Consider the following 57671-nt stretch of genomic DNA (forward strand, 5'->3'; position numbering starts at 1 on the left):
TTCCAAGTATCCAAACGCCAAGATTATTGTGAATGATGTCGAGTGGTATGAGATGAGAAACCCTAATGATCGAACGCGGGGAACTTATCTGAGAGAAAATTGGGAACCGATTCAAGATCAGGTGACGACTTTCTCAGAGTATATCAATGTCATTCCAGAAATCCAAATGATTCACACAAGTGGTCACAGCAATGGCCACAGTATTATCTTGCTCAAACAGGGGAAAGATACGATGATCCATATGGGGGACTTGATGTTATCACATGTTCATCGAAATCCTCTCTGGGTTCCAGCAGTTGATGATTATCCTATGAAATCAATTTTAGCCAAAAAGAAGTGGTTGCGTCAGGCTTTTGAGAATCATTATAAGTTTTTCTTTTACCATGATCAATTTTTCGCGGTGGTAGAGTTTGACAAGGATGGGAAGGAATTTGTAGATTATGTTCTACGTTCTCGCCCCCCACTTATTCCTTTTACAGATCAGCAGGATCGTAAGCCAGATTTTTTAGGATAGCAGAATATGAGGAGACAAATATAACATTTTCTTGTTGACGGGGATATTGGTGCATCATGCATCCATTTGCCAACAAGAATCAACAGAAAATAAAAGGAGGACTCATATGTCAATTACAAAACTTTTACAGATTCAATATCCAATTTTCCAAGGGGCTATGGCTCAAATCTCGCACTATCAACTAGCAGCAGCTGTTTCTGAGGCTGGAGGTCTGGGAATTATCGCTTCGGGTGGTATGACCGGAGAGCAGTTGCGAGAAGAAATTCGTGAACTGAGAAAGTTGACAGATAAGCCTTTTGGTGTCAACATCATGTTGATGATGAAAAATATCAAGGATATTGTGACCGTTATCATCGAAGAAAAGGTTCCAGTGGTAACTACAGGTGCAGGAACTCCTAAGCATATCATGCCTTACTTGAAAGAAGCAGGAATCAAGGTTATTCCAGTTATTGCCAGTGTCAAGCATGCTCAAAAAATGCAAGAATTGGGAGTTGATGCTGTAATCGCTGAAGGTTCAGAAGCTGGTGGCCATATTGGAGAGACCAATACAATGGCTCTTATCCCACAAATCGTTGATGCGATAACGATTCCAGTCATTGCTGCAGGAGGTGTGGCAGATGGTCGTGGACTTGCTGCTGCGATTGCCCTAGGTGCACAAGGAGTTCAAATGGGAACAGTTTTTCTTGCTTCAGAAGAATGTCCAATTTCTCCAGCCTATAAAGAAGCTATTTTGGCGGCAAGTGATACAGCGACTGCGGTTACAGGCCGAATTGCGGGAGCGCCAGTTCGTTGTATTCGCAATGAGATGACGGATCACTACATTGAATTAGAGCAGAAAGGTACAAACCGAGAGGAACTGGAAGAAATTACGATCGGTTCCCTATCTAAGGCTGTCTATGAAGGTGATACAGTTCATGGTTCAATGATGAGCGGACAAATTGCGGGTTTGGTGAAAGACATCAAACCATGTAAGACTATTTTAGAATCAATTGTGAAACAGGCGCAAGAGTGCCTACAAGACATTCGATTAGAATTAGGTGAATAATGTAATCTAGGCGGAAGATTCTGCACTGATGTGGAAAAAGGAGAGCGAGGCATTTGCTATCCTTTTTTATATATGGTTTCTTTAAGAGCATCTTGCTATAATAAAAGCAGTGCTTTCTCTTTAAAGGTCGCTTTTTAAGGGCTTTTGTGATATAATAATGCGCAAGAGGTTTAGAATGAAAAAAAATAATTTAATCCCGTTTTCTGCAGTCTTGCTAGGACTTGCAACTTTCGGAATCTTAACTTTGCTGATTATTTTTTCACATAATCTTGCTGTAACAATCACTGTTTTATTTTTATTTGTACTGCTTTATCTGCTTTTATTTGTATGGCAAAAAAAACAGTATGAAAAGAGCGAAATTGAACAAATCCAATATGTAAATCACCAAGCCGAAAATAGCTTGAGTACTTTGCTTGATCAAATGCCGGTGGGAGTCCTGAAATTAGACTTATCAAGTGGAGAAGTAGAATGGTTTAATCCTTATGCTGAGTTAATTTTGACAAATGAAGAAGGGGAAATTGATGTTGAGTTAATTCAAGCCATCATCAAGGCTTCTGTTGGGAATCCTGGTTCGTATGCTACCTTGGGTGAAACACGATATGCTGTCCATATGGATAAGGCTTCAGGCGTTTTGTATTTTTTTGATGTTTCTGGGGAGTACGAAGCAACTGTCGAATTGGTAACTAGCCGTCCAGTCATTGGGGTCATCTCAGTGGATAATTACGATGATTTGGAGGATGCGACGTCTGACTCTGATATCAGCCATATCAATAGCTTTGTAGCTAATTTTGTTTCAGAATTTGCTAGTAAGTATGCTATGTTTTCTCGCCGTGTGGGGATGGATCGTTTTTATTTATTCACAGATTATACAGTACTCGAGGAATTGATGAATGATAAATTCTCTGTTATTGATACTTTCCGAGAAGAATCAAAACAGAGGCAACTAGCCCTAACTTTAAGTATGGGATTTTCTTATGGTGATGGAAATCATGAAGAGATAGGGAAAATTGCCTTGCTCAACTTGAACTTAGCAGAAGTTCGCGGTGGTGACCAGGTGGTGGTCAAGGAAAATGATGAGACCAAGAATCCAGTCTACTTCGGTGGAGGAACTGCTGCGTCTATCAAACGTACTCGTACACGTACGAGAGCCATGATGACAGCCATTTCTGATAAGATTCGAAGTGTTGACCAGGTTTTTGTAGTCGGTCATAAAAATCTAGATATGGATGCCTTGGGCTCTGCTGTCGGTATGCAGTTGTTTGCAAGTAATATTATTGAAAACAGTTATGCTGTCTATGATGCAGATAAAATGTCAGCAGATATCGAGCGTGCTATCCAGTTCTTAAAGAAGGAAGATACTACGAAACTCTTATCTCTTACAGATGCGATGAAGCTAGTTACAAGCCGTTCGTTATTGATTTTAGTGGATCACTCAAAGACGGCTTTGACCTTATCGAAAGATTTTTATGATTTGTTTACTCAAACCATTGTTATTGACCATCATAGACGTGACCAGGATTTCCCTGAGAATGCAGTCATCACCTATATTGAAAGTGGGGCAAGTAGTGCCAGTGAGCTGGTCACAGAATTGATTCAGTTCCAAAATTCTAAGAAAAATCGTTTGAGTCGTATGCAGGCTAGCGTACTGATGGCTGGAATGATGCTGGATACCAAGAATTTCACATCTCGCGTGACGAGTCGAACCTTTGATGTGGCTAGCTACCTGAGAACACGTGGAAGTGACAGTATTGCTATCCAGGAGATTGCTGCGACAGATTTTGAAGAGTATCGTGAGGTAAATGAACTCATTTTACAAGGTCGTAAGTTAGGTTCAGATATCTTGATTGCCCAAGCTAAGGACTCAACGACTTATGACACCGTTGTTATCAGTAAGGCTGCCGATGCTATGCTGGCCATGTCCGGTATTGAGGCTAGTTTCGTTCTGGCAAAAAATACACAAGGATTTATCTCCATCTCGGCTCGAAGCCGTAGTAAAATCAATGTGCAACGCATTATGGAAGAGCTAGGTGGCGGAGGCCATTTTAATCTAGCGGCTGCGCAAATCGAGAATATGAGTCTGTCAGAAGCAGGAGAAAAATTGACTCAACTAATCTTGGATGAACTAAAGGAAAAGGAGAAAGAAGAATGAAAGTAATCTTTTTAGCAGATGTTAAAGGAAAAGGAAAAAAGGGCGAAATCAAGGAAGTGCCAACTGGCTATGCTCAAAACTTCCTGATTAAAAAGAATTTGGCCAAGGAAGCGACTGCTCAAGCAGTGGGTGAGTTGCGTGGAAAACAAAAATCAGAAGAAAAGGCTCATGCTGAAATGATTGCCGAAGCAAAAGCCATCAAGGCTAAGCTTGAAGCAGAAGAAACGGTTGTAGAGTTTGTTGAAAAGGTTGGACCGGATGGCCGTACATTTGGCTCCATCACTAACAAGAAAATTGCAGAAGAATTGCAAAAGCAGTTTGGTATTAAGATTGACAAACGCAATATTCAAGTGCAAGCACCAATTCGAGCAGTAGGTTTGATTGATGTACCAGTGAAGATCTATCAAGATGTTACAAGTATCATCAATCTTCGTGTAAAAGAAGGTTAAGTTTACAACTTGTTGACAAGATTGTAAAAGGAAGGAAAGTCGGATGGCAGAAGTAGAGGAACTGCGAGTTCAACCTCAGGATATTTTGGCAGAACAATCTGTTCTGGGGGCTATTTTTATAGATGAGAGTAAGCTCGTTTTTGTCCGAGAATACATTGATTCTCGTGACTTCTTTAAGTATGCTCATCGATTGATTTTCCAAGCGATGGTAGATTTGTCGGATCGTGGGGAAGCGATTGATGCGACGACAGTTCGGACGATTTTGGATAGTCAAGGGGATCTCCAAAATATTGGCGGCTTGTCTTATCTTGTTGAAATCGTCAACTCTGTACCAACTTCAGCTAATGCGGAATATTATGCTAAAATTGTAGCCGAAAAGGCTATGCTACGTCGCTTGATTTCCAAGTTGACAGAGTCTGTCAACCAAGCTTATGAGGCTTCTAAGCCTGCAGATGAAATCATCGCTCAGGCTGAAAAGGGACTCATTGATGTTAGCGAAAACGCCAATCGTAGTGGGTTCAAGAACATCCGAGATATTCTAAATATCAACTTTGGGAACCTAGAAGTTCGGTCACAACAAACAACGGATATCACTGGTATTGCAACGGGTTACCGTGATTTGGACCATATGACGACAGGTCTCCATGAGGAGGAATTAATTATTCTAGCGGCGCGACCAGCAGTTGGTAAGACGGCCTTTGCTTTGAACATTGCTCAGAACATTGGGACTAAGTTGGACAAGACGGTTGCTATCTTTTCGCTGGAAATGGGTGCGGAAAGTCTAGTAGACCGTATGTTGGCGGCCGAAGGATTAGTGGAGTCCCATTCTATCCGTACGGGTCAATTGACTGATGAGGAGTGGCAAAAGTATACCATTGCCCAAGGGAACCTAGCCAACGCGAGTATTTATATCGATGATACACCAGGGATTCGGATTACGGAAATTCGTTCGCGCTCACGTAAACTGGCTCAAGAAACAGGCAATCTAGGCTTGATTTTGATTGACTACCTACAGCTTATAACAGGGACTGGTCGCGAGAACCGCCAACAAGAAGTTTCTGAAATTTCTCGTCAGTTGAAAATTCTAGCTAAAGAGCTAAAGGTTCCAGTCATTGCTCTTAGTCAGTTATCTCGTGGAGTGGAACAGCGTCAGGATAAGAGACCAGTCTTGTCTGATATTCGTGAATCGGGTTCTATCGAGCAGGATGCAGATATCGTAGCCTTTCTATACCGTGACGACTACTATGATCGTGCGGGTGAAGAAGAGGAAGGAATTCCAAATAACAAGGTGGAGGTTATCATCGAGAAAAACCGTAGTGGAGCTCGCGGAACAGTGGAATTGATTTTCCAAAAAGAATACAATAAATTTTCAAGTATCTCAAAGAGGGAGGCATAAGATGTCAGATGCATTTACAGATGTAGCCAAGATGAAAAAAATCAAAGAAGAGATCAAGGCACATGAGGGACAAGTCGTTGAAATGACTTTGGAAAATGGCCGTAAGCGCCAAAAAAATAGATTGGGTAAGCTAATTGAGGTTTATCCATCTCTATTTATCGTTGAATTTGGGGATGTTGAAGGAGACAAACAAGCCAATGTTTACGTTGAATCCTTCACCTACTCAGATATCTTGACAGAAAAGAACTTGATTCGCTATCTAGACTAAGAATCCTAAAATGAAGTGAGCTTTGCTCACTTTTTTCTTTTTCTCCCGAATAGTATAAACGAGGGTAACCTCGGAAATTTACATTATTAAGGAGAATGAATGACGTTTTTAAAATCAGGAGTTAAGAAGAGTAGATATACTCAGTTGGGTTTAGGGCTGGCTACTTTGTTCGTTACAAGTACCTTTTTATTTGGTGGAGAATCGGTTCAGGCTGACAGTGTAGCGCGTGGTGATGATTACCCGCTTCACTATAAAAATGGTAGTGTGGAAATCGATCAGTGGCGGATGTATTCTCGCCAGTGTACGTCTTTTGCGGCCTTTCGTTTGAGTAGTGTGAATGGCTTTGAGATCCCGCCTGCTTATGGAAATGCAAATGAATGGGGACATCGTGCAAGGCGAGAAGGCTACCGTGTGGATAGCAAACCAGCAGTTGGGGCTATTGCTTGGTCAACAGAAGGATATTATGGGCACGTGGCCTGGGTATCAAATGTATCAGGGGATACGATTGAGATCGAAGAGTATAATTATGGGGTTCGAGAAAAGTATAACCGTCGAAAAGTCAAGGCTAGTTCGATGACAGGTTTTATTCATTTCAGGGATTTATCCGCTAACTATAGTGTGAGTGAGGGTTCTCGTAACTCAGAGCTTCCGTCCAGCGGGACAATAGTATTCACGGGGAAATCACCTATTATGGACCAACCGTCAAGTACAGGAAAGGTTATTGATTACTATTATGCTGGTGAGAGTGTGAGTTATGATCAAGTTCTTGAAAAGGATGGTTATAAGTGGCTCGGTTATCTATCCTACAGTGGTGCTAGAAGGTATGTGCAGTATGAAAAGTTAAGCAATACAGAGAATGGGTGGAAAAAAGAAGGAGGGAGTTGGTATTACCGAGAGAATGGTAAGCTAGCGACAGGGTGGAAAAAAGTTAATGGCAATTGGTACCATTTAAAAGAAAATGGGGCCATGTCAACAGGTTGGGTGAAGGATAGTTCGCATTGGTACTATCTAAAGGCATCAGGGGAGATGCAGACAGGATGGCTCAAGGAAAATGGAACATGGTATTATTTGGAGAGTTCAGGGGCTATGAAGTCTAGCCAGTGGTTCCAGGTAGGAGGAAAGTCTTATTACGTCAATGCTTCAGGGGCTTTAGCAGTGAATACTACTGTAGATGGCTATCGAGTGGATAGTAATGGAGCTAGAATCTAGAAAGAATATAAAAAAGAGGGCTTCACTACCATTTGCCTATTCTTTCCGATGGTATTTTTCCTTGCTTTCCTTTATAATGGGTGTATGGACAAGAAAAAATTATTATTAATTGATGGATCTTCAGTTGCTTTTCGAGCTTTTTTTGCGCTCTATCAGCAGCTGGATCGATTTAAAAATGCTAATGGTCTTCATACCAATGCAATCTATGGCTTTCAACTTATGTTGAATCATGTATTGGAGCGAGTTGAACCCAGCCATGTTTTGGTAGCTTTTGATGCAGGTAAGACGACTTTCCGAACAGAGATGTATGCAGACTACAAGGGTGGCCGTGCTAAAACTCCGGATGAGTTTCGTGAGCAATTTCCCTTCATTCGTGAGTTGTTAGACCATCTTGGGATTCGCCATTATGAGTTGGCCCAGTATGAAGCTGATGATATCATCGGGACCCTAGGTCGTTTGGCTGAGAAGGATTCTTTTGATGTGACAATCGTTAGCGGAGATAAGGATTTGATCCAGTTGACGGATGAGCATACGGTGGTCGAGATTTCCAAGAAAGGTGTGGCTGAGTTTGAGGCCTTTACGCCAGACTATCTCATGGAAAAGATGGGCCTCACACCAGCTCAGTTCATTGATCTTAAGGCTCTTATGGGGGATAAGTCTGATAATATCCCTGGTGTCACGAAAATCGGTGAAAAGACGGGTATCAAGCTCTTGCTAGAACACGGTTCGTTAGAGGGTATTTATGAAAATATCGATGGGATGAAGGCTTCTAAGATGAAGGAAAATCTCATCAATGACAAGGAACAAGCCTTTTTGTCGAAAACACTGGCAACTATCGATACCAAGGCACCGATTGAGATTGGCCTTGATGATTTGGTCTATAATGGCCCAGATGTGGAAAATCTCGGGAAATTCTACGATGAGATGGGCTTCAAACAGCTCAAACAAGCTCTAAATGTTTCGTCAACGGATGCGCCTGAGAGCTTGGATTTCACTATCGTTGATCACGTCAGTCAAGACATGCTGAGTGGCGACTCTATCTTCCACTTTGAGCTTTTTGGTGAGAATTACCATACAGATGACTTGGTTGGTTTTGCTTGGTCTTGTGGGGATAAACTTTACGCTACAGACAAACTTGAGCTCTTGCAGGAGCCGATTCTCAAGGATTTTCTAGAAAAAACACCTCTGAAAGTGTATGACTTTAAGAAAGCGAAGGTTCTTTTAAATCGCTTGGGTTTGAATCTGCAGGCTCCTGCTTTTGACAGTCGTTTGGCAAAATACTTACTCTCAACAGTCGAGAATAATGAAATTTCAACTATTGCGAATCTCTATGGCCAGACTTATTTGGCTGATGATGAGACCTTCTATGGTAAGGGGGTCAAGAAAGCCATCCCTGAGAGAGAAAAATTCTTGGAGCATTTGGCTCGCAAAGTTGCAGTATTGGTTGAGACTGAACCTGTTTTACTTGAAAAACTCAGTGAACATGGGCAGTTAGACCTTCTCCATGACATGGAGCAACCTCTGGCTTTTGTCCTTGCTAAGATGGAAATTGCTGGGATCAAGGTCAAAAAAGAAACTCTGCTTGAGATGCAGGCTGAAAATGAGCTTGTTATTGAAAAACTGACTCAAGAGATTTACGAGTTGGCTGGTGAAGAGTTTAATATCAATTCTCCTAAGCAGTTGGGTGTGCTTCTCTTTGAAAAGCTCGGTCTTCCTCTAGAGTACACTAAGAAAACCAAGACAGGTTACTCGACGGCCGTGGATGTGCTAGAGCGTCTAGCTCCTATTGCGCCAATTGTTAAGAAAATTCTAGACTACCGTCAGATTGCTAAGATTCAATCGACTTACGTGGTTGGCTTGCAGGATTGGATTTTAGATGATGGCAAGATTCACACGCGCTATGTGCAGGATTTGACTCAGACTGGGCGTTTGTCTAGTGTGGATCCAAACTTGCAAAATATTCCTGTTCGTTTGGAACATGGCCGCCTCATTCGTAAGGCTTTTGTCCCTGAGTGGGAGGATAGTGTCTTGCTCAGCTCGGACTATTCACAGATTGAGTTGCGCGTTTTGGCCCATATCTCTAAGGATGAGCACTTAATCAAGGCCTTCCAAGAGGGAGCAGATATCCATACTTCCACAGCTATGCGTGTCTTTGGAATTGAACGTCCTGAGGATGTGACTCCAAACGACCGTCGCAATGCCAAGGCGGTTAACTTCGGAGTGGTTTATGGGATTTCAGACTTTGGTTTGTCTAATAATCTGGGCATTAGCCGTAAGGAAGCAAAAGCCTACATTGACACTTACTTTGAACGCTTCCCAGGTATTAAAAACTACATGGATGAGGTGGTGCGTGAGGCGCGTGATAAGGGCTATGTAGAGACCCTCTTCAAGCGTCGTCGTGAGTTGCCAGATATTAATTCACGCAACTTCAACATTCGTGGTTTTGCAGAGCGGACTGCCATCAACTCTCCTATCCAGGGTTCAGCAGCAGATATTCTCAAGATTGCTATGATCCAGCTAGACAAGGCTTTGGTAGAAGGCGGCTATCAGACCAAGATGCTCTTGCAAGTGCATGATGAAATCGTCCTTGAGGTTCCGAAATCGGAACTAGCAGCCGTTAAAGCTCTAGTGAAACAAACCATGGAAGAAGCCATCCAGCTCAGTGTTCCCCTTATTGCAGATGAAAATGAAGGGGCAACCTGGTACGAGGCTAAATAAGAAAACTATGATAGAGTTTGAAGCATATGTCTTCAAACTCTTTTTCAAGATTTTCTGTAAGCAGTTTCCTTGACTTTTCCTTGTATTTGCGTTACTATATGTCCATATAAGATATGGGAGTCTGTGTACAGTCTGAGAGGAAGTGTTAAACTTCGACCGCACCTGATCTGGGTAATGCCAGCGTAGGGAACGATACTTAGCCGAATTCTGCACCTTTTCCATATATGGAAAAGGTTTTCTTTTTGTTAAAGGGAAACCTGAGAAAAGGAGGTTTTTATGAAAGCAAGCATTGCCTTGCAAGTCTTGCCCCTATCACAGGGGATCGATCGAATTGCTATTATCGATCAGGTTATTGCTTATCTGCAAGCTCAGTCCGTGACCATGGTAGTGACACCATTTGAAACGGTCCTGGAAGGGGAGTTTGATGAGCTCATGCGCATTCTCAAAGAAGCGCTTGAAGTGGCTGGGCAGGAGGCAGATAATGTCTTTGCCAATGTCAAAATAAATGTAGGAGAGATTTTAAGTATTGATGAGAAACTTGAAAAGTATACTGAGACGACACATTAGTCTATTGGGTTTTCTAGGAGTCTTGTCAATCTGGCAGTTAGCAGGAATATTCAAACTTCTCCCCAAGTTTATCCTGCCAACTCCTTTTGAAATTCTCCAGGCCTTTGTTCGTGACAGAGAATTTCTCTGGCACCATAGCTGGGCGACCTTGAGAGTGGCTTTGCTCGGACTAGTCTTAGGAGTCTTGATTGCCAGTCTCATGGCGGTACTCATGGATAGTCTAGCTTGGCTCAATGATCTTATCTACCCTATGATGGTGGTTGTCCAGACCATTCCGACCATTGCCATAGCCCCAATTTTAGTCTTGTGGCTAGGCTATGGAATTTTACCCAAGATTGTCTTGATAATCCTGACAACAACCTTCCCTATTATCGTCAGTATTTTGGATGGATTTAGGCATTGTGACAAGGATATGCTGACCTTATTTAGTCTGATGCGAGCCAATCCTTGGCAAATCCTGTGGCATTTTAAAATCCCTGTCAGCCTACCCTACTTTTATGCAGGTCTGAGGGTCAGTGTCTCCTACGCTTTTATCACAACCGTGGTGTCCGAGTGGCTAGGAGGTTTTGAAGGTCTTGGTGTTTATATGATTCAGTCCAAGAAACTGTTTCAGTATGATACCATGTTTGCCATTATTATTCTGGTGTCGATTATCAGCCTTATCGGTATGAAGTTGGTCGATATTAGTGAAAAATACGTGATTAAATGGAAACGTACTTAAATAGAGCGTTTTAGAAAAAGAAAAGAGGAAATGAAAATGAAGAAAACATGGAAAGTGTTTTTAACGCTTGTGACAGCTCTTGTAGCTGTCGTGCTGGTGGCTTGTGGTCAAGGGACTGCTTCTAAGGACAATAAAGAAGAACTCAAGAAGATTGACTTTATCCTAGACTGGACGCCAAATACTAACCACACAGGGCTTTATGTTGCCAAGGAAAAAGGTTATTTCAAAGAAGCTGGAGTGGATGTTGATTTGAAATTGCCACCTGAAGAAAGTTCTTCTGACTTGGTTATCAATGGCAAGGCACCATTTGCAGTGTATTTCCAAGACTACATGGCTAAGAAATTGGAAAAAGGGGCAGGAATCACTGCCGTTGCCGCTATCGTTGAGCACAATACATCAGGAATCATTTCTCGTAAATCTGACAATGTGAGCAGTCCAAAGGACTTGGTTGGTAAGAAATACGGTACTTGGAATGACCCAACGGAGCTAGCTATGTTGAAAACATTAGTAGAATCACAAGGCGGAGACTTTGAGAAGGTCGAAAAAGTACCAAACAACGACTCAAACTCGATTACACCGATTGCCAATGGCGTCTTTGACACCGCTTGGATTTACTATGGGTGGGATGGTATCCTTGCCAAATCGCAAGGCGTAGATGCTAACTTCATGTACTTGAAAGACTATGTCAAGGAGTTTGACTACTACTCACCCGTTATCATCGCTAACAACGACTATCTCAAAGACAACAAAGAAGAAGCTCGTAAAATCATCCAAGCCATCAAAAAAGGCTACCAATATGCCATGGAACATCCAGAAGAAGCTGCAGATATCCTCATCAAGAATGCACCTGAACTCAAGGAAAAACGTGACTTTGTCATCGAATCGCAAAAATACTTGTCAAAAGAATACGCAAGTGACAAGGAAAAATGGGGACAATTTGACGCAGCTCGCTGGAATGCCTTCTACAAATGGGACAAAGAAAATGGTATCCTTAAAGAAGACTTGACTGACAAGGGCTTCACTAACGAATTTGTAAAATAATGACAGAAATTAGACTAGAACACGTAAGCTATGCCTATGGCGATGAAAAGATTTTGGAGGACATCAACCTGCAGGTGACTTCGGGTGAAGTGGTTTCTATCCTAGGTCCAAGTGGTGTTGGAAAGACTACTCTCTTTAACCTAATCGCTGGGATTTTAGAAGTCCAGTCTGGGCGAATTGTCCTTGACGGCGAGGAGAATCCTAAGGGGCGCGTGAGTTATATGTTGCAAAAGGATTTGCTTTTGGAGCACAAGACGGTGCTTGGCAATATCATCCTGCCTCTCTTGATTCAAAAGGTGGATAAGGCGGAGGCCATTGCCCGAGCGGATGAAATCCTTGCGACCTTTCAGCTGACAGCTGTACGGGATAAGTATCCTCATGAACTTAGCGGTGGGATGCGCCAGCGTGTGGCCTTGCTTCGGACCTACCTTTTCGGGCACAAGCTCTTTCTCTTGGATGAGGCCTTTAGCGCCTTGGATGAGATGACCAAGATGGAACTCCACGCTTGGTATCTGGAGATTCACAAGCAGTTGCAACTGACGACCTTGATCATCACGCATAGTATTGAAGAGGCTCTCAATCTCAGCGACCGCATCTATATCTTGAAAAATCGTCCCGGGCAGATTGTTTCAGAAATTAAACTAGATTGGTCTGAAGACGAGGACAAGGAAGTCCAAAAAATTGCCTACAAACGTCAAATATTAGCAGAATTAGGCTTAGATAAGTAGAAAAATAGGGAGTTGGTGAAGATTATCCTTTACCAGCGCCCTTTTCCTTTAAAAAAATCAAAAATTTCGGTATAATAGTCAAAGATAGTCAAGGTTCAAAGAAGGAGTTTGATTTACTATGAGATTTAAAAATACATCAGATCATATCGAAGCCTATATCAAGGCGATTTTAGACCAATCTGGTATTGTGGAATTGCAACGGAGCCAGTTAGCAGATACCTTCCAGGTTGTACCGAGTCAGATTAACTACGTCATCAAGACCCGCTTTACGGAAAGTAGAGGTTACTTAGTTGAGAGTAAACGAGGTGGTGGAGGCTACATTCGCATAGGGCGGATTGAGTTTTCCAGTCATCATGAGATGCTCCGCGATTTGCTTTACTCGATTGGTGAGCGAGCTAGTCAGGAGATCTATGAGGATATTCTCCAGCTTTTGGTGGAGCAGGACTTAATGACCAAGCAGGAGATGACCTTGCTAACTTCAGTAGCAACGGATCGTGTCCTAGGGGAAGAAGCCTCAGTTGTCCGTGCCAATATGCTCCGACAGCTATTACAAGAGGTAGATAGAAAAGAGAAGTAAGATGAACTATTCAAAAGCATTGAATGAATGTATCGAAAGTGCCTACATGGTTGCGAGCCATTTTGGAGCTCGTTATCTAGAGTCTTGGCATTTATTGATTGCCATGTCCAATCACAGTTATAGTGTGGCAGGTGCAACTCTAAATGATTATCCATACGAGATGGACCGTTTAGAAGAGGTTGCGTTGGAACTGACTGAAACGGACTATAGCCAAGACGAAACCTTTACAGAATTACCCTTTTCCCATCGTTTGGAAGTTCTCTTTGCAGAAGCAGAGTATGTGGCCTCAGTGGTCCACGCAAAGGTGCTAGGGACAGAGCATGTCCTCTATGCGATTTTGCATGACGGCAATGCCTTGGCGACTCGTATCTTGGAGAGGGCTGGTTTTTCTTATGAAGACAAGAAAGATCAGGTCAGAATTGCTGCTCTTCGTCGCAATTTAGAGGAACGTGCAGGTTGGACAAGAGAAGACCTTAAGGCTTTGCGTCAACGCCATCGCACAGTAACTGACAAGCAAAATTCTATGGCCAATATGATGGGCATGCCTCAAGCTCAAAGTGGCGGTCTAGAGGACTACACACATGACCTGACGGAGCAAGCGCGCTCTGGTAGATTGGAGCCAGTTATCGGTCGTGACAAGGAAATCTCACGTATGATTCAGATTTTAAGTCGAAAGACCAAAAACAATCCGGTCTTGGTTGGAGATGCTGGTGTCGGGAAAACAGCTCTAGCACTTGGTCTTGCTCAGCGTATTGCTAGTGGGAATGTACCTGCGGAAATGGCCAAGATGCGCGTTTTGGAGCTTGATTTGATGAATGTTGTTGCGGGGACACGTTTCCGTGGAGATTTTGAAGAGCGCATGAACAATATCATCAAGGATATCGAGGAAGATGGCAAAGTAATCCTCTTTATCGATGAACTCCACACCATCATGGGTTCTGGAAGTGGTATTGACTCGACTCTGGATGCGGCCAATATCTTGAAGCCAGCCTTGGCTCGTGGAACTTTGAGAACGGTTGGGGCCACCACTCAGGAAGAATACCAAAAACACATAGAAAAGGATGCTGCCCTTTCTCGTCGTTTTGCCAAAGTGACGATTGAAGAGCCAAGTTTAGCTGATAGCATGACTATTTTGCAAGGTTTGAAAGCGACCTATGAGAAACACCACCGTGTGCAAATCACAGATGAAGCCGTTGAAACAGCTGTCAAGATGGCGCATCGTTACTTGACCAGTCGTCACCTACCAGACTCTGCTATCGATCTTTTAGATGAAGCAGCAGCAACTGTGCAAAACAAATCCAAGCATGTGAGAATGGACGAATCCGACTTGAGCCCAGCTGACAAGGCCTTGATGGATGGCAAGTGGAAACAGGCAGCCCAGCTAATCGCAAAAGAACAAGAATTGCCTGTCTATAAAGACTTGGTAACAGAGTCTGATATTTTGACCACCTTGAGCCGTTTGTCAGGTATCCCAGTCCAAAAGCTGACGCAAACGGATGCTAAGAAATACCTGAACTTGGAAGCGGAACTGCACAAACGTGTCATCGGACAAGATCAAGCTGTTTCAAGTATTAGCCGTGCGATTCGTCGCAATCAGTCAGGTATTCGCAGTCACAAGCGTCCGATTGGTTCCTTTATGTTCCTAGGACCAACGGGTGTCGGAAAGACTGAATTGGCCAAGGCCTTGGCAGAAGTCCTCTTTGATGACGAATCAGCCCTTATCCGCTTTGATATGAGTGAATATATGGAGAAATTTGCAGCTAGCCGTCTCAATGGAGCTCCTCCGGGCTATGTGGGCTACGAAGAAGGTGGAGAGTTAACCGAGAAGGTCCGCAATAAACCATACTCCGTACTCCTCTTTGACGAGGTAGAGAAGGCTCACCCAGATATCTTTAATGTCCTCTTGCAAGTCTTGGATGATGGAGTTCTAACAGACAGCAAGGGTCGTAAGGTTGATTTTTCAAATACCATCATTATCATGACTTCAAACCTTGGTGCGACAGCCCTTCGTGATGACAAGACTGTCGGTTTTGGGGCCAAGGACATTCGTTTTGATCAGGAAAATATGGAAAAACGAATCTTTGAAGAGTTGAAAAAGGCTTATCGACCAGAGTTTATCAACCGTATTGATGAAAAGGTGGTCTTCCATAGCTTGGATAGCGAACACATGCAGGAAATCGTTAAGATCATGGTGAAACCATTGATTGCCAGCCTAGCAGAGAAAGGCATCGACTTGAAACTGCAAGCTTCAGCGTTGAAGTTACTAGCAAGCCAAGGTTATGATCCAGAAATGGGAGCTCGCCCACTTCGCAGAACACTGCAAACAGAGGTGGAAGACAAGCTAGCTGAGCTCCTCCTCAAGGGAGAACTGGTAGCAGGTAAGACTCTCAAGATTGGTGTCAAAGCTGGTCAATTAAAATTTGATATTGCTTAAAAATAGAGAATCAGGAGTGATCCTGGTTCTTTTTGTGTTTATTTTTATAAAACCAAAGGAAACAAGTTGACAATATGTAAATATTGGTTATAATAAGAATAGATAGATATCAAGATTTGTATAGAATGAAAAAGAGCAGAGTTTCCTGAAATTTCCACCATTTCAATAGAGCCCTGTTTCTTTTTTTGCGTATGAAATGAAAATAACGTAAACCTAGCCAAAGAGTGAATTTTAGATAGGTTAAGAAGGGAAATAGATGAACATTTTAGTTGTAGATGATGAGGATATGATTAGAGAGGGAGTAGCTGCTTTTTTGAGAGAAGAAGGCTATCATGTTATTCTAGCAAAGGATGGGCAGGAGGCTTTGGAGAAATTTCATGAGTTCCCTATTCATCTGATGGTCTTGGATCTGATGTTACCGAAGCGGAGTGGATTTGAGGTGTTAAAAGAAATTAATGGAAATCATGATATTCCTGTAATCGTCTTAAGTGCGCTCGGAGATGAGGAAACTCAGATGCAGGTATTTGACCTTTATGCTGATGATCATGTGACGAAACCATTTTCACTGGTGCTCCTAGTCAAACGGATTCAAGCCTTGCTTAGGCGTTACTATGTTGTGGAGGATATTTGGCATTATCAAGATGTGACAGTGGATTTTACATCCTACCAAGCTCGAGTCAAGAACGAGGAGGTTGCAATTAAGCCGAAAGAATTGTTGGTTTTAAAATGTTTAATCCAACATAAGAACCAGGTCTTGAGTAGAGAGCAGATACTCGAGTCTATCTCAAATGATTTTGCAGATTTGCCTCTTGATAGAGTAGTTGATGTTTACATTCGAAATCTTCGTAAGAAGTTGGATCTGGATTGTATTGTAACAGTGAAAAATGCCGGATATAAAATTAGTTTATGATAAAAAACCCTAAATTATTAACCAAATCATTTTTAAGAAGTTTTTCGCTTTTAGGTGCAATCGCTTTGGTCATCCACATTGCCATCTATCTGACCTTCCCTTTTTATTACATTCAGCAAGAGGGTGAGAAGTTTAATGAGAGTGCGACTATTATGAGCAAGTACTTAGAAGGCAAAAATTTTCATGAACTGCCTAGTTTGCTGGAGTCCTATTCGAAATCTCTTCGCATCTCTGCCCATTTGAAAGATGATGTACTGGATAAGAGAATTTCCCTTGTGCACGACTTGGAAATAAAGGAAGGAAGTCCCACTAATTATATCGTAACGATTGACCGTCAGATTACGACAGCTGATGGTAAAAAGGTAACCATTCAATTTATTCAAGGTGTGGATATTTATAAAGAGGCAACACGGATTATGCTTCTCTATCTCCCCTATACCTTTTTAGCAACGCTTGTATTTGCCTTTCTCTTTTCCTACTTCTATACGAAACGTTTATTGGAGCCTCTCTTTTATATCTCAAAAGTTACAGGTAAGATGCAGGAGTTGGATCATGATATTCGCTTTGATGAAACGCGAAAGGATGAAGTTGGGGAAGTTGGAAAGCAAATCAATGATGTGTATGAAAACTTGCTGGCAGTCATTGATGAATCTGAGAGAAGAAATGAACGGATTGTCAGGTTGCAAAAGCAGAAAGTTTCTTTTGTTCGTGGAGCGTCACATGAGTTGAAAACCCCTTTAGCCAGTCTTCGAATTATTCTAGAGAATATGCAGTACAATATTGGGGATTATAAAGACCACCCTAAGTATATAGCAAAGAGTATCGATCAAATTGATCAAATGAGCCACTTGCTCGAAGAAGTTTTGGAGTCCTCTAAGTTCCAAGAGTGGACAGAGTGTAGCGAGACCTTGATAGTCCAGACTATTTTGACGGATGTTTTATCTCGCTATCAGGAATTAGAACGCTCAAGAGGAATAGAAATTGAAAATCAATTGACAGATGATACCAGGGTCGTCATGAGCCTCAAGGCATTGGATAAGGTTTTGACAAACCTGATTAGTAATGCAATTAAATATTCAGATAAAAATGGGCGCGTAATCCTATCCGAGCAAGATGGCTATCTTTCTATCAAAAATACCTGCCAACCTCTTAATCAAGAAGAGTTGAATCATTTGTTTGATATTTTTTACCACTCTCAAGTTGTCACAGACAAGTCTGAGGGGTCTGGTTTGGGACTCTATATCGTGAATAACATCCTAGAAAGTTATCAAATGTCTTATAGTTTTCTCCCTTATGAACAGGGAATGGAATTTAAAATTTACTTGCAAGCAGATTAGTTGTATAAAGCAAAAGAACGGAAATTTCTCCGTTCTTTTTTGTTAAAGTTCACATAGGTTTAACATGAGAATATTATTTTAAATATAGAAAAAAGAAAGGATACTGGTATGGTATTAGCGATTATTTTAGTAACCTTCCTCGTTCGATTGATTTTTTTAAAACGTTCGATGGAGAATGAAAAACGAATCCTTAGCAATGGTGGGAAAGAATTTGGAGTTGAGAATACAAAACGATTAACGATGGCTCATATTGTTTTTTATCTCTCTTGCTTCGTTGAAGCACTGGTGCACAAGACAAATTTTGATGGCATGAGCATAGTTGGTTTAGTTTTGCTTATTTTTTCCATGTTGATGTTATTGCTGGTCATTCACCTATTAGGGGATATTTGGACAGTTAAGCTAATGCTTGTCAATAATCACAAATATGTAGATCATCCTCTCTTTCGAATTGTGAAACATCCCAATTACTTTTTGAATATTCTTCCTGAGTTAGTTGGTTTAGCTTTGGTGAGTCATGCTTACGTAACTTTTATCTTTATTTTTCCTGTCTATGCGGTTATTCTTTATCAAAGAATAGCAGAAGAAGAGAAATTACTGCAAGAAGTTATCATTCCTAATGGAAGAATGAAAGGATAGCGAAAATAATATAGCAAATTTCATATACAATTCATATTAGCAGGATATACTGTAGTTAATTAAAATCATGGAGGATATAGATATGTTTAAATCAAATCATGAACGAAGAATGCGTTATTCCATTCGTAAATTTAGTGTAGGAGTAGCTAGTGTACTAGTAGCTAGCTTCTTTATGGGGAGTGTTGCTCATGCTGGTGAGATAAGCTCTAGTGCATCCACAAATAGTGCCAAGGTCACTGAGCAAACTTCATCTAAGAGTAAGGCAGGAGAAAACAAAGAAACTTCTTCTGAAAATAGTAAAAAAACAGAACCAGCTAGAGAAACTTTGAAAGATGCAAAAGAAAAATTAATAAAAGAGCTAGCGGAAAGTGACCTTCCTACAGATAAAAAAGCAGCATATCAGCAGAAAATCGAACAGGCGAATGATACAGAAAGCTTGCTTTCGATAGATAATGATTTTCACCTAGACTTACTAAAACACCATGAAAAGCAGCATATGGAACAAGAAAGGAAGGAAAAAGAAAATCAATCGAAAGATGAAAATAAGGTAGTTCCTCCGACTAAGGAGAGCTCGGAACAGTCTTACGATACTTCTACAAAAGAGAACACAGGTGCGGTCGCTGAAATTCAAAAACGTTTAAAAGAAGAAATCAGAAAAGGTACTCTACCAAATGAGCGGAAAGATTCCTTGATAAAAGAGATTGAGGGAGAAGATGACCGTGATAACCTAGAAACTTTGGAGAATAGTTATAGAGAGCTGGAAGATACTTTCAAAAAAATCAATGAAGAACTCGACCATAAAAAGAAATTGATTAGCGATATGGCAACTACAAAAGGTATCACCGAAGAGGATAAAAATTCTTTAGTAGGTGAAATCAATAAAATCAAAGAGCGAGTTGTAAATGATTTTAAGAACGAGTCGGATAAATCACTCCAAACGATTAAACAAGAAGTTATTGCTGATCTAGGTAAGTTATTCAAATCTTACAAAGCTTACGTTGAAAAAGAAATTCAAAATTACGTCAATGAACAAGTGGACGAAAACATAAAGGAGAAAAAACTAAACAAAGAAGAAGCAAACGAGGATGCCACAATCAAACAGTTACGCGAGTTGGAAAAAAAGGCGCTTCAGCAACTCGATCAGGCCGCGAAAAACGAAGAGGTGCTGAAGGCTAAACACAGTCTTCTTGATGAGATTGCAAAACTCAAAACATCTAATGGCAATAAAGAGACAACGAAACCGAGAGACAAACGAAGTGCTAAGGAGACTGATCAGCAAGATTTAGCTAAACAAATTTCAGAAGCTAATCTATCGCTTTCTAATCACATGAGTGAGCTGTTGGATAGAACTAAAAAAGATTTGAAATCTGAGGATGAGTCTAAATTTGGTGAATTAATTAAAAATGCCTTAGGAATTGTAAATAAATATAGATCAGAGCTTTCTAAAGCTCAAACAAAAGAGGAACTAGATCGGATTCTAGGAACAGCGAAGTCAGAGCTAAATGCTGCTGTGGAGGAATTCAAAAAAGGGTTAACGAAATCAACTGAGCCTCAAAGAAAGCCTGATATGGAAGGTCATATTCCTCCAACTAAAGATGGGAAATCTCAGACACCGACTGAAGAAACGAAAGAGATAGAATCTTTGAAGAATAAGGCTAAGGAAGAGCTAAAAAAACTAGAGCAAGCTTTGGCTGAAGTGAATAACTATCCAGAGTTACCAGAAAATAACAGTGATTATAAGGTGCAGAAAAAAGATATTTGGGAGGATTCTAAAAAGATTGCTCCTGATAAAATAAAAGCATTTAGAGAACAGTTAGAAAAAGGTTCATACACTGCCAAAACTCTCCAAACGTTTATAGATGACTTTATCTATTATCAAATCCATGCACAAATCGAAAAGATGACAAGACAAGTCGCTTTGTATCGAGAAAAATACGCGAAAATTCCTAGTCTAGAAAAAGAATTTGAATCAGGTATTAAGCAAACGTGGAATAAGAATTATGCTACCTTAGAAGGGAAATATCTAGCGGATTATTTTAAGAATGAATTTCTTCCATCCTTTAATAAGATTCAGCAGATTGTGGAACTTCAGAAGGCTATTAGTCAGCTTGAAGAAGAAATGAAGACAGTTCCAGATGGAGCTAAGTTAACAGGAGAAGCTGGTTCTGCTTATGAAAAGGTCAGAAATCGCGCAAGCGAAATCATTAAACAGGGGAAAGAGCTTCTAGAACAAGTAAATATTACAGAAAAGCAGCTAGATACTCAGATAGGAGAGCTTCAGAAGAGCTTATCTGAATTGAAGGTAGCGAAGGCCAACTTAGTGCCAAAGAAAGAAGATAAGAAAGAAATTCCAAAACCAGATTTGCAACCAAGTCCTAAACCAGAAGGCAAGAAACCACACACGCCGGCACAACCCGGTACTGAGGATAAAAAGCCATCTGCTCCAAAACCAGGTATGCAACCAAGTCCTCAACCAGAAGGCAAAAAACCGCAAACACCGGCACAACCCGGTACTGAAAATCAGAAGCCATCTGCTCCAAAACCAGGTATGCAACCAAGTCCTCAACCAGAAGGCAAGAAACCACACACGCCGGCACAACCCGATACTGAAAATCAGAAGCCATCTGCTCCAAAACCGGGTATGCAACCAAGCCCTCAACCAGAGGGTAAGAAACCACACACACCGGCACTACCAAAGACACATAAAATCTTTACAGCAGCAGATGGCAAGACGAAAGTTTCAGTAGTATTTGATAAACCTACAGATGCTGATAAGTTACATCTCAAGGAAGTAACGACGAAAGAGTTGGCTGATAAAATTGCTCGTAAAACAGGAGGAGGAACAGTTCGTGTGTTTGACTTATCTCTTTCTAAAGGAGGCAAGGAAACTCATGTCAATGGAGAACGAACTGTTCGGCTCGCGCTTGGGCAGACTGGTTCGGATGTTCAGGTCTATCACGTAAAGGGAAATGGCGACCTTGAGCGTATTCCTTCTAAAGTTGAAAATGGGCAAGTTGTTTTTAAAACGAACCACTTCAGTTTGTTTGCGATTAAGACACTTTCTAAGAATCAAAATGTCACCACACCTAAGCAGACTAAACCGTCTATCCAAGATAGTCAAACACAGATAGGAGAGAGCCAAACTGGAAAATTCCAGAATAAAGAAGTTAATCATAAACCACTGGCTACTGGAAATGAAACAGTGGCAAAAGGGAATCCTACATCAGCAACTGAGAAGAAATTGCCATCTACAGGAGTGGCGTCTAATCTAGTTCTTGAGATCATTGGTCTCCTTGGTTTGATTGGAACTTCATTCATCGCGATGAAAAGAAGAAAATAATGATTCAGTTTTTTAAAAATATCCACTTTCGATATTTAGCATTTGATTGGTTAACCATTGAAGATTCCAAAGATTTTACTTATAATTGCTATCTAATAATGATAAGTCATTTCATATAGAGATGAATCTAAGATATAAAAAGAGAAGGCTAGTGAACCACAAAAGTTAAAGTTTTTATGTCCAACTTTTGAGGGGCAGTATAAAGATGGCCTTCTCTTTTTTTGACACCTTTTTATAAAAAATAATAAAAATATATTGACAAAATAAAAATATAGTATATAATAAAAACACAGAAAATAAAAATATTAAAAATTATAAAAAGGTAAAACGTTTATGAAAAAGAAAACAGCAGTGATATTTGGAACCTTTGCCCCTCTCCATCAAGGGCATATCGACCTTATCCAGAGAGCGAAGCGCCAGTGTGATCAGGTCTGGGTAGTCGTTTCAGGCTATGAGGGAGACCGAGGGGAGCAGATAGGCTTAACTCTTCAAAAACGATTTCGCTATATCCGAGAAGCTTTTCGTGACGATGAGTTGACCTCTGTCTGTAAGCTGGATGAGACCAACCTTCCCCGTTACCCTATGGGCTGGCAGGAGTGGTTGGACCAGATGTTAGCAGAGATTTCCTACGATGAAAACCAGCAAGAGCTGATCTTCTTTGTAGGAGAAGCAGACTACCAGCAAGAGCTATCTAAACGTGGATTTGCCACTGTCTTGCAAGAAAGAAAGTTTGGTATCTCATCGACTATGATTCGAGAAAATCCAAGCAAATATTGGAAATACATCGCTCGGCCCTTCCGTCGTCAGTTTACAAAGAAAGTGTTGATTATGGGAAGTGCCAGCAATGGGAAGACCACTCTGGCCAAGGATTTGGCAAGGTATTACGATGCGCCGGTCAGCCTGGAATACGCGCGTGAGTACCAGATTAAAAACAACGTTCGCGACGATGAATTGACTCCAAAGGATTATTATTATCTCCTGTTGGGGCAGTATGACCAGACCTCCAAGTTAATCGATAGCAATGCCAATCGAGGTCTAGTGATAGCTGATACCAACTCATTGGTAACCAAGGGTTACTATGATTATTACATGGAGACTGAAGACCAAGGGGACTTATCAGGAGAAACCTTTGACAATCTCTTTGTTTCGATTTTGGCTAAGGAAAAATGGGACTTGATTCTCTTTGTGCAACCTGTTGGCTCCTATGTCAATGACGGATTTAGAGATATGACCATGGCAGAAGACCACATTCGCTACAGTTTTTCCCAGCATTTGGATCAGATGAGAGAGAGATACTTAACGACCATTCCTTTAGTTTATCTAGCGGAGGATTACCTAGGCAATTATGAAGCAGCAAAAGTGGCTATCGATGCCATTTACCAAGCAGATTAGGAGAAAATTATGAAAAAGCTAACTGAAAAAATCACACAATTTATCGAAAACTTTAAAAATGTCCATGCAGAAGCCCGCAAGATTGGTTTTGCAGGAACCATGCGCTTACTCTGGAAAGATCTCTTTGTCGGTCGTAGCCTTTTGCAGTGGTTGTATCTCATCGCCTTGTCAAGTGTTCCCTTGATCTTAGAGTTTACACAAAATACAGAAAGCCATGACTGGTTGAGCTTGTTTGCATCTTGGACTGGGATTGTCTGTGTCATCTTGGTAGCAGAAGGGCGTGCAAGCAATTATCTCTTTGGGGCTATTAACTCAGCTATCTATTTGATTTTGGCTATGAATGCGACTTTTTATGGCGAAGTCTTGACGACCGTTTACTTCTTTATCATGCAGCCGATTGGTCTCTATGCTTGGTTGTCCAACCGTATCAATGACCAAGGAAAACCAGAAGAATCTCACTTTGAAGCTAAGAAATTATCTGTTCTTGACTGGCTCAAGTACTTGGCCTTGACTGCCATTATCTGGATTGGTATGGGCTTAGCTTATCAAAGTATCAATAGCGCTCGTCCTTTCCGTGATAGTGTTACCGATGCGACCAATGGTGTTGGTCAACTCTTGATGACACGTCTTTACCGCGAGCAATGGATTTTCTGGATTGCAACCAATCTCTTTAGTATATATCTCTGGTGGGGTGAAAATATTCACATCCAAGGGATGTACTGGGTTTACACACTCAACAGTCTAGTGGGTTGGTACCAATGGACTAAGGCAGTTCGAAAGGAGGCATAAGATGGCAGACATAAAGATTCCAGAAGGGATGACGGAAAAAGAATATTATGAAATCCATGCCAGTCAGGAGGAGTTTTTAGACTGGTACTACAAGCAGGAACTCCCTCAATATGAAAAACCAAGTGTGACAGTGGATATGGTAGCCTACTGCTTTGTCGAAGGAAAAATCAAGCTCTTGCTAATCCGTCGCAAGGCCCACCCTTATCAGAACTGTTTAGCCTTAGTTGGAGGCTTTATGGACAAGGGAGAAGATGCTGCACATGCCTGCCAGCGTGAGGTGAGAGAAGAAGTCAATCTGGATCTACCTTTGGAAAAAATCGAGCAATTAATGACCGTATCGACCCCCGGTCGTGATCCACGGGGCTGGACGGTGACCATTGCCCACTTGGTGTACCTACCTAGTCGTGCCCTAGACCTCGTTCAGGCAGGTGACGATGCCAAGGATGTCGTTTTCGTAGATGTCGATTTTCAGACAGGCAAATGTTTCCTAGAGGGAGTGGAGCTGGACGAGCAAGCCTTCGCCTTTGACCATTATGCCATTATCCAAGAATCCATCAAACGAATTCAAGGCCGTCTCGACTGGAATCCGACCTTCCTTTATCTGCTGGAGGAAGAGTTTACTGTCTATGAAGGAACCGAACTGGTCAATCTCATCAACCCAGGTCGGCCCATCGTCAGCAATAACTTTCTCGTAAAATACGGCGAATATGTAGAAGAGGTTGGGCTCAAACGAGTGCCTAAAAAGAAACCAAGAAAAACCTATCGATTGAAATAAAAGTGAGGTCGGGACAAAGTTCCCGCCCTCTTTATGTACCATCATGAGATAGTTTTGTTGTTGCGATTGCTTTTAGGTGTGCCTATCTTTCTTAGGATTACACAAGAGCGATGCAAAAATAGGACTTTTATGTAAAAAATTTTCTACTTTTTGTTTCAATTACGAATAGAAATAGTAGAGAGAAACTTTTTTAAAATAGTTTCTCTAAATAGTTGACAGATTCAAAGCACAATGTTACAATTATATTACAAAAAGATTTCTTAATATTTCAAAAACGTTACAAAGGAGTAGAAAAATGAAAAAGAAAACCTATATCAAGTTGATGGCAGCGACTGTATTGGCTTCTACCTTGCTACTGGGAGCTTGTGGAAATAAAAACGAAACCACTCAAACCAGCAGCTCTGCTAAGACAAGTCAATCATCAAGTTCTAAAGCAGCTTCTTCTAGCAAAGAAAGCAAGACACAAAAATCTTCAAGCTCAGCTTCATCTGAAAAGGCTCAGGCATCTTCTGGTCAGTCTTCTACAACGGCAGATCAGTCACAAGCGAAACCGGCACCTGAATCAAGACAAGAACAAGCAGCTCCTAGTCAACAAGCCCCTTCTCAGGCTCCATCAACTCAGCAAGACTCTCAAGCCCAGTCTAACCAGTCAGGCTATGATCCAACAACTGACCGCAAACTTCAAGACAAGCAAGCAGAACACAACAAACGCTACAAGGGTGTTTTAACCATGGTCGATGGTGATTTCTCAGCAGCTGCAGGCAACTGGAAGGGCGCGAATGGCGAAACTATTACGGTTTCATCAGGGGGCCAATTTACAGTAGAAACTGCAGAAGGAAATAAAGAAAACTACTCTATTAGAGGCTACTCTTACACTCTTGATGATGGCAAGTATAATGCCAAAATCGGTGGAGGAAAAATTATCCAAATTACAACAGGTGCGGATGGTAAAGTTTCAAGCGTTGCCTTGATTCAATAATAAAATTTGGTGTTTTAACTTTTACTAGAAATCGTTCTGTAAAAGAGTGAGTCAACTGTTTTTCACTTAGTTTCTCCAAGAGAAAGTGGTATAATAAAAAAATCAAAGGAAAACGAGTGATAATACATGGCGGATAAACTAATCTTACCTCAAAACACACGACTGATGGGAGTATTTCTTGGATTTGTAGGTGGTTCTTTGGATGTGTTTTGCCATATTCAATACCATAGTTTGGTAGCGACACAGACAGGGAATATTCTCCTATTGATATCTGATTGGCACGACTCAAATGTTATCAATACGATGCTACGATTCTGCTCCATTATTTTCTTTTCTCTAGGATTTCTGTTTGCATTGCACATGAAAGAATACCGTAAAACGGCCTACTGGCGGGTTAAGATGCTGCTTCCTTTATTTATTGGAACTCTTATTCTACCTTTCTTTTCACGATTTCCTCTATTAGAAGTTCCTTTCATCGCTTTTGGAACAGGAATGATGATGCTAACATTTACGGGCAGTTTGATTGAAGATCATCCCTATGTCATTTTTATGACGTCTGGAAATTACCGAAAGATGTTGACCGCTTTGTATCGCATTGCTAGAAGAGACGGAAATATCCAAGAATATCGTCGTCAGGCCTTAAATTATGGGATTGTTGTGGGAAGTTTCATAGTGGGCGCAATCAGCTTGGCTGTATTGATGCATTTTCTTCATGAATGGTCTATATGGATTGTCAGCCTCAATTTGTTTTTGATTATGTCGTACTATATAGCTAGAGTGAAGCAATTAGATTTACAAGATGAAAACATATAAAAAACGGCAAGACTCATTTTTGATCCTTGCCGTTTTTGTGAGTTGTAGATGTGAGACTATGCTTTGTCTAATTGCAAGAGTGCTTCAATCTCTGCTAGGGTGCTGGCTTGTGAAATGGCTCCACGAAGTTTGGCAGCGCCAGATGTTCCCCGGAGGTAGTGAGGAGCGAGGCCGCGGAATTCACGAACGGCTATATTTTCTCCTTTGAGGTTAATCAGGCGTTTCAAATGTTCGTAGGCGATTTTCATCTTGTCCTCGAAAGTCAAATCAGGAAGGATTTCTCCTGTTTCAAAGTAGTGGTTGATTTGATTGAAGAGGTAGGGATTACCCATGGCTGCTCGGCCAATCATAACTGCGTCAGCACCAACTTCTTCGATGCGTTGTTTAGCATCTTGAACTGTACGGATGTCACCGTTGGCGATAAATGGAATCTTGGTCAAAGCTTGAGCAACCTTGTGAAGGGTCTCAAGGTCAGCGTGACCAGTATACATTTGCTCACGGGTACGACCGTGCATAGCAAGGGCAGAGACACCAGCAGCCTCAGCGGCGAGAGCATTTTCTACTGCCAGAGATGGGTCAGCCCAGCCGGTACGCATTTTGACAGTAAGGGGGATATCAAGGACAGATTGGACCTTGTTGATAATAGAGTAGATCTTGTCGGGGTCCTTGAGCCACATAGCGCCAGCTTCATTCTTCACGATTTTGTTAACTGGGCAGCCCATGTTGATATCGACGATATCGGTCTTGGTGTTTTCTTGGATGAATTCTGCTGCGCGTGCTAGGCTGTCTTCATCACTACCAAAGAGTTGGATAGAAACGGGATTTTCGCCTTCATCGATGTGAAGCATATGCAAGGTTTTTTCATTGTTGTATTGGATTCCCTTGTCAGAGACCATTTCCATGACAACGAGTCCAGCTCCGAGCTCTTTTGCGATGGTACGAAAGGCTGAGTTGGTCACGCCAGCCATGGGCGCTAAAACAGTACGATTGGGAATCTCAACATTGCCAATCATAAAAGGTGTATTAAGATTTGTCACGAATGAGTTCCTCCAGGTCGTTTTCATCAAAGTTATAAGTTGTTTGGCAGAATTGACAAGTGATTTCTGCCCCGTGGTCTTCCTCTTTCATTTCCTCTAAGTCTGAGCTTGGAAGGCTGGCAAGAGCGTTCATAAAACGGTCTTTGCTGCAGTCGCATTGGAAACGAATTTCTTCTTCAGATAGACGTTTGTAAGATTCGTCACCATAGATAGCCTTGAGAAGGGCTTCGATATGGTCGTCGCTTTCTAGAAGAGTCGAAATGGCTGGCATTTCTTGGATGCGTTTTTCAAAGCGGGCAATCTCTTCCTCTTTGGCATTTGGCAATACTTGTAGTAAGAAGCCACCAGCGACTTTGACCTTGTCGTCTTTATCCAAAAGAACATTGAGGCCGACGGCTGAAGGAGTTTGTTGACTTTCGGTCAGGTAGTAGGCCAAGTCTTCACCGATTTCTCCAGAGATGAGAGGAGTCATAGAGTTGTAGGGATTTCCAGTACCGTAGTCTGTGATAACGAGAAATTGACCGTTTCCAACAAAAGGTCCGACTAGGACTTCACCCGTTGCAGTTTTTTTGATATCTACACCGGGATTTTGAACGTAGCCTTTGACATTTCCCTTGGTATCTGCGACAGTGATGATGGCACCGAGAGAGCTCGTTCCAAGAACTTTTATAGTAATCTTGGTATCTCCTTTTTCATTGGCTGCGAGAATCTGACTAGCGATAAGGGTGCGACCAAGTGCAACAGTTGAACTGGCTTGAGTTTGATGTTTTTCTTGAGCAGTGCGGACGGTTTCTGTGCTGTCAAGGACAAAAGCACGAAAGGCTCCGCTTTCTGATATAGTTTTAATAATCTTATCCATACCTTCTATTTTAGCATAAAAATGCCCAAAGGGGGAGCCGTGTGTTTGCTGTTAATTTTTAAACTGTTTAATTTGTGATGACTGGTATAGGAGTTTTATAGAAATGGAAATTTTTGTTCACATTTACTGTTAACATTTTAATTTATCTTAAAATAACCTAAAACGAACTTTTAAGTTATGGTAAACAGTTGAAAAAAAGGTTGATAAAGTGGTAAAATGTTAGGAAGATAAGTTACTAATAGTGCGTATTTGTAGCCGATAGAAATGATATATTAATGGATAGCTTATGAAAAAACAACGAAATCTGCATGTATTCTTAGGCCGAACGGCCCTATATTTTGTAATCTTGCTTGGCCTGCTTTATTTTTTTAGTTACCTTGGGCAGGGACAAGGTGGCTTTATTTATAATGAGTTCTAGTTTAAAGGAGAAAAGGAACAGTGTCTAATAAACCGATAAAAGATATGATTGAAACGATTGAGCACTTTGCTCAAATACAACCAACATATCCTGTCTATAATGTTTTAGGTCAAGAGCATACTTATGGTGATCTGAAGGCTGATTCAGATAGTTTAGCTGCAGCTATCGATCGACTTGGCTTGCCTGAGAAATCACCAGTCGTCGTTTTTGGTGGTCAGGAATATGAGATGTTGGCTACCTTTGTAGCGCTAACTAAGTCAGGTCATGCCTACATTCCAATTGACAGCCATTCGGCCTTGGAACGAGTTTCTGCTATCGTAGAAGTTGCAGAGCCAAGCTTGATTATTGCTATCTCAGATTTTCCATTAGAGCAAGTCTCTACGCCAATGATGACTTTAGCTCAGGTTCAAGAAGCCTTTGCTCAAGGGGATAGCTATGAGATGACGCATCCAGTCAAGGGAGATGATAATTACTACATCATCTTTACTTCTGGTACGACCGGTAAGCCTAAGGGGGTGCAGATTTCCCATGACAATCTCCTCAGCTTTACCAACTGGATGATTACAGATAAGGAATTTGCGACGCCAAGTCGTCCACAAATGCTGGCTCAGCCCCCTTATTCTTTTGACCTATCTGTCATGTACTGGGCGCCAACCTTGGCACTAGGTGGTACGCTTTTCGCTCTTCCTTCAGCCATTACTCAGGACTTCAAAAAACTCTTTGCGACGATTTTTTCATTGCCAATCGCTATCTGGACATCAACACCGTCCTTTGCAGATATGGCCATGTTGTCAGAAGACTTTAACAGCGAGAAAATGCCAGGGATCACGCATTTCTACTTTGATGGTGAAGAATTAACGGTTAAAACAGCTCAAAAACTACGTGAGCGGTTCCCAAATGCTCGTATTATCAATGCCTACGGTCCAACAGAAGCGACAGTAGCTTTGTCAGCAGTTGCTGTAACAGACGAGATGTTGAAGACTCTCAAACGCCTGCCAATCGGCTATACCAAGGCGGATTCTCCAACCTTTGTCATTGATGAAGAAGGTAAGAAACTGCCAAATGGTGAACAGGGAGAAATCATTGTTTCTGGACCAGCTGTTTCAAAAGGTTATATGAATAATCCTGAAAAAACGGCAGAAGCTTTCTTTGAGTTCGAAGGTCTTCCAGCCTACCACACAGGGGATGTAGGAACCATGACAGAGGAGGGCTTGCTTCTCTATGGCGGACGCATGGACTTCCAAATTAAGTTTAATGGCTATCGCATTGAGCTTGAAGATGTCTCTCAAAACCTCAACAAGTCTCGCTTTATTGAGTCGGCTGTTGCTGTTCCACGTTATAACAAGGACCACAAGGTGCAAAATCTGCTGGCCTATGTTATCCTAAAGGACGGTGTTCGTGAACAGTTTGAACGCGATATCGATATTACCAAGGCTATCAAGGAAGATTTGGCAGATATCATGATGTCCTATATGATGCCATCTAAGTTTCTCTATCGAGACAGTTTACCACTAACGCCTAATGGTAAAATTGATATCAAAGGCTTGATTAACGAGGTAAACAGTAGATGATGGAGCTTTATAAACAGCTACCTCATTTGGAACCTTATGGTGATCTTCAGTACTTTTTATACGTAATTGTTGCGACTTTACCTATCTTCATCGGTCTTTTTTTCAAGAAACGTTTTGCCTGGTATGAGGTGCTCGTTAGTCTCTTCTTTATCGTCACCATGTTGGTCGGTGGAAAGACGAATCAATTGGCTGCATTAGGTATTTACCTTTGCTGGGAAATATTGCTCGTACTCTTCTATAAGCATTATCGAAAAAATAAGGATGGCAAGTGGGTCTTCTATCTAGTTAGTTTTCTATCCCTCCTTCCGATTATCTTTGTTAAAGTTCAGCCAGCTATCAATGGAACGCAGTCTTTGCTTGGATTTTTGGGAATTTCTTACCTGACGTTTCGTTCGGTTGGGATTATCATCGAACTGAGAGATGGTGTCATCAAAGATTTAACCGTCTGGCAATTCTTACGTTTTCTTCTCTTTATGCCGACTTTCTCGAGTGGTCCCATTGATCGTTTTAAACGCTTCAATGAAAATTATGAGACCATTCCTGAACGGGATGAGTTGATGGACATGCTAGAAGAGGCTGTCAAGTATATCATGCTTGGCTTCCTCTACAAGTTTATCTTGGCCCATGTTTTAGGAGAGATATTACTGCCTCCGCTGAAAAATTTGGCCTTACAGACAGGTGGTTTCTTTAATCATTATGCTCTGGCGGTGATGTATACTTTTGGTCTAGACTTGTTCTTTGACTTTGCGGGCTACTCTATGTTTGCCTTAGCCATCTCCAATTTGATGGGGATTCATAGTCCCATCAACTTTAACAAGCCCTTTTTGTCTAGGGATTTAAAAGAGTTTTGGAATCGCTGGCACATGAGTCTGTCTTTCTGGTTTCGTGACTTTGTCTTTATGCGGATGGTGATGATCATGACCAGAAAGAAGATCTTTAAAAATCGCAATATGACCTCAAGTGTAGCTTATATCCTCAATATGCTGATTATGGGGTTTTGGCATGGTGTGACTTGGTATTACATCGCCTACGGACTTTTTCATGGGATTGGACTGGTTATCAATGATGCTTGGGTTCGTAAGAAAAAAGCGCTCAATAAAGAACGGAAAAAAGCTGGGAAGGGTTCCTTACCTGAGAATCGCTGGATTCAGTTGCTTGGCATGGTTGTCACCTTCCATGTCGTAATGGTTTCATTCTTAATCTTTTCTGGATTTTTGAATGATTTATGGTTTAAAAAATAAAAGGATATGAAAAATGGATATCAAATCAGAAGTTATTGAAATTATTGATGAGTTGTTTATGGAAGATGTTTCTGACATGATGGATGAAGATCTTTTTGATGCTGGTGTCTTGGATAGCATGGGAACGGTTGAATTGATTGTTGAGATTGAAAACCGTTTTGACATTCGTGTTCCAGTGACGGAGTTTGGTCGTGATGACTGGAATACGGCTAATAAAATCGTAGCAGGTATCACGGAGTTGAAGAATGCTTAAACGCTTGTGGCTGATCTTCGGTCCTATCTTCATTGCTGGCCTTTTGATTCTTTTACTCATCTTTTTTTATCCAAGTACAACAAGTCATAATCTGACGGAGGAGAAATATTCGGCGGCTTCTGTTAGTGCAGAGAGTTTTAAAGATAGAAGCCAAAAAGTAAGGGCTCTTACGGATCCAAATATGCGTTTTATTCCTTTTCTAGGGTCTAGTGAATGGATTCGATTTGATAGTGTCCATCCAGCTGTTTTAGCGGAAAAATACCATCGTCCCTATCGTCCTTACTTTCTAGGTCAAGCAGGAGCAGCCTCTCTCAATCAATATTTTGGTCTACAGCAAATTTTGCCAGAAATAGAGAATAAGCAGGCTGTATTTGTGATTTCGCCTCAGTGGTTTACGGAGACAGATTATGAACCCGCAGCGTTTCAGAGATTTTTTAACAGTGACCAATTGACAGCTTTTTTGGAAAATCAATCTGGTGATATTGCTGCAAAGCATGCGGCTATTCGATTGTTAAAGCAGAATCCTAATGTTGCATTAAAAGGCATTGTTCAAAAACTGTCAAAGGGTGAAGAATTATCAGAGGTTGATCAGGTTGCTATTGATATTTTTGCGCGATTCAATGAAAAGCAATCCGCTCTCTTTGGACAATTCTCCATTCGAGGAAAACTCAAGTACAAGGAACACGTGGAGAACTATTTAAAAGATCTTCCGGATCAATTTTCTTATGATGAGTTAGAAAAAATTGTTCGTAAGGACGCAGAAGCAAATACGACCAATAACGATATGGGGATGGAAAATCATTTCTATACGAGAGAGGTTCAAAAGGATTTAAAAAAATGGGAAGGGTATCAAAAAAATTACAACTTCCTCAAGTCCTCTGAGTACAATGATTTGCAGCTGGTCCTCAATCAATTTGCTAAGTCGAATGTCAATGTGCTCTTTGTCATTCAACCGGTCAATAAGAAATGGATGGAGTACACAGGGCTCAGCGAAGAGATGTACCAGCATGCAGTGGAGAAAATTCGTTACCAATTAGAAAGTCAGGGTTTTACCAATATTGCTGATTTTTCAAAAAATGGAGGGGACCCTTATTTTGTTAAGGACACCATTCATCTAGGATGGTTAGGTTGGCTAGCTTTTGATAAGGTTGCCAATCCTTTCTTGACGGATCCGAAACCAGCTCCAGACTACAAAATGAATGACCGCTTCTTTAGCAAGGACTGGGCGAGCTATGATGGGAACATCAAAGATTTCCAATAAAATCAGATAAAAGTTTGGGATTGGAACCCAAGCTTTTTTTGTTTAAATAGCGAATGTTTTAGATGAAAATAAGTCAAAGGTTTCAAATTTTCTAGAAATAGCGTATAATATAAAGGAAAAAAGAAAAGAAAAGGATTTCAAAATGAATAAACGTTCTTTGTTACCTGTCTTATCGACAGCTCTATTAGCCCCAGCCTTTTTAGCTGGACAAGTCTACGCTGAAGAAGCAACGACTCCTGCAGAAAGTTCAGCTGTTGTAGCGACTCCTGCTACGTCGGCGACTCCAGCTCCTGTTGAGAGCCCTGCGGTACCGGAAACTTCGGCGACTTCAGAAGCAGTTGCACCTACAGAAGCTCCGACAGCTCCTGCTGAATCTACTAAAAGCGAAGAAAAGGACACCGTTATCTTACACACCAATGATGTCCATGGTCGTATTGTAGAGGAAAAGGGAGTAATTGGAGATGCCAAGTTAGCGACTGTCATTGAGCAGGAGCGTGCGAAATCAAATCAAAATACTCTAGTTGTTGATGCGGGAGATGCTTTCCAAGGTTTGCCGATTTCCAACTCTACTAAGGGTGAAGCACGTGCTGAAATTCTCAATCAGATGCAGTATGATGCCATGGCAGTAGGAAACCATGAGTTTGACTTTGGTCTTGATGAAGTTAAAAAATACAAGGAAATCTTGAAATTCCCATTACTTAGCTCAAATACCTATGTTAATGGAGCTCGTCTTTTTGAAGCTTCCACAATCGTTGATAAAGATAAGACTGTGGAAGGTGATGAATTTGTTGTAATCGGTGTGACAACACCTGAAACTGCTACAAAAACCCACCCTAAAAACATTAAAGGGGTAACTTTTACAGATCCAATCTCTGAAGTCAATAAGGTCATCGAAGAAGTTCAAGCTAAGGCTCGTGCAGAAGGTAAGGACTACAAACACTATGTTGTGCTCGCTCACTTGGGTGTAGATACCACAACTCCAGTCGAGTGGCGTGGTTCAACCTTGGCAGAAGCTCTCTCTAAAAATCCTCGTCTTAAAGGCAAACGTGTGACAGTTATTGATGGGCATTCTCATACGGTAGCTTCCACAACTTATGGCGACAATGTTACCTATAACCAAACAGGAAGCTACCTTCATAATGTTGGGAAGGTTATCTACAAATCACGTCAGCTTTTGGGCAATCCTACGTTGATTGCAGCTGCTGATGCTAAAAAATTACCAGCTAATCCTACAGTTGAAAAACTAGTCAAAGACATTAAACAAAAATACGATGCTGAAAATGCAGTTGAGATTGTCTCAAATAGCCCTGTAGAACTAAACGGTGATCGTGAAAATGTTCGGGTCCGTGAAACCAACCTCGGAAACGTCGTAGCAGACTCACTCTATCAGTATGGTCAAACAGGATTTAGCCATCCGACAGACATCGCTGTGACAAATGGTGGTGGCTTGCGTGAAACCATTGCAAAAGGCAAACCAATCACTAAAGGAAATGTTATTGCTGTTCTTCCGTTTGGGAATACCATCTCACAAATCCAAGTGACGGGGCAACAAGTCTTGGATATGTTTGAAAAATCACTCGGATCTATCTTGCAGATCGATAAGGATGGTAAGAATGTCTTGGATGAGAACGGCCAACCATTGTTAGAGCCAAGTGGGGGCTTCTTGCAAGTTTCGGGTGTGAAGGTCTACTATGATACCAACCTACCATCAGGAAAACGTGTCTTGGCCATCCAGGTCAAAAACCGCACGACTGGTCGTTATGATCTTCTAGACCTTGCAAAAACGTACTATCTTGCAACCAATGATTTCTTAGCTGCGGGTGGTGATGGCTACACTATGTTAGGTGGCGCGCGTGAAGAAGGCCCATCTATGGATGCAGCCTTTGAAGAGTATCTGAAGACTGCTGATTTGACCCAGTATGAAAAGATCAATCCGAACTCACGGACGATTTCTGTGGATTCTAAAAACTTTAGTCTACCAGTAGAAACACCTCAAACGAATGCAGCTGCTAGCGATGCGACTACAAATGTACCACTTACTTATGAGGTGGCAGGTCAATTTAGCAAGAAGGCAGTTGTCTCAGAAAAAGCTCTTCCAAATACAGGAAGCGAGCAGTCCATCTTCTTGCTCTTGATGGGAATGGTAGCTGGTTTGGCAGGTATCTTATCGAGCCGAAAACCAAAGCTAAAATAGGTTAAATTTTCCATCTAGAAGAGTCTAGGGAAACGTTTTTACGCCTTTTTCCCTTGACTCTTTTTTGGTTTATGATATAATTAACCAGTAAAGAATCGGTGGCTATCTAAGTTTTTTTTACGGAAAAGATAGCTAGGGAAGGAGTAACACATGAGACAGCTTGCACAGGAAATCGATAACTTTTTAAACGAGGTGATCTTGAGATCTGAGAACCAGCATGAAATTCTGATTGGGCATTGCACGAGTGACGTTGCCTTGACCAACACTCAGGAACACATCCTCATGCTCTTGTCAGAAGAATCCCTAACCAACTCAGAGTTGGCCCGTCGCCTTAATGTCAGTCAGGCGGCAGTGACCAAGGCTATCAAGTCTTTGGTCAAAGAGGGCATGTTAGAGACATCTAGAGATCCAAAAGATGCACGTGTGATCTTTTACCAACTGACAGAACTAGCTCGACCAGTGGCAGAGGAACACCACCATCATCATGAACACACTCTCTTAGCCTATGAACAAGTAGCAAGTCAGTTTACTCCAAATGAACAAGAAGTCATCCAGCGGTTTTTAACTGCTTTAGTAGGAGAAATCAAATAATGCGGTATATTACAGTAGAGGACTTGTCTTTCTATTATGACAAAGAGCCTGTCCTCGAGCACATCAACTACAGTGTTGATAGCGGGGAGTTTGTCACCCTGACTGGTGAAAATGGAGCTGCCAAGACGACGCTGATCAAGGCAAGTCTAGGCATCTTGCAGCCAAGATTTGGCAAGGTAACCATCTCAAAGACAAATACTCATGGGAAAAAGCTTAGGATAGCTTATCTTCCCCAGCAGATTGCCAGTTTTAATGCTGGTTTTCCAAGTACGGTTTATGAATTTGTCAAGTCGGGTCGTTATCCGCGAAAGGGCTGGTTCCGCCGCTTGAACGCCCATGATGAGGAGCATATCAAGGCTAGTCTAGACTCAGTTGGTATGTGGGAACACCGTGACAAACGAATTGGCTCCCTTTCTGGAGGGCAAAAGCAACGAGCAGTGATTGCTCGGATGTTTGCTTCTGACCCAGATATCTTTGTCTTGGATGAGCCGACAACAGGGATGGATGCAGGGAGTAAAAATGAATTTTACGAACTCATGCACCACAGTGCTCATCACCATGGCAAGGCTGTTTTGATGATTACCCATGACCCTGAGGAGGTCAAGGACTATGCGGATCGCAATATCCATCTAGTGCGCAATCAAGACTCGCCGTGGCGTTGTTTCAACGTTCACGAAAGTGACCAGGAGGTGGACCATGCTTAGTTTGTTATCTTATGACTTCATGCAGCGTGCCTTCTTGGCGGTCATTGCCATGAGTCTCTTTTCTCCAGTTCTTGGGACCTTCCTTATCTTACGTCGTCAGAGTCTCATGAGCGATACCCTCAGCCACGTTTCTCTATCAGGAGTAGCCTTTGGTCTGGTTTTGGGGATTTCTCCGACTATTTCAACCATTGCCATTGTCTTGATCGCTGCGGTCTTTCTAGAGTATCTCCGGACAGTCTATAAGAATTTTATGGAAATCGGAACTGCCATCCTCATGTCTACAGGGCTTGCAGTCTCCCTTATCGTGATGAGTAAGGGGAAAAGTTCGAGTTCCATGAGTTTGGACCAATATCTCTTTGGTTCGATTGTGACCATTAGCCAGGAGCAGGTGATTTTCCTCTTTGCCATTGCGGCGGTCGTTTTACTCTTGACTTTCTTGTTCTTGCGACCAATGTATATCCTGACTTTTGATGAGGACACGGCCTTTGTGGATGGCTTGCCAGTTCGTACTATGTCTATCCTCTTTAACATGGTGACAGGGGTAGCTATTGCCCTTATGATTCCAGCAGCAGGAGCCCTTTTGGTGTCAACCATTATGGTCTTGCCAGCTAGTATTGCCCTTCGTCTGGGGAAAAACTTTAAATCCGTTATGTTGCTAGCCAGTGCTATTGGCTTTTTGGGAATGGTGGCAGGACTTTATATTTCCTACTATGCGGAAACACCTGCTAGCGCTAGTATCACCATTATCTTTGTAGCTGTCTTTTTGTTAGTCAGTCTACTGAAACGTTTTATCAAATAGGAGAATGAAATGAAAAAAATTAGCTTACTATTGGCTAGTCTATGTGCTCTGTTTTTAGTGGCTTGTTCCAATCAAAAACAGGCAGATGGGAAGCTAAATATCGTAACAACCTTTTACCCTGTCTACGAATTTACCAAGCAAGTCGCAGGAGATACTGCTAATGTAGAACTTCTAATCGGTGCTGGTACAGAACCCCATGAGTATGAACCGTCTGCCAAGGCAGTTGCCAAAATCCAAGACGCGGATACCTTTGTCTATGAAAATGAAAACATGGAAACTTGGGTTCCAAAATTGCTAGAATCCTTGGATAAGAAAAAAGTGAAAACCATCAAGGCGACAGGCGATATGCTGCTCTTGCCAGGTGGCGAGGAAGAAGAGGAAGGGCATGATCATGGCGGTGAGGGTCACCATCATGACTACGATCCCCACGTTTGGCTTTCACCAGCACGCGCCATCAAACTGGTAGAGCATATCCGTGACAGTTTGTCAGCAGATTATCCTGATAAAAAAGAGACTTTTGAGAAGAATGCTGCTGCCTATATTGAAAAATTGCAAGCCTTGGATAAGGCCTATACAGATGGTTTGTCTCAAGCCAAACAAAAGAGCTTTGTGACCCAGCACGCTGCCTTTAACTACCTTGCCTTGGACTATGGACTTAAACAAGTCGCCATCTCAGGTCTCTCTCCAGATGCAGAACCGTCAGCTGCTCGTCTGGCTGAATTGACAGAGTATATCAAGAAAAACAAGATTTCTTATATCTACTTTGAAGAAAATGCCTCACAAGCCCTAGCTAATACACTTTCAAAAGAAACGGGCGTCAAACTAGACGTGCTCAATCCGCTAGAGAGTCTGACAGAAGAAGCAACCAAGGCCGGTGAAGACTATATCTCCGTGATGGAGAAAAACCTCAAGGCTTTGAAGCAGACAACAGACCAAGAAGGACCAGAAATCGAGCCTGAAAAAGCAGAGGATACGAAGACAGTTCACAATGGTTACTTTGAGGATGCAGATGTCAAAGATCGTACCTTGAGTGACTATGCTGGTAACTGGCAATCTGTCTATCCTTTCCTTGAAGATGGTACTTTCGATCAAGTCTTTGACTACAAGGCTAAATTGACTGGCAAGATGACAAAGGATGAGTACAAGGCCTACTATAGAAAAGGCTACCAGACAGATGTGACCAAGATTAACATCACGGATAACACTATGGAATTTGTTCAAGGTGGCCAAAGTAAGAAATTCACCTACAAGTATGTCGGCAAGAAAATCTTGACTTATAAGAAAGGCAATCGTGGGGTGCGCTTCCTCTTTGAAGCGACAGATGCGGACGCTGGACAGTTCAAGTATGTTCAGTTTAGTGACCACAATATCGCCCCAGTTAAGGCAGAACATTTCCATATCTTCTTTGGAGGTACTAGCCAAGAAGCCCTTTTTGAAGAGATGGATAACTGGCCAACCTACTACCCAGATAACCTATCTGGCCAAGAAATCGCCCAAGAAATGTTGGCGCATTGATGCAAGAGAGAATCCCGCAAATCTGCGGGATTTTTTGCTGGAAACGATTAGGTTGTTAGGTATTATAGTACCACAGTTGTGCTGTTCACAATGTGATAAGGCAGTCATTTTCTACTGGCTGCTTCTAACTAGCTGGCGAATGCAAAAGCTACGATTGTACAAATTATAGAATCTTTTCAGGGGATTTAGGAAGGAATCTTAGTCATATTGACGCTGCTATCGCTTTTTGTTATAGTCAAGGAGAGAGCAGTCTGGAACAATAGCTTATTCACAGTCTGTGGATAAGTCTAGGGGAAAATGACATACAACTCAGGGTGTTGAAGTATCCTGAAAATAGTTCCGTATGTTAGTGAATTTCTGGAAAACTAGTATAAACCCTAGTACAGAGCTGTTTGACAAAGGTATGTTTAGGGCGACAGGTGAGCTAGAGACTGAAAAAACTAGTTTTTAGGAATGTTTTCTTATCCACAAGTTGTGGATAACTTTGTGAACAAGAGAAAGAGATACGAGATGATGACGAACATAAAACCGCATGGACCATTACCAAGCCAGGCCCAGCTAGCTTATTTAGAGGATGAACTAGCTGCCTTTATCCATTTTGGTCCCAATACCTTTTATGACCAGGAATGGGGAAGTGGGAAAGAGGATCCCAAGCGTTTTAACCCGACCAAGTTGGATGCGCGTGAATGGGTTCGAGTGCTCAAAGAAACAGGTTTTAAAAAGCTGATTTTGGTGGTGAAGCACCACGATGGTTTTGTGCTTTACCCGACAGCCCAGACAGATTATTCGGTCAAGGTTAGCCCTTGGAGGGATGGAAAGGGGGACTTGCTCCTTGAGGTTTCCCAAGCTGCGACTGAGTTTGATATGGATATGGGAGTGTATTTGTCTCCTTGGGATGCTCACAGTTCCCTCTATCACGTGGACCGAGAAGCGGACTACAATGCCTACTATCTGGCTCAATTGAAGGAAATTTTGTCAAATCCTGCCTATGGGAATGCTGGTAAGTTCGCTGAGGTGTGGATGGATGGTGCTCGAGGCGAAGGGGCCCAGAAGATCGACTATGAGTTTGAGACCTGGTTTGAAACCATTCGTGACTTGCAGGGCGATTGTTTGATTTTCTCAACTGAAGGGACCAGTATTCGCTGGATTGGAAATGAACGAGGCTATGCAGGGGATCCTTTGTGGCAAAAAGTCAAGTCAGACCAGTTGGGGACAGAGGCGGAATTAGATTATCTACAGCACGGAGACCCCTCAGGGACGCTATTTTCAATCGGTGAGGCAGATGTTTCTCTTCGGCCGGGCTGGTTTTACCATGAGGATCAGGACCCCAAGTCTCTCGAGGAATTGGTCGAAATCTACTTTCACTCGGTGGGTCGGGGTACACCTCTCTTACTCAATATTCCGCCAAACCAAGATGGACTCTTTGACGAAAAGGATATCCGGCGACTGTATGAATTTGCTGCCTACCGTGACACACTCTATAGGGAAGATTTAGCTCTGGGAGCCAAGGTATCTGGCCCTGCTCTATCACCAGACTTTGCTTGTCATCATCTGACAGATGGACTGGAGGCTAGTTCTTGGGCAAGTGATGCAGAGTTGCCAATCCAATTAGAGCTTGATTTAGGATCACCTAAAACTTTTGATGTGATTGAGTTAAGAGAAGATTTGAAGTTGGGGCAACGCATCGCTGCTTTCCATGTTCAGGTAGAGTTGGATGGTGCCTGGCAGGAGTTTGGCTCTGGTTATACTGTTGGCTACAAACGTCTCTTACGAGGATCAGTCGTTGAGGCGCAGAAGATACGCGTGACCATTACAGAGGCACAGGCTTTGCCTTTGTTGACCAAGATTTCACTCTATAAAACACCTACCTTGTCGAAAAAAGAAACTGTTCAGCAACTAGAGTTTTCGGAAAAAAGTCTAGCTGTGACCAAGGGAGAAAATGTCCACTTTACAGTGAAGCGCATAGAATTTAGCAGTCCTTTAGAAGCTAAGATTTCGATTCAACCAGGGACGGGTGTGCATGGTGTCGCTTATCGGGACGAGATTCAAGTCCTTGCGTTTCAAGTTGGCGAGACTGAAAAAAAGCTAACGCTACCAACCTTGTATTTTGCAGGAGATAAAACCTTGGACTTTTATCTGAATCTAACGGTAGATGGGCAGCTGGTTGACCAGCTTCAGGTCCAAGTTTCATAAAAGAAGAACCTTTGCGCGATGCAAAGGTTCTTTTGGTTAGGAGTGATTTGGTAGCCAGCTGAGGGTGAAGGTCAGTTGCTCGGCTTTCAAGAGGTCTTGGTGTTGAATGCTAGATACTATGGTCTTGTCCAATCGGCATTCTTTGACAAAGTTGAAATGGCTGTGGTTTTGCTCGGTATGGATATCCAGCCATTTATTTTCCTTAGCCAGGTAGATACGGAGATGGTCAAAGAGAGGGATTCCGAGATCATAGCTGGGTTTGCCCGGACAGATCGGGTAGAATCCAAGAGCTGACCAGATGTACCAAGCCGAGAGACTGCCATTGTCTTCATCGCCAGGATAGGCTTGCCAGCTTGGGTGAAAGGCTTTCTGACGCAAGGTTTTGATGAGTAGAGCAGTGTAGTCAGGGTAGTCGCTGTAGCGAAAGAGATATGGAATGTGGAAGCTAGGCTGGTTAGAGATGGCGAGTTGTCCAAAGGGAGCTGTTGCCATCTCGCTCATTTCATGAATCTCGTAACCATAGCCAGTCGTTTCAAAGAGAGGAGCATTCTGACAGGCTTTCAAAAGATAATTGCTGAAGGATTCTTTTCCACCCATAAGCTGGATTAAGCCTGGGATGTCATGGAGGACGCCTAAAGTCGCTTGAATGGCAGAGCATTCGGCGTAGTCGCGTCCCCAACTATAGGGAGAGAAGTCAGGGCGGAATTTTCCTTGATAATCACGCGCTCGCATGTAACCTGTTTCAACATCAAATAGATGACGGTAATTTTGAGACGCAGTTCTATAAGTTTCCGCGATGTTATTCTGACCAAGCTTTTCGGCACAGTTGGCGATACAAAAATCGCTATAGGCGTAGTCAAGGGTGTGATTGACACTTTCGTGGTGGTCGGTAGAGAGATAACCTAATTCTTGGTATTGGGCTAATCCGTGACGGCCATTGATGCCGAGAGGGTCGGACTTGCTGGCTGTTTCCAGCATGGCTTGGAGGAGTTTTTCTTCCAAATCGATAGCCATGTCCTTGCAGGCGCTATCTGCGATAATGCCGTCTAAAAGAGTACCAGGCATCATGCCACGCTCGTCTGGGGCCAGCCATTTTGGCAGGAAACCAGTATTGCGGTAGCTATTGAGGAAACCTTCTAAAAAGCGGTGATAGTGTTCTGGTATGACAAGGGCAAAGAGGGGGAAGGTGGTGCGGAAGGTATCCCAGAAACCATTGTTGCTAAAGAGGACACCGGGCTTGACAGTACCAGTAGCCAGATCCACGTGGATGGCTTTCCCTGATTCATCAACCTCATAAAAAGTCTGCGGGAAGAGGAAGAGTCTGTAAAGGCAGTGGTCAAAGAAGGTTCGGTCAGCCTCTCCAGTCTCGATAACGTCAAAACGATGGAGGAGTTCTTCCCAATCTGCTTTTGCACTTGCTTTACAGCTATCAAAATCTTCTTGAGGTAGATTAAGCAGAGCTTGAGAAGGCGATATGAAAGAAGTCGCTAACTGAATCTCAGCATGACTGTCTGCTAAGTCAATTCGCCAGTCTCCCTCTTCTTGGCTGACAGCAAGAATATCTGTATTCATTTGTAGGGCAGTAAACAGTATCAGAGGACTTTTGTTGGTCTCTGTTTTACCTTCTTGTCTTAGGGCCAGAGTTCGCTTATCTACTTGCTCCACTGTCAGTTCATCTGCTGCGTGAAGATAGAGGGAGAGGGCTTTACCTTGCTTTTGCTCTAGGCGAATAGAAGCACCGTAGCAAGTCGGAGTAAGCTGGCTTTCAACTTGATAGCGCAGGGAGAAAATCTTCAGATAATGGGGTTGGAAAGAGGCTTTGTCCGTATCATAGGAAGACTGGCGATGGAAGAGGCTGTCTCCCCCTAGCTGGCCTGTGACAGGTGTCAGGAGTAGCCAAGAATAGTCGCCAATCCAAGGACTTGGTTGATGAGTCAATCGAATCCCCTGAAAAATGGGCATATGTGGATCAAAGAACCAAGCTCCCTCCTGGTCACTAGTCTGGGGAACAAAATAATTCATCCCAAAAGGAACGCCCGTGTAAGGCAGGGTATTCCCCCGAGAAAAGGCATGTTTGCTGGCAGTTCCAAAGCGGGTATCGATGGTTTCAAGTAGTGGTTTCATAGTCTTTCCTTTAGCTGTTTTTCTACATTATATCAGAAAAAGAGGGCCTTTAGATATGGGGTTCGAAAGTAAGCAATTTTGTAGAAAAATGACTATCATTTGTGTATGTATTTTCTGTCTCAAAAACTATATACTGAACATGAAACTTGTTTGAAAGAGGAAACTGCACGATGATTTATTCGAAAGAAATTGTTAGAGAATGGCTGGATGAAGTAGCGGAGCGGGCTAAGGACCATCCGGAGTGGGTAGATGTCTTTGAGCGTTGCTATACAGACACCTTGGACAATACGGTCGAGATTCTAGAAGATGGCTCAACTTTTGTCTTGACTGGGGATATTCCTGCGATGTGGCTTCGGGATTCGACAGCCCAACTTAGACCCTACCTGCATGTGGCTAAAAGAGATCCTCTCTTGCGTCAGACCATTGCAGGTTTGGTCAAGCGTCAGATGACCTTGGTGCTCAAGGATCCTTATGCCAATTCCTTTAACATTGAAGAGAATTGGAAGGGCCACCACGAGACTGACCATACCGACCTTAATGGCTGGATTTGGGAACGCAAGTATGAGGTGGACTCGCTTTGCTATCCTTTGCAACTGGCTTATCTCCTTTGGAAAGAGACTGGCGAGACCAGTCAGTTTGATGAGACTTTTGTCGCAGCGACCAAGGAAATTCTTCATCTGTGGACGGTGGAACAAGACCACAACAATTCTCCTTATCGTTTCGTTCGGGATACAGACCGCAAGGAAGATACTCTGGTAAATGATGGCTTTGGACCTGACTTTGCCGTGACAGGTATGACCTGGTCAGCTTTTCGTCCGAGTGATGACTGCTGCCAGTATAGCTATTTGATTCCGTCCAATATGTTTGCCGTAGTTGTCTTGGGGTATGTGCAAAAAATCTTTGCAGAATTAAACTTGGCTGATAGCGAGAGTATTATCGCAGACGCTAAGGGTCTCCAAGCAGAGATCCAAGAAGGCATCGAAAATTACGCCTACACAACTAACAGCAAGGGTGAAAAGATTTACGCCTTTGAAGTGGATGGCCTAGGAAATGCTAGCATCATGGATGATCCAAATGTACCGAGTCTGCTGGCTGCGCCTTATCTGGGCTATTGCGACATTGAAGACGAAGTGTATCAAGCCACACGCCGTACCATTCTGAGCCCTGAAAATCCATACTTCTACCAAGGAGAATACGCTAGCGGTCTCGGAAGTTCTCATACCTTCTATCGCTATATCTGGCCCATTGCCCTTTCTATCCAAGGCTTGACAACAAGAGATAAGGCAGAGAAAAAATTCTTGCTGGATCAGCTGGTTGCCTGCGATGGTGGCACAGGTGTTATGCACGAAAGCTTCCACGTGGACGACCCAACGCTTTACTCACGTGAATGGTTTTCTTGGGCCAACATGATGTTCTGTGAATTGGTCTTGGATTACCTGGATATCCGCTAGTCAGTTCTTTAGTTAGATAGAAATAAAAATTTAAGTTAGAATGAGGTTTTACTCATGGAAAATGTTGTTGTACATATTATCTCACATAGTCACTGGGATCGTGAGTGGTACTTACCTTTTGAAAGCCACCGTATGCAGTTGGTGGAATTATTTGACAATCTTTTTGATCTCTTTGAAAATGACCCTGAGTTTAAGAGTTTCCACTTGGATGGACAAACCATTGTCCTGGATGACTACTTGGAAATTCGTCCTGAAAATCGCGACAAAGTCCAAGGTTACATCGACGAAGGCAAACTCAAAATTGGTCCCTTTTACATCTTGCAGGATGATTACTTGATTTCAAGTGAAGCCAACGTCCGCAACACCTTGATTGGTCAAGCAGAATGTGCAAAATGGGGCAAATCAACCCAGATTGGTTACTTCCCAGATACCTTTGGAAATATGGGACAAGCGCCTCAAATCCTTCAAAAATCAGGCATTCACGTGGCAGCCTTTGGGCGTGGTGTCAAGCCGATTGGATTTGACAACCAAGTCCTCGAAGATGAGCAGTTCACTTCTCAGTTTTCAGAAATGTACTGGCAGGGTGCGGACGGAAGTCGTGTCCTCGGTATCCTCTTTGCCAACTGGTATAGTAATGGGAATGAAATCCCAGTTGACAAGGATGAAGCCCTGGCCTTCTGGAAACAAAAATTGTCAGACGTACGTGACTATGCTTCGACCAACCAATGGTTGATGATGAACGGATGTGATCACCAGCCTGTACAGCGCAATCTGAGTGAAGCCATTCGTGTAGCCAATGAACTCTTCCCAGATGTGACCTTTGTTCATAGTTCATTTGACGACTATGTCCATGCAGTAGAAAGTGCTCTACCGGAGCAGTTATCAACGGTTACAGGTGAGTTGACCAGTCAGGAAACAGATGGTTGGTACACGCTTGCCAACACTTCTTCATCACGCATTTACCTCAAACAAGCCTTCCAAGAAAATAGCAACCTCCTAGAACAAGTGGTGGAACCATTAACGGTCATCACTGGCGGCCACAACCACAAGGACCAGTTGACCTATGCTTGGAAAGTCCTTCTACAAAATGCGCCCCATGATAGTATCTGTGGCTGTAGTATTGACGAGGTTCACCGTGAGATGGAGACACGTTTTGCCAAGGTCAACCAAGTTGGAAACTTCGTTAAGACCAATCTTCTCAACGAATGGAAGGGTAAAATCGCAACCCACGAAGCCCAAAGCGACCATCTCTTTACTGTCATTAACACAGGTTTGCATGACAAGGTTGATACGGTCAGCACAGTGATTGATGTAGCGGTTTGTGATTTCAAAGAATTGCACCCAACAGAAGGCTATAAGAAGATGGTAGCCTTGACCTTGCCAAGCTACCGTGTCGAAGACTTGGAAGGACACGCAGTAGAAGCGAAAATCGAAGATCTGGGAGCTAATTTTGAGTATGATTTGCCAAAAGACAAGTTCCGTCAGGCTCGTATCGCTCGACAAGTGCGCGTAACAGTGCCTGTTCATCTGGCACCACTTTCTTGGACAACCTTCCAATTGCTCGAAGGAGAACAAGAACACCGTGACGGTATTTACCAAAATGGAGTGATTGATACGCCATTTGTAACGGTCAGTGTGGATGAGAATATCACAGTCTATGACAAGACAACTCATGAAGCGTATGAAGATGTTGTTCGCTTTGAAGACCGTGGTGACATTGGAAATGAGTACATCTATTTCCAACCAAAAGGAACAGAGCCTATCTACGCAGAACTCAAAGGCTGTGAAGTCTTGGAAAATACAGCTCGTTTTGCCAAGATCTTGCTCAAGCATGAATTGACAATTCCAGTAAGTGCAGACGAAAAACTGGATGCAGAACAAAGAGGCATCATCGAGTTTATGACGCGTGAAGCTGGACGCTCAGAAGAATTGACAACCCTTCCTCTGGAAACAGAGATGACCGTCTTTGTTGACAATCCACAAATTCGCTTCAAGACTCGCTTTACCAACACCGCCAAAGACCACCGTATCCGTCTCTTGGTTAAGACTCATAACACGCGTCCAAGCAATGACTCTGAAAGCATCTATGAGGTGGTGACAAGACCAAACAAACCAGCTGCTTCTTGGGAAAATCCTGAAAATCCACAACACCAACAAGCCTTTGTCAGCCTTTATGATGATGAAAAAGGAGTGACGGTGGCCAATAAAGGATTGCACGAGTATGAAATCCTTGGAGACGATACCATTGCCGTGACCATTCTTCGTGCCTCAGGTGAGCTAGGTGACTGGGGTTACTTCCCAACACCAGAGGCTCAGTGCTTGCGTGAGTTTGAAGTCGAGTTTGCTCTCGAATGCCACCAAGCACAAGAACGCTTCTCAGCATTCCGTCGTGCCAAAGCCTTCCAAACACCATTCACTAGTCTTCAGGTTGCTAAACAAGAAGGAAGTGTTGCAGCGACTGGCAGCCTCTTGAGTCATGCGGCGCTCAACTTGCCACAAATCTGCCCGACAGCCTTTAAAGTGGCTGAAAATGAAGAAGGGTATGTACTTCGTTACTACAATATGAGTCAAGAAAATGTTCGCATATCTGAACACCAACAAGCCATTCTGGACTTGCTTGAGCGACCATATCCAGTTCATTCAGGACTTTTAGCACCACAAGAAATTCGCACAGAATTGATCAAAAAAGAAGACATTTAACAGTTTTGAAGTGTTTGATAACTAATACTATGAGATAGAAAGGAGGGGCGAAAGAGTAAAGACTAACTACTGATTCGCCCCTTTTTATGGGAAGAACAATGACCATTGCAACCATTGATATTGGAGGAACTGGAATTAAGTTTGCCAGTCTGACTCCTGATGGAAAAATACTAGATAAGACAAGTACTCCGACGCCAGAAAGTTTGGAGGATTTACTAGCTTGGCTAGACCAACGCTTGGCAGAACAAGATTATAACGGCATTGCTATGAGTGTTCCAGGCGCGGTCAATCAAGAAACAGGTGTGATTGAGGGAATCAGTGCCGTGCCTTACATCCATGGCTTTTCTTGGTATGAAGCTCTTGCACATCATCAACTCCCTGTCCATCTAGAAAATGATGCCAACTGTGTTGGGCTGAGTGAACTGCTGGCTCACCCAGAGATTGAAAATGCAGCTTGTGTCGTGATTGGGACAGGAATCGGTGGAGCCATGATTATCAATGGCAAGCTTCACCGAGGTCGCCACGGCTTGGGGGGAGAGTTTGGCTACATGACAACTATTGCACCTGCTGAAAAACTCAACAACTGGTCGCAACTAGCGTCAACTGGAAATATGGTGCGCTATGTGATTGAAAAGTCTGGTCAGACTGACTGGGACGGACGCAAGGTTTACCAAGAGGCTGCAGCGGGCAATGCTCTTTGTCAAGAAGCTATTTTGCGAATGACCCGTAATCTGGCGCAAGGTTTGCTCAATATTCAGTATCTCATCGACCCAGATGTCATTAGTCTGGGAGGCTCCATCAGTCAGAACCCAGACTTTATCCAAGGTGTCAAGAAGGCTGTCGATAACTTTGTCGAGATCTACGAAGAATACACGGTCGCACCAGTTATTCAGGCCTGCACCTATCACGCAGATGCCAATCTCTGCGGTGCCCTTGTCAACTGGTTGCAGGAGGAAAACCAATGGTAATTTTTACAGGACTTAGTCCCAAACAAGAGCAAGCATTAGAGTTGCTTAAAAAGCATATTTCGCTAGCAGATGTAGAGGTAGCAGTCGCTCAGTCTGACCAAGCCTCTATCTCTATCAAGGGTGAAAGTGGACACTATCAACTAACCTATCGCAAACCCCATCAACTCTACCGTGCCTTGTCAGTGCTAGCAACAGCTCTAGTAGAAAGTGATAAAGTGGAGATTGAAGAGCAGGCGGCTTATGAAGAGTTGGCCTACATGGCTGACTGTTCGCGAAATGCAGTTTTGAATGTCGCTTCTGCTAAGCAGATGATTGAGGTCTTGGCACTCATGGGCTACTCAACCTTTGAGCTTTATATGGAAGACACCTACCAGATTGAGAGGCAGCCATACTTTGGTTATTTCCGCGGGGCTTATTCAGCAGAAGAGTTGCAGGAAATTGAAGCCTATGCCCAGCAGTTTGATATGACCTTTGTGCCTTGTATCCAGACCTTGGCTCACTTATCAGCCTTTGTCAAATGGGGTGTCAAGGAAGTGCAAGAACTCCGTGATGTAGAGGATATTCTCCTCATCGGAGAAGAAAAGGTGTATGACCTGATTGATGGCATGTTTGCCACTCTATCTAAACTGCAGACTCGCAAGGTCAATATCGGGATGGACGAAGCCCACTTGGTTGGCTTGGGACGTTACCTCATCTTGAACGGTGTTGTGGACCGTAGTCTTCTCATGTGCCAACACTTGGAGCGCGTGCTGGATATTGCAGACAAGTATGGTTTCCATTGTCAGATGTGGAGTGATATGTTCTTTAAACTCATGTCAGCGGATGGCCAGTACGATCGTGACGTGGAGATTCCAGGAGAAACTCGTGTCTACCTAGACCGTCTCAAAGACCGTGTAACCTTGGTTTACTGGGATTATTATCAGGACAGCGAGGAAAAATACAACCGCAATTTCCGCAACCATCACAAGATTAGCCATGACCTTGCCTTTGCAGGTGGTGCTTGGAAGTGGATCGGTTTCACACCCAACAACCATTTCAGCCGTCTTATTGCTCTTGAAGCCAACAAAGCCTGTCGTGCTAATCAGATAAAAGAAGTCATCGTGACGGGTTGGGGAGACAATGGTGGTGAAACAGCTCAGTTTTCTATCCTACCTAGTTTGCAAATCTGGGCAGAACTCAGCTACCGCAATAACCTCGACCGCTTGTCTGCTCACTTCAAGACCAATACAGGCCTGTCAGTTGAGGACTTTATGCAGATTGACCTTGCCAATCTCTTGCCAAACCTGCCAGGTAATCTCAGTGGCATCAATCCCAACCGCTATGTCTTTTATCAGGATGTTCTTTGCCCGATTCTTGACAGACACATGACACCTGAACAAGACAAACCGCACTTTGCTCAGGCAGCTGAAACGCTTGCTGAAATCAAAGAAAAAGCTGGAGACTATGCCTACCTATTTGAAACTCAGGCACAGTTGAACCAGATTTTAAGTAGCAAAGTGGATGTGGGACGACGCATCCGTGAAGCTTATAAAGCCGGTGACAAAGTCAGCTTACAGCAAATCGCAAGACAAGAATTACCAAAACTTAGAAGCGAGATTGAAAACTTCCATGCCCTCTTTAGCCACCAATGGCTGAAAGAAAATAAGGTCTTTGGCTTGGATACAGTCGATATCCGTATGGGCGGACTCTTGCAACGTATCAAACGAGCAGAAAGCCGTATAGAGGCTTATCTGTCTGATCAGATTGACCGCATCGACGAGCTAGAAGTTGAAATCCTACCATTTACTGACTTCTACGCAGACAAGGACTTTGCAGCCACAACAGCCAACCAATGGCATACTATTGCGACAGCTTCAACGATTTATACGACTTAATACTCTTCGAAAATCTCTTCAAACCACGTCAGCTTCGCCTTGCCGTATAGATGTTACTGACTTCGTCAGTTTTATCTGCAACCTCAAAGCAGTGCTTTGAGCAGCCTGTGGCTAGCTTTCTAGTTTGCTCTTTGATTTTCATTGAGTATAAAAACAAGAACCGTGTCCCTTGTTCAGAGTGTTCCTCGTGAAACCTATTTCTTATAAAAAACTTCTCCACAAAAAATAATTTGTGGAGTTTTTTCTATAATTAGTAGTTTAACCTAGCCTTCAAATAGGAGTATACTAATAATGTAATCGTTATCAAACCTAAAAATTCGATGAAATCAGTTTTTAGGAATAAAAAGGGAGGAAATTATGAAAAAGTTTTCAAAGACCTTGAGAGATAACTGGATCTTTCTCTTGATGGTTTTACCAGGGGCACTCTGGTTGATTCTATTCTTTTACATTCCAGTATTTGGGAATGTGGTCGCCTTTAAAGACTACCATATGACCAGTAATGGTTTCATAGATAGTATTGTGAATAGTAAATGGGTCGGGTTAGATAATTTCAGATTCTTGTTCAGTTCAAAAGATGCCTTTATCATCACTCGAAATACCGTTCTTTACAATCTCGGCTTTATCTTTATCGGTTTGATTGTATCAGTAGGGATTGCCATCATCCTCAGCGAGCTTCGCTCTAAGAGAATGGTTAAGATTTTCCAAACGTCTATGTTGTTCCCTTACTTCCTGTCATGGGTTATCATCAGTTTCTTTACAGATGCCTTCCTAAACATTGACAAAGGGGTTTTCAACCATTTCCTAACATCCATTGGCATGAAGGAAGTCAACTTCTACGCTGACTTAGGCATTTGGCCATACCTTCTCCTTTTCCTAGGTATTTGGAAAGGCTTTGGATATAGCAGTGTCATGTACTATGCGACGATCATGGGAATTGACCCAACCTACTACGAAGCAGCAACAGTGGACGGGGCTAGCAAGTGGCAACGTATTCGCAACGTAACCATTCCTCAGTTGACTCCGCTTGTGACAGTTTTGACCATCCTTGCAGTCGGAAATATCTTCCGTGCAGACTTCGGTCTCTTCTATCAAATCCCGCATAATGCTGGTCAGCTTTACAATGTAACCAACGTTTTGGACGTATATGTCTTTAATGGTTTGACTCAGACAGCAGATATCGGTATGGCTTCAGCAGCCGGTCTTTACCAATCCGTTGTCGGTTTGATTCTGGTTATCCTATCAAACTTGCTTGCGAGACGAGTCGATCCAAACTCAGCTTTGTTCTAGAAAGGAGGAGAATATGGCAGAAAAGAAAATTAAAAAAGAAAAAATCGATAATGTCGGCATTCACTCCTTCAGTAAGAAAGCAGATATCTTCTTTAGTATCATCTCTGGTTTGATCGCTCTTTCTTGTATCTTGCCCTTTATCTTCGTTATCATCATTTCGGTGACAGATGAAAAGAGCATCCTCCAGTATGGATATAGCTTTTTCCCTTCGAAATTTGGTGTAGATGGATTCCAGTTCCTAGCTCAGTTTAAAGATAAGATCCTCCAAGCGCTCTTTATCTCAGTTTTTGTAACTGTAGTCGGAACAGTGACCAACGTCTTCATCACAACCACTTATGCCTACGCCATCTCACGTACAACCTTTAAGTACCGCAGATTCTTTACGATCTTCGCTCTTCTTAGTATGTTGTTCAATGCTGGTTTGGTACCAGGCTATATCGTGGTTACTCGCCTGCTTCAACTGGGTGATACCGTTTGGGCCTTGATTGTTCCAATGCTCCTCTCACCATTCAACATCATCTTGATGCGTTCCTTCTTCAAGAAGACCATTCCAGAAGCCATTCTCGAATCTGCTCGTATCGATGGTGCCAGTGAAGCTCGGATCTTCTTCCAGATCTGTTTGCCATTGTCACTTCCAGGTATCGCAACTATCACGCTTTTGACAGCTCTTGGTTTCTGGAACGACTGGTTCAACGCCCTTCTTTATATCAAGAGTGACAACTTGTATCCATTGCAATATTTGCTCATGCAAATCCAGCAAAATATGGACTACATTGCAAAAGCAGTCGGCCTATCTGGCCAACTGGGAGTCGCTCTTCCAAAAGAAACAGGTCGTATGGCCATGGTTGTTGTTGCAACCCTTCCAATCGCGATTCTGTATCCATTCTTCCAACGCTACTTTGTTAAAGGGTTGACGATCGGTGGTGTGAAAGAATAGCACTTGTTGAGAAACACCGTTTCTCCCTTCCCAACTTCATCTTAGTGACTGAAGTTACAAATCATTAAATCGTTTATAAGTTTAAAAATAAAAAAAGGAGTTTTTATCATGAAAAACTGGAAAAAATATGCTTTTGCATCTGCTAGCGTAGTCGCTTTGGCTGCTGGTCTTGCTGCTTGTGGAAACCTTACAGGTAACAACAAAAAAGCTGCAGATACTACTTCAGGTGAAAAACCTGTAATCAAAATGTACCAAATCGGTGACAAACCAGACAACTTGGATGAATTGCTAGAAAATGCAAACAAAATCATCGAAGAAAAAGTCGGTGCTAAATTGGATATCCAATACCTTGGATGGGGTGACTATGATAAGAAAATGTCTGTTATCACATCATCTGGTGAAAACTATGATATCGCATTTGCGTCTAACTATGTCGTAAATGCTCAAAAAGGTGCTTATGCTGACTTGACAGAATTGTACAAAAAAGAAGGAGCAGAGCTTTACAAAGCACTTGACCCAGCTTACATCAAAGGGAACACTGTAAACGGTAAGATCTATGCAGTACCAGTTGCAGCTAACGTTGCATCATCTCAAAACTTTGCCTTCAACGGAACTCTTCTTGAAAAATATGGTATCGATATTTCAGGTGTCACTTCATACGAAACACTTGAACCAGTCTTGAAACAAATCAAAGAAAAAGCTCCAGATGTAGTACCATTTGCGGTTACAAAGAACTTTATCCCATCTGATAACTTTGACTACCCAGTACCAAACGGACTTCCATTTGTTATCGACCTTGAAGGAGACACTACTAAGATCGTAAACCGTTACGAAGTGCCTCGTTTCAAAGAACATTTGAAGACTCTTCACAAATTCTATGAAGCTGGATACATTCCAAAAGACGTAGCAACAAGCGACACTTCATTTGACCTTCAACAAGATACTTGGTTCGTTCGTGAAGAAACAGTAGGACCAGCTGACTACGGTAACAGCTTGCTTTCACGTGTTGCTAACAAAGATATCCAAATCAAACCAATCACTAACTTTATCAAGAAAAACCAAACAACACAAGTTGCTAACTTTGTCATCTCAAACAACTCTAAGAACAAAGAAAAATCAATGGAAGTGTTGAACCTCTTGAACACGAACCCAGAACTCTTGAACGGTCTTGTTTACGGTCCAGAAGGCAAGAACTGGGAAAAAGTTGAAGGTAAAGAAAACCGTGTCCGCGTCCTTGATGCCTACAAAGGAAACACTCACATGTCAGGTTGGAACACTGGTAACAACTGGATTCTTTACATCAACGAAAACGTTACAGACCAACAAATCGAAGATTCTAAGAAACAATTGGCAGAAGCTAAAGAATCTCCAGCACTTGGATTCATCTTTAACACTGACAGTGTCAAATCTGAAATCTCAGCAATCTCTAACACAATGCAACAATTCGATACAGCTATCAACACTGGTACTGTAGACCCAGATAAAGCTATTCCAGAATTGATGGAAAAATTGAAATCTGAAGGTGCCTACGAAAAAGTATTGAACGAAATGCAAAAACAATACGACGAATTCTTGAAAAACAAAAAATCATAATCCCGATTGATTTCGTGTATTCATTCCTAATTCCTAAAAATGTGATCACTGCCTTCCTTAGTTCTCTAGGGGAGGTAGTGATTTTTAGGATGCAAACATGAAAAGAGTGGTTCTGAGGGTTTATGCGATGTGATACACATACATCTATAGGGGATTTATTATGAAAAAATATCGTCTTCTTTTCAAAATGAGTGCTGTCTTCTCTTACCTATTTTTCGTATTTGGCCTTTCTCGGCTGACGCTTATTGTCCAAAACTATTGGCAATTTTCTTCCCAGATTGGCAATTTCTTCTGGATTCAAAATATCTTGAGTTTGCTATTTATCGGAGTCATGATTTGGATTCTGGTTAAGACAGGCCATGGTTATCTCTTTCGCATTCCAAGAAAAAAATGGCTTTGGTATTCGATTTTGACAGTATTAGTGGTAGTGCTCCAGATCTCTTTTAACGTTCAGACAGCTAAACATGTTCAGTCAACTGCTGAAGGTTGGGCTGTATTGATTGGTTATAGTGGGACTAACTTTGCAGAGCTAGGTATCTATATAACCCTGTTCTTTCTGACTCCACTGATGGAAGAGTTGCTCTATAGAGGATTACTGCAACACGCCTTTTTTAAACATTCGAGATTCGGTCTTGATTTGCTTCTTCCGTCCATTTTATTTGCTCTTCCTCATTTTTCAAGTCTGCCTAGTCTGTTAGATATTTTCGTTTTTACAACATCTGGAATCATCTTTGCTGGTTTGAGCCGCTATACCAAGAGCATTTATCCATCCTATGCGGTGCATGTGCTCAATAATATTGTAGCGACCTTGCCATTTTTGCTGACTTTTTTACATAGGGTGTTTGGGTAAAATACTGGCTGGAGAGTTAGGAATTATAGTTTTTCAATTTATAAGCGAATTTCAGGAGGAAAATGAGAATGACACCATTAAAATGGTTCGCTGGAGGAAGTGAAAGACGTTGTGAAGCGATGACCATCCTTGATCATCTATTGGAAGATATAAAGGCTGCGCCTCAACTTGCTCCCCTGAAAAATCAGTTAGTGATTTATCAAAAACGATTAGAGGATGATGGAACCTCTACTCCATTTATTCTGAGCCAAATGAATGTTGACATCTCACGTGTGTTGATTGATAACAAGCTAAGTTTGTCAGAAAGTCAAGCTAGGCATATCAAAAAATTGAGAGAATTATCTGCGATTCGCTATGGTTACTGATGAAGTGCAGGGGTAGGACTCTTTCTACAATTTCCGGTCAAATAAATTGCATTCGTTTTCCCAAGTGGGTATACTAGTATAGTTGAATGAAAAATTCTGAAAATTTAAGAATAGAAAAGAGAACAAATCTTATGGCAAAAGATATTCGTGTCTTACTTTACTACCTTTATACTCCAATTGAAAATGCAGAGCAATTTGCGGCAGACCACCTGGCTTTCTGTAAATCAATCGGTCTCAAAGGCCGTATCCTAGTCGCTGACGAGGGAATTAACGGGACTGTTTCAGGTGACTACGAAACAACTCAAAAATACATGGACTACGTTCACAGCCTCCCAGGCATGGAAGACCTCTGGTTCAAGATTGACGAAGAAAGTGAACAAGCCTTCAAGAAGATGTTTGTTCGCTATAAGAAAGAAATTGTCCACCTTGGTTTGGAAGACAACGATTTTGACAACGACATCAACCCACTTGAAACAACAGGTGCTTACTTGTCTCCAAAAGAGTTCAAAGAAGCCCTTCTTGACGAAGATACAGTGGTTCTTGACACACGTAACGATTATGAGTACGACCTAGGACATTTCCGCGGGGCTATCCGTCCAGACATCCGCAACTTCCGTGAGTTGCCACAATGGGTTCGTGACAACAAGGAAAAATTCATGGACAAGCGTGTTGTGGTTTACTGTACAGGTGGCGTTCGCTGTGAGAAATTCTCAGGCTGGATGGTCCGTGAAGGCTACAAAGATGTCGGCCAATTGCACGGAGGAATCGCAACTTACGGTAAAGACCCAGAAGTCCAAGGTGAGCTTTGGGATGGGAAAATGTACGTCTTTGACGAGCGTATTGCCGTAGATGTTAACCATGTCAATCCAACCATCGTAGGGAAAGACTGGTTTGATGGAACACCATGTGAACGTTATGTCAACTGTGGAAATCCCTTCTGTAACCGTCGTATCCTAACATCAGAAGAAAATGAAGACAAATACCTTCGTGGATGCTCACACGAGTGCCGTGTTCACCCACGCAACCGCTATGTTTCAGAAAATGAATTGACACAAGCAGAAGTGATCGAGCGCCTAGCCGCTATCGGTGAAAGCTTAGATCAAGTCGCTACAGTATAAAGCAAACAGCCCTTAGAGGCTGTTTTTCTATGCTTTTTATCTAAAAATCTAAAATTTGTTTCTGTATCTTTCAGGAAAATAGGGTATACTATATGTAAACGATTTCAAAGGAGGCCAGTTATGGCGGAAACATTTTTTATCCCAAATAAAGAAAGCATTCTAGGACAACAGGAGATTTTGACTGCCAAGTCCATTTTGGCCTTGGTGGAGGGCTTGGAGTCGCATAGTTATGATGCGGTCTATCTCCGTCAGCCCCTCAATCGTCTCGAGTATATCGAGTGTGGGATTGTGGGCCAGTCGCAATTTCTCTTTAAAGTGAACTATGCGGATAGCCGAAAAGGTTATCAAGTGGTGATTCCAGACTTCCTTACTAGAGCGGACTGGGAGATTGTAGAGACTCTCCTCCAGGCCCTATCGAGCAAGTTGGGGGAAGCGGTAGAAGGGCTAGATGGTTTTGATTTTGAAGCTTATTTCCGAGAAACGGTCAAGAATTATCTAGCGGATAAGGCGGCTCGTCTAGTATACTGCCAAGGGCTCTTGCCCCCTATCTATCTCAACAAGGAATACCTCGACAGCTTTTTAGCTGAGGATGGATTGGCACGTTTTGAAGAGCTGGTCAAGAAGGTTCAAGGCTCTGATGCCTACCTTGCCAGTGTGAAATTTTACCCAGACGCCCAAGGCAAGGTGCACGGTATCTACCACTTAGCCCAGGGAGTCAAAACGATTTTGCCAAAGGAACCCTTTGTACCAGCTCCTTATACCGAGCAGCTGGCAGGCAAGGAGCTTGTTTGGGAGATTGACCTAGTGACGATTTCTGGTGAGGGGTCCAAAGCAGAAGATTACGAATCCATCGCTCGCTTGGATTATGAAAAATTCCTAGAGTCACTACCAACAGCATTTTACCATCAACTAGATGCCAATCAACTAGAAGTACAAGCCATTTTGGGAAAAGATTTTGAAGAATTGGCAAGCATCGAATAG

48 protein-coding genes (1 of these 48 only partly in view) are annotated in these 57671 nt (G+C 42.4%); 45 read left to right on the forward strand and 3 right to left on the reverse strand.

The features are described 5' to 3' along the window. The 23 genes from HMPREF1149_RS04515 to HMPREF1149_RS04625 form a co-directional block, all read left to right on the forward strand. Nucleotides 1–514 carry the 3' portion of an MBL fold metallo-hydrolase gene (locus HMPREF1149_RS04515; RefSeq protein WP_000829418.1) on the forward strand. Its footprint begins 404 nt before the window's first position, so the window shows 514 of its 918 coding nt (coding positions 405–918); the start codon falls outside the window, past its left edge; the stop codon is at nt 512–514. 64 nt (nt 515–578) lie between these two features. Then, nucleotides 579–1559: a nitronate monooxygenase gene (locus tag HMPREF1149_RS04520; RefSeq protein WP_269207922.1), complete on the forward strand. Its 981-nt coding sequence runs from the start codon at nt 579–581 to the stop codon at nt 1557–1559. Nucleotides 1560–1734: 175 nt separating this feature from the next. Further along, nucleotides 1735–3708, forward strand: a complete 1974-nt coding sequence (locus tag HMPREF1149_RS04525) for a DHH family phosphoesterase (protein WP_000739976.1) — start codon at nt 1735–1737, stop codon at nt 3706–3708. Continuing rightward, entirely contained in the window at nt 3705–4157 is a 453-nt protein-coding gene (gene rplI, locus HMPREF1149_RS04530; protein WP_000864210.1) for a 50S ribosomal protein L9, read from the forward strand. The genes HMPREF1149_RS04525 and rplI overlap by 4 nt, the downstream gene beginning before the upstream one ends. 43 nt (nt 4158–4200) lie before the next feature. Further along, nucleotides 4201–5553, forward strand: a complete 1353-nt coding sequence (dnaB, locus tag HMPREF1149_RS04535; RefSeq protein WP_000852476.1) for a replicative DNA helicase — start codon at nt 4201–4203, stop codon at nt 5551–5553. Nucleotide 5554: 1 nt separating this feature from the next. Further along, a complete protein-coding gene (locus HMPREF1149_RS04540) occupies nt 5555–5821 on the forward strand; it encodes a Veg family protein (protein ID WP_001278165.1) in 267 nt (88 codons plus the stop codon). Nucleotides 5822–5920: 99 nt separating this feature from the next. Then, a complete protein-coding gene (locus tag HMPREF1149_RS11640; RefSeq protein ID WP_000143409.1) occupies nt 5921–7030 on the forward strand; it encodes a CHAP domain-containing protein in 1110 nt (369 codons plus the stop codon). Nucleotides 7031–7114: 84 nt separating this feature from the next. Further along, the gene (gene polA, locus HMPREF1149_RS04550) at nt 7115–9748 is read left to right on the forward strand and encodes a DNA polymerase I (protein ID WP_025170433.1); all 2634 of its coding nucleotides are present in this window, start codon (nt 7115–7117) and stop codon (nt 9746–9748) included. Between the two features lie 276 nt (nt 9749–10024). Then, on the forward strand, nt 10025–10315 hold the full coding sequence (locus HMPREF1149_RS04555; RefSeq protein WP_000647675.1) for a thiamine-binding protein: 291 nt from the start codon (nt 10025–10027) through the stop codon (nt 10313–10315). After that, a complete protein-coding gene (locus tag HMPREF1149_RS04560; protein WP_195327902.1) occupies nt 10278–11036 on the forward strand; it encodes an ABC transporter permease in 759 nt (252 codons plus the stop codon). Before HMPREF1149_RS04555 ends, HMPREF1149_RS04560 begins: the two co-directional genes overlap by 38 nt. 36 nt (nt 11037–11072) lie before the next feature. Further along, nucleotides 11073–12077, forward strand: a complete 1005-nt coding sequence (locus HMPREF1149_RS04565; protein WP_000754553.1) for an ABC transporter substrate-binding protein — start codon at nt 11073–11075, stop codon at nt 12075–12077. Then, nucleotides 12077–12805 carry an ABC transporter ATP-binding protein gene (locus HMPREF1149_RS04570; RefSeq protein WP_000136205.1) on the forward strand — a complete coding sequence of 243 codons (729 nt, stop codon included), beginning with the start codon at nt 12077–12079 and terminating at the stop codon, nt 12803–12805. The genes HMPREF1149_RS04565 and HMPREF1149_RS04570 overlap by 1 nt, the downstream gene beginning before the upstream one ends. A gap of 118 nt (nt 12806–12923) precedes the next feature. Next, nucleotides 12924–13382, forward strand: a complete 459-nt coding sequence (locus HMPREF1149_RS04575; protein ID WP_001211260.1) for a CtsR family transcriptional regulator — start codon at nt 12924–12926, stop codon at nt 13380–13382. Nucleotide 13383: 1 nt separating this feature from the next. Beyond that, complete coding sequence (locus tag HMPREF1149_RS04580) at nt 13384–15816, forward strand: ATP-dependent Clp protease ATP-binding subunit (RefSeq protein ID WP_001109721.1); 2433 nt, start codon at nt 13384–13386, stop codon at nt 15814–15816. A 256-nt stretch (nt 15817–16072) separates the two neighbouring features. Next, entirely contained in the window at nt 16073–16726 is a 654-nt protein-coding gene (gene bgrR, locus HMPREF1149_RS04585; protein WP_001024193.1) for a response regulator transcription factor BgrR, read from the forward strand. Further along, nucleotides 16723–18063 (forward strand): sensor histidine kinase BgrS, encoded by a 1341-nt coding sequence (bgrS, locus tag HMPREF1149_RS04590; protein WP_009067111.1) that lies wholly within the window; start codon nt 16723–16725, stop codon nt 18061–18063. Before bgrR ends, bgrS begins: the two co-directional genes overlap by 4 nt. 108 nt (nt 18064–18171) lie before the next feature. Next, a complete protein-coding gene (locus HMPREF1149_RS04595) occupies nt 18172–18699 on the forward strand; it encodes an isoprenylcysteine carboxyl methyltransferase family protein (protein ID WP_000241944.1) in 528 nt (175 codons plus the stop codon). An 82-nt stretch (nt 18700–18781) separates the two neighbouring features. Next, entirely contained in the window at nt 18782–22039 is a 3258-nt protein-coding gene (locus HMPREF1149_RS04600) for a YSIRK signal domain/LPXTG anchor domain surface protein (RefSeq protein WP_000477122.1), read from the forward strand. A 333-nt stretch (nt 22040–22372) separates the two neighbouring features. Continuing rightward, nucleotides 22373–23431 (forward strand): AAA family ATPase, encoded by a 1059-nt coding sequence (locus HMPREF1149_RS04605; protein ID WP_000730553.1) that lies wholly within the window; start codon nt 22373–22375, stop codon nt 23429–23431. Between the two features lie 9 nt (nt 23432–23440). Further along, on the forward strand, nt 23441–24220 hold the full coding sequence (gene pnuC, locus HMPREF1149_RS04610; protein ID WP_000736881.1) for a nicotinamide riboside transporter PnuC: 780 nt from the start codon (nt 23441–23443) through the stop codon (nt 24218–24220). Nucleotide 24221: 1 nt separating this feature from the next. After that, entirely contained in the window at nt 24222–24995 is a 774-nt protein-coding gene (locus HMPREF1149_RS04615; protein WP_000763402.1) for an NUDIX domain-containing protein, read from the forward strand. Between the two features lie 295 nt (nt 24996–25290). Beyond that, nucleotides 25291–25974 carry a hypothetical protein gene (locus tag HMPREF1149_RS04620; protein ID WP_000730906.1) on the forward strand — a complete coding sequence of 228 codons (684 nt, stop codon included), beginning with the start codon at nt 25291–25293 and terminating at the stop codon, nt 25972–25974. A gap of 126 nt (nt 25975–26100) precedes the next feature. Continuing rightward, nucleotides 26101–26787, forward strand: a complete 687-nt coding sequence (locus HMPREF1149_RS04625) for a YoaK family protein (RefSeq protein ID WP_000764007.1) — start codon at nt 26101–26103, stop codon at nt 26785–26787. A 56-nt stretch (nt 26788–26843) separates the two neighbouring features. Here HMPREF1149_RS04625 and dusB read toward each other — a convergent pair whose 3' ends face one another. Beyond that, nucleotides 26844–27824 (reverse strand): tRNA dihydrouridine synthase DusB, encoded by a 981-nt coding sequence (gene dusB / locus HMPREF1149_RS04630; RefSeq protein ID WP_000183304.1) that lies wholly within the window; start codon nt 27822–27824, stop codon nt 26844–26846. Then, entirely contained in the window at nt 27811–28683 is an 873-nt protein-coding gene (gene hslO, locus HMPREF1149_RS04635) for an Hsp33 family molecular chaperone HslO (RefSeq protein WP_000357831.1), read from the reverse strand. Before hslO ends, dusB begins: the two co-directional genes overlap by 14 nt. Before the next feature lie 286 nt (nt 28684–28969). On the opposite strand from hslO, the gene HMPREF1149_RS04640 reads away from it, so the two are divergent. The 11 genes from HMPREF1149_RS04640 to HMPREF1149_RS04690 all read left to right on the forward strand — a co-directional run bounded on the left by HMPREF1149_RS04640 (nt 28970) and on the right by HMPREF1149_RS04690 (nt 41423). Then, nucleotides 28970–29101 carry a teichoic acid D-Ala incorporation-associated protein DltX gene (locus HMPREF1149_RS04640; RefSeq protein ID WP_007518064.1) on the forward strand — a complete coding sequence of 44 codons (132 nt, stop codon included), beginning with the start codon at nt 28970–28972 and terminating at the stop codon, nt 29099–29101. A 20-nt stretch (nt 29102–29121) separates the two neighbouring features. Further along, on the forward strand, nt 29122–30672 hold the full coding sequence (gene dltA, locus HMPREF1149_RS04645) for a D-alanine--poly(phosphoribitol) ligase subunit DltA (protein WP_002879221.1): 1551 nt from the start codon (nt 29122–29124) through the stop codon (nt 30670–30672). Beyond that, nucleotides 30669–31913, forward strand: coding sequence for a D-alanyl-lipoteichoic acid biosynthesis protein DltB (gene dltB / locus HMPREF1149_RS04650; RefSeq protein WP_000970396.1), 1245 nt, complete (start codon nt 30669–30671; stop codon nt 31911–31913). Before dltA ends, dltB begins: the two co-directional genes overlap by 4 nt. A 13-nt stretch (nt 31914–31926) precedes the next feature. Then, a complete protein-coding gene (dltC, locus tag HMPREF1149_RS04655; protein ID WP_000351968.1) occupies nt 31927–32166 on the forward strand; it encodes a D-alanine--poly(phosphoribitol) ligase subunit DltC in 240 nt (79 codons plus the stop codon). After that, nucleotides 32159–33427 (forward strand): D-alanyl-lipoteichoic acid biosynthesis protein DltD, encoded by a 1269-nt coding sequence (gene dltD / locus HMPREF1149_RS04660; RefSeq protein WP_000919843.1) that lies wholly within the window; start codon nt 32159–32161, stop codon nt 33425–33427. The genes dltC and dltD overlap by 8 nt, the downstream gene beginning before the upstream one ends. Before the next feature lie 142 nt (nt 33428–33569). After that, a complete protein-coding gene (nt5e, locus tag HMPREF1149_RS04665) occupies nt 33570–35621 on the forward strand; it encodes a cell surface ecto-5'-nucleotidase Nt5e (protein ID WP_001042697.1) in 2052 nt (683 codons plus the stop codon). Between the two features lie 150 nt (nt 35622–35771). Beyond that, a complete protein-coding gene (adcR, locus tag HMPREF1149_RS04670) occupies nt 35772–36212 on the forward strand; it encodes a zinc-dependent transcriptional regulator AdcR (protein ID WP_001249328.1) in 441 nt (146 codons plus the stop codon). Further along, the gene (locus HMPREF1149_RS04675; protein WP_001269482.1) at nt 36212–36916 is read left to right on the forward strand and encodes a metal ABC transporter ATP-binding protein; all 705 of its coding nucleotides are present in this window, start codon (nt 36212–36214) and stop codon (nt 36914–36916) included. The genes adcR and HMPREF1149_RS04675 overlap by 1 nt, the downstream gene beginning before the upstream one ends. Continuing rightward, a complete protein-coding gene (locus HMPREF1149_RS04680; RefSeq protein WP_000950023.1) occupies nt 36909–37715 on the forward strand; it encodes a metal ABC transporter permease in 807 nt (268 codons plus the stop codon). Before HMPREF1149_RS04675 ends, HMPREF1149_RS04680 begins: the two co-directional genes overlap by 8 nt. A 9-nt stretch (nt 37716–37724) precedes the next feature. Further along, entirely contained in the window at nt 37725–39230 is a 1506-nt protein-coding gene (adcA, locus tag HMPREF1149_RS04685; protein WP_000724089.1) for a zinc ABC transporter substrate-binding lipoprotein AdcA, read from the forward strand. 513 nt (nt 39231–39743) lie between these two features. Next, nucleotides 39744–41423 (forward strand): alpha-L-fucosidase, encoded by a 1680-nt coding sequence (locus HMPREF1149_RS04690; RefSeq protein ID WP_025170434.1) that lies wholly within the window; start codon nt 39744–39746, stop codon nt 41421–41423. Nucleotides 41424–41459: 36 nt separating this feature from the next. Here HMPREF1149_RS04690 and HMPREF1149_RS04695 read toward each other — a convergent pair whose 3' ends face one another. After that, nucleotides 41460–43547 carry a GH92 family glycosyl hydrolase gene (locus tag HMPREF1149_RS04695; protein WP_000803427.1) on the reverse strand — a complete coding sequence of 696 codons (2088 nt, stop codon included), beginning with the start codon at nt 43545–43547 and terminating at the stop codon, nt 41460–41462. Between the two features lie 170 nt (nt 43548–43717). On the opposite strand from HMPREF1149_RS04695, the gene HMPREF1149_RS04700 reads away from it, so the two are divergent. From HMPREF1149_RS04700 to HMPREF1149_RS04755, 11 genes are all read left to right on the forward strand, one after another. Further along, on the forward strand, nt 43718–44998 hold the full coding sequence (locus HMPREF1149_RS04700) for a glycoside hydrolase family 125 protein (protein ID WP_000640536.1): 1281 nt from the start codon (nt 43718–43720) through the stop codon (nt 44996–44998). A 54-nt stretch (nt 44999–45052) separates the two neighbouring features. Then, nucleotides 45053–47698 (forward strand): alpha-mannosidase, encoded by a 2646-nt coding sequence (locus HMPREF1149_RS04705; RefSeq protein ID WP_000432716.1) that lies wholly within the window; start codon nt 45053–45055, stop codon nt 47696–47698. A gap of 98 nt (nt 47699–47796) precedes the next feature. Next, nucleotides 47797–48666 carry an ROK family protein gene (locus HMPREF1149_RS04710; RefSeq protein WP_000150730.1) on the forward strand — a complete coding sequence of 290 codons (870 nt, stop codon included), beginning with the start codon at nt 47797–47799 and terminating at the stop codon, nt 48664–48666. Beyond that, on the forward strand, nt 48660–50540 hold the full coding sequence (locus HMPREF1149_RS04715; RefSeq protein ID WP_000234378.1) for a beta-N-acetylhexosaminidase: 1881 nt from the start codon (nt 48660–48662) through the stop codon (nt 50538–50540). Before HMPREF1149_RS04710 ends, HMPREF1149_RS04715 begins: the two co-directional genes overlap by 7 nt. A 357-nt stretch (nt 50541–50897) precedes the next feature. Continuing rightward, nucleotides 50898–51827 carry an ABC transporter permease gene (locus tag HMPREF1149_RS04725; RefSeq protein ID WP_000714584.1) on the forward strand — a complete coding sequence of 310 codons (930 nt, stop codon included), beginning with the start codon at nt 50898–50900 and terminating at the stop codon, nt 51825–51827. 13 nt (nt 51828–51840) lie between these two features. Beyond that, nucleotides 51841–52764 carry a carbohydrate ABC transporter permease gene (locus HMPREF1149_RS04730; protein ID WP_000818344.1) on the forward strand — a complete coding sequence of 308 codons (924 nt, stop codon included), beginning with the start codon at nt 51841–51843 and terminating at the stop codon, nt 52762–52764. Nucleotides 52765–52872: 108 nt separating this feature from the next. Then, nucleotides 52873–54357: an ABC transporter substrate-binding protein gene (locus HMPREF1149_RS04735; protein WP_000800399.1), complete on the forward strand. Its 1485-nt coding sequence runs from the start codon at nt 52873–52875 to the stop codon at nt 54355–54357. Nucleotides 54358–54517: 160 nt separating this feature from the next. Then, nucleotides 54518–55207: a CPBP family intramembrane glutamic endopeptidase gene (locus HMPREF1149_RS04740; protein ID WP_000760784.1), complete on the forward strand. Its 690-nt coding sequence runs from the start codon at nt 54518–54520 to the stop codon at nt 55205–55207. Nucleotides 55208–55275: 68 nt separating this feature from the next. After that, nucleotides 55276–55572: a bacteriocin immunity protein gene (locus HMPREF1149_RS04745; protein ID WP_000188115.1), complete on the forward strand. Its 297-nt coding sequence runs from the start codon at nt 55276–55278 to the stop codon at nt 55570–55572. Nucleotides 55573–55703: 131 nt separating this feature from the next. Beyond that, nucleotides 55704–56690, forward strand: coding sequence for an oxygen-dependent tRNA uridine(34) hydroxylase TrhO (gene trhO, locus HMPREF1149_RS04750; protein WP_001030023.1), 987 nt, complete (start codon nt 55704–55706; stop codon nt 56688–56690). Between the two features lie 120 nt (nt 56691–56810). Beyond that, nucleotides 56811–57671: a DUF4299 family protein gene (locus HMPREF1149_RS04755; protein WP_000852172.1), complete on the forward strand. Its 861-nt coding sequence runs from the start codon at nt 56811–56813 to the stop codon at nt 57669–57671.

Source organism: Streptococcus sp. BS35b, from assembly GCF_000286475.1.
Lineage (GTDB): Bacteria > Bacillota > Bacilli > Lactobacillales > Streptococcaceae > Streptococcus > Streptococcus oralis_W.

Excerpts from the sequence above, each read along its gene's own strand:
- rplI (WP_000864210.1), top strand. The coding sequence starts at position 3,705 with ATGAAAGTAATCTTTTTAGCAGATGTTAAAGGAAAAGGAAAAAAGGGC.
- HMPREF1149_RS04600 (WP_000477122.1), top strand. The coding sequence starts at position 18,782 with ATGTTTAAATCAAATCATGAACGAAGAATGCGTTATTCCATTCGTAAA.
- HMPREF1149_RS04625 (WP_000764007.1), top strand. The coding sequence starts at position 26,101 with ATGGCGGATAAACTAATCTTACCTCAAAACACACGACTGATGGGAGTA.
- polA (WP_025170433.1), top strand. The coding sequence starts at position 7,115 with ATGGACAAGAAAAAATTATTATTAATTGATGGATCTTCAGTTGCTTTT.
- nt5e (WP_001042697.1), top strand. The coding sequence starts at position 33,570 with ATGAATAAACGTTCTTTGTTACCTGTCTTATCGACAGCTCTATTAGCC.
- HMPREF1149_RS04700 (WP_000640536.1), top strand. The coding sequence starts at position 43,718 with ATGATTTATTCGAAAGAAATTGTTAGAGAATGGCTGGATGAAGTAGCG.
- HMPREF1149_RS04580 (WP_001109721.1), top strand. The coding sequence starts at position 13,384 with ATGAACTATTCAAAAGCATTGAATGAATGTATCGAAAGTGCCTACATG.
- dltC (WP_000351968.1), top strand. The coding sequence starts at position 31,927 with ATGGATATCAAATCAGAAGTTATTGAAATTATTGATGAGTTGTTTATG.
- HMPREF1149_RS04710 (WP_000150730.1), top strand. The coding sequence starts at position 47,797 with ATGACCATTGCAACCATTGATATTGGAGGAACTGGAATTAAGTTTGCC.
- HMPREF1149_RS04680 (WP_000950023.1), top strand. The coding sequence starts at position 36,909 with ATGCTTAGTTTGTTATCTTATGACTTCATGCAGCGTGCCTTCTTGGCG.
- dltD (WP_000919843.1), top strand. The coding sequence starts at position 32,159 with ATGCTTAAACGCTTGTGGCTGATCTTCGGTCCTATCTTCATTGCTGGC.
- HMPREF1149_RS04575 (WP_001211260.1), top strand. The coding sequence starts at position 12,924 with ATGAGATTTAAAAATACATCAGATCATATCGAAGCCTATATCAAGGCG.
- HMPREF1149_RS04730 (WP_000818344.1), top strand. The coding sequence starts at position 51,841 with ATGGCAGAAAAGAAAATTAAAAAAGAAAAAATCGATAATGTCGGCATT.
- HMPREF1149_RS04605 (WP_000730553.1), top strand. The coding sequence starts at position 22,373 with ATGAAAAAGAAAACAGCAGTGATATTTGGAACCTTTGCCCCTCTCCAT.
- adcR (WP_001249328.1), top strand. The coding sequence starts at position 35,772 with ATGAGACAGCTTGCACAGGAAATCGATAACTTTTTAAACGAGGTGATC.
- trhO (WP_001030023.1), top strand. The coding sequence starts at position 55,704 with ATGGCAAAAGATATTCGTGTCTTACTTTACTACCTTTATACTCCAATT.
- HMPREF1149_RS04695 (WP_000803427.1), bottom strand. The coding sequence starts at position 43,547 with ATGAAACCACTACTTGAAACCATCGATACCCGCTTTGGAACTGCCAGC.
- dltB (WP_000970396.1), top strand. The coding sequence starts at position 30,669 with ATGATGGAGCTTTATAAACAGCTACCTCATTTGGAACCTTATGGTGAT.
- pnuC (WP_000736881.1), top strand. The coding sequence starts at position 23,441 with ATGAAAAAGCTAACTGAAAAAATCACACAATTTATCGAAAACTTTAAA.
- HMPREF1149_RS11640 (WP_000143409.1), top strand. The coding sequence starts at position 5,921 with ATGACGTTTTTAAAATCAGGAGTTAAGAAGAGTAGATATACTCAGTTG.
- HMPREF1149_RS04715 (WP_000234378.1), top strand. The coding sequence starts at position 48,660 with ATGGTAATTTTTACAGGACTTAGTCCCAAACAAGAGCAAGCATTAGAG.
- HMPREF1149_RS04570 (WP_000136205.1), top strand. The coding sequence starts at position 12,077 with ATGACAGAAATTAGACTAGAACACGTAAGCTATGCCTATGGCGATGAA.
- HMPREF1149_RS04675 (WP_001269482.1), top strand. The coding sequence starts at position 36,212 with ATGCGGTATATTACAGTAGAGGACTTGTCTTTCTATTATGACAAAGAG.
- HMPREF1149_RS04540 (WP_001278165.1), top strand. The coding sequence starts at position 5,555 with ATGTCAGATGCATTTACAGATGTAGCCAAGATGAAAAAAATCAAAGAA.
- bgrS (WP_009067111.1), top strand. The coding sequence starts at position 16,723 with ATGATAAAAAACCCTAAATTATTAACCAAATCATTTTTAAGAAGTTTT.
- HMPREF1149_RS04560 (WP_195327902.1), top strand. The coding sequence starts at position 10,278 with ATGAGAAACTTGAAAAGTATACTGAGACGACACATTAGTCTATTGGGT.
- HMPREF1149_RS04565 (WP_000754553.1), top strand. The coding sequence starts at position 11,073 with ATGAAGAAAACATGGAAAGTGTTTTTAACGCTTGTGACAGCTCTTGTA.
- HMPREF1149_RS04740 (WP_000760784.1), top strand. The coding sequence starts at position 54,518 with ATGAAAAAATATCGTCTTCTTTTCAAAATGAGTGCTGTCTTCTCTTAC.
- hslO (WP_000357831.1), bottom strand. The coding sequence starts at position 28,683 with ATGGATAAGATTATTAAAACTATATCAGAAAGCGGAGCCTTTCGTGCT.
- HMPREF1149_RS04525 (WP_000739976.1), top strand. The coding sequence starts at position 1,735 with ATGAAAAAAAATAATTTAATCCCGTTTTCTGCAGTCTTGCTAGGACTT.
- HMPREF1149_RS04690 (WP_025170434.1), top strand. The coding sequence starts at position 39,744 with ATGACGAACATAAAACCGCATGGACCATTACCAAGCCAGGCCCAGCTA.
- HMPREF1149_RS04735 (WP_000800399.1), top strand. The coding sequence starts at position 52,873 with ATGAAAAACTGGAAAAAATATGCTTTTGCATCTGCTAGCGTAGTCGCT.
- adcA (WP_000724089.1), top strand. The coding sequence starts at position 37,725 with ATGAAAAAAATTAGCTTACTATTGGCTAGTCTATGTGCTCTGTTTTTA.
- HMPREF1149_RS04705 (WP_000432716.1), top strand. The coding sequence starts at position 45,053 with ATGGAAAATGTTGTTGTACATATTATCTCACATAGTCACTGGGATCGT.
- HMPREF1149_RS04555 (WP_000647675.1), top strand. The coding sequence starts at position 10,025 with ATGAAAGCAAGCATTGCCTTGCAAGTCTTGCCCCTATCACAGGGGATC.
- bgrR (WP_001024193.1), top strand. The coding sequence starts at position 16,073 with ATGAACATTTTAGTTGTAGATGATGAGGATATGATTAGAGAGGGAGTA.
- HMPREF1149_RS04620 (WP_000730906.1), top strand. The coding sequence starts at position 25,291 with ATGAAAAAGAAAACCTATATCAAGTTGATGGCAGCGACTGTATTGGCT.
- HMPREF1149_RS04615 (WP_000763402.1), top strand. The coding sequence starts at position 24,222 with ATGGCAGACATAAAGATTCCAGAAGGGATGACGGAAAAAGAATATTAT.
- HMPREF1149_RS04745 (WP_000188115.1), top strand. The coding sequence starts at position 55,276 with ATGACACCATTAAAATGGTTCGCTGGAGGAAGTGAAAGACGTTGTGAA.
- dnaB (WP_000852476.1), top strand. The coding sequence starts at position 4,201 with ATGGCAGAAGTAGAGGAACTGCGAGTTCAACCTCAGGATATTTTGGCA.
- HMPREF1149_RS04595 (WP_000241944.1), top strand. The coding sequence starts at position 18,172 with ATGGTATTAGCGATTATTTTAGTAACCTTCCTCGTTCGATTGATTTTT.
- HMPREF1149_RS04640 (WP_007518064.1), top strand. The coding sequence starts at position 28,970 with ATGAAAAAACAACGAAATCTGCATGTATTCTTAGGCCGAACGGCCCTA.
- HMPREF1149_RS04725 (WP_000714584.1), top strand. The coding sequence starts at position 50,898 with ATGAAAAAGTTTTCAAAGACCTTGAGAGATAACTGGATCTTTCTCTTG.
- HMPREF1149_RS04755 (WP_000852172.1), top strand. The coding sequence starts at position 56,811 with ATGGCGGAAACATTTTTTATCCCAAATAAAGAAAGCATTCTAGGACAA.